The sequence below is a fragment of the Priestia megaterium genome (genome assembly GCF_009497655.1).
GTDB lineage: Bacteria > Bacillota > Bacilli > Bacillales > Bacillaceae_H > Priestia > Priestia zanthoxyli.
On the sequence record NZ_CP023318.1, the window covers coordinates 1 to 56,355 of the forward strand.

At 34.4% G+C, this 56,355-nt stretch carries 71 protein-coding genes and 1 pseudogene (2 of these 72 cut by a window edge); 23 read left to right on the forward strand and 49 right to left on the reverse strand.

All coding sequences use genetic code 11. The features are described from left to right. The first annotated feature begins 1,243 nt into the window (after positions 1–1,243). On the forward strand, positions 1,244–1,432 hold the full coding sequence (locus tag CEQ83_RS25760) for a hypothetical protein (RefSeq protein ID WP_063247199.1): 189 nt from the start codon (positions 1,244–1,246) through the stop codon (positions 1,430–1,432). Positions 1,433–1,697: 265 nt separating this feature from the next. Next, entirely contained in the window at positions 1,698–1,958 is a 261-nt protein-coding gene (locus tag CEQ83_RS25765; protein ID WP_099331481.1) for a hypothetical protein, read from the forward strand. A gap of 131 nt (positions 1,959–2,089) precedes the next feature. Here CEQ83_RS25765 and CEQ83_RS27700 read toward each other — a convergent pair whose 3' ends face one another. Beyond that, positions 2,090–2,221 carry a hypothetical protein gene (locus tag CEQ83_RS27700; RefSeq protein WP_265589654.1) on the reverse strand — a complete coding sequence of 44 codons (132 nt, stop codon included), beginning with the start codon at positions 2,219–2,221 and terminating at the stop codon, positions 2,090–2,092. A gap of 185 nt (positions 2,222–2,406) precedes the next feature. Here CEQ83_RS27700 and CEQ83_RS25770 point away from each other — a divergent pair, with 185 nt between their 5' ends. Further along, on the forward strand, positions 2,407–3,021 hold the full coding sequence (locus CEQ83_RS25770) for a VanZ family protein (RefSeq protein WP_099331401.1): 615 nt from the start codon (positions 2,407–2,409) through the stop codon (positions 3,019–3,021). 76 nt (positions 3,022–3,097) lie between these two features. Here CEQ83_RS25770 and CEQ83_RS25775 read toward each other — a convergent pair whose 3' ends face one another. Further along, positions 3,098–3,655: a hypothetical protein gene (locus tag CEQ83_RS25775; RefSeq protein ID WP_099331400.1), complete on the reverse strand. Its 558-nt coding sequence runs from the start codon at positions 3,653–3,655 to the stop codon at positions 3,098–3,100. A 124-nt stretch (positions 3,656–3,779) separates the two neighbouring features. On the opposite strand from CEQ83_RS25775, the gene CEQ83_RS25780 reads away from it, so the two are divergent. The 5 genes from CEQ83_RS25780 (at position 3,780) to CEQ83_RS27510 (ending at position 6,033) form a co-directional block, all read left to right on the forward strand. Further along, a complete protein-coding gene (locus tag CEQ83_RS25780; RefSeq protein WP_155017586.1) occupies positions 3,780–4,055 on the forward strand; it encodes a hypothetical protein in 276 nt (91 codons plus the stop codon). 13 nt (positions 4,056–4,068) lie between these two features. After that, positions 4,069–4,440 (forward strand): DUF6678 family protein, encoded by a 372-nt coding sequence (locus tag CEQ83_RS25785; protein ID WP_099331398.1) that lies wholly within the window; start codon positions 4,069–4,071, stop codon positions 4,438–4,440. Between the two features lie 91 nt (positions 4,441–4,531). After that, positions 4,532–4,933 carry a DUF4304 domain-containing protein gene (locus CEQ83_RS25790; protein ID WP_099331397.1) on the forward strand — a complete coding sequence of 134 codons (402 nt, stop codon included), beginning with the start codon at positions 4,532–4,534 and terminating at the stop codon, positions 4,931–4,933. A gap of 93 nt (positions 4,934–5,026) precedes the next feature. Next, positions 5,027–5,437, forward strand: coding sequence for a hypothetical protein (locus CEQ83_RS25795; protein ID WP_099331396.1), 411 nt, complete (start codon positions 5,027–5,029; stop codon positions 5,435–5,437). After that, entirely contained in the window at positions 5,434–6,033 is a 600-nt protein-coding gene (locus CEQ83_RS27510) for a hypothetical protein (protein WP_228123070.1), read from the forward strand. Before CEQ83_RS25795 ends, CEQ83_RS27510 begins: the two co-directional genes overlap by 4 nt. A 141-nt stretch (positions 6,034–6,174) precedes the next feature. Here the strand turns inward: CEQ83_RS27510 and CEQ83_RS25805 are convergent, their stop codons facing one another. After that, positions 6,175–6,546 carry a DUF3888 domain-containing protein gene (locus CEQ83_RS25805; RefSeq protein ID WP_099331395.1) on the reverse strand — a complete coding sequence of 124 codons (372 nt, stop codon included), beginning with the start codon at positions 6,544–6,546 and terminating at the stop codon, positions 6,175–6,177. Between the two features lie 226 nt (positions 6,547–6,772). On the opposite strand from CEQ83_RS25805, the gene CEQ83_RS25810 reads away from it, so the two are divergent. The 9 genes from CEQ83_RS25810 to CEQ83_RS25850 all read left to right on the forward strand — a co-directional run bounded on the left by CEQ83_RS25810 (position 6,773) and on the right by CEQ83_RS25850 (position 14,970). Continuing rightward, the gene (locus tag CEQ83_RS25810; RefSeq protein ID WP_155017587.1) at positions 6,773–7,183 is read left to right on the forward strand and encodes a hypothetical protein; all 411 of its coding nucleotides are present in this window, start codon (positions 6,773–6,775) and stop codon (positions 7,181–7,183) included. Between the two features lie 62 nt (positions 7,184–7,245). Beyond that, complete coding sequence (locus CEQ83_RS25815; protein ID WP_155017588.1) at positions 7,246–7,782, forward strand: hypothetical protein; 537 nt, start codon at positions 7,246–7,248, stop codon at positions 7,780–7,782. Between the two features lie 123 nt (positions 7,783–7,905). Beyond that, positions 7,906–8,502, forward strand: coding sequence for a DUF4304 domain-containing protein (locus CEQ83_RS25820; RefSeq protein WP_099331392.1), 597 nt, complete (start codon positions 7,906–7,908; stop codon positions 8,500–8,502). A gap of 37 nt (positions 8,503–8,539) precedes the next feature. Beyond that, complete coding sequence (locus CEQ83_RS25825) at positions 8,540–8,992, forward strand: hypothetical protein (RefSeq protein ID WP_099331391.1); 453 nt, start codon at positions 8,540–8,542, stop codon at positions 8,990–8,992. 320 nt (positions 8,993–9,312) lie between these two features. Continuing rightward, on the forward strand, positions 9,313–9,918 hold the full coding sequence (locus tag CEQ83_RS25830; protein ID WP_155017589.1) for a recombinase family protein: 606 nt from the start codon (positions 9,313–9,315) through the stop codon (positions 9,916–9,918). 458 nt (positions 9,919–10,376) lie between these two features. After that, complete coding sequence (locus CEQ83_RS25835) at positions 10,377–10,691, forward strand: thioredoxin family protein (RefSeq protein WP_194273218.1); 315 nt, start codon at positions 10,377–10,379, stop codon at positions 10,689–10,691. 485 nt (positions 10,692–11,176) lie between these two features. Beyond that, positions 11,177–12,592: an MFS transporter gene (locus CEQ83_RS25840; RefSeq protein ID WP_099331388.1), complete on the forward strand. Its 1,416-nt coding sequence runs from the start codon at positions 11,177–11,179 to the stop codon at positions 12,590–12,592. Between the two features lie 631 nt (positions 12,593–13,223). After that, positions 13,224–13,670 (forward strand): MarR family transcriptional regulator, encoded by a 447-nt coding sequence (locus tag CEQ83_RS25845; RefSeq protein ID WP_098113792.1) that lies wholly within the window; start codon positions 13,224–13,226, stop codon positions 13,668–13,670. Between the two features lie 100 nt (positions 13,671–13,770). Next, on the forward strand, positions 13,771–14,970 hold the full coding sequence (locus CEQ83_RS25850) for an MFS transporter (protein ID WP_098113791.1): 1,200 nt from the start codon (positions 13,771–13,773) through the stop codon (positions 14,968–14,970). Positions 14,971–15,128: 158 nt separating this feature from the next. Here the strand turns inward: CEQ83_RS25850 and CEQ83_RS25855 are convergent, their stop codons facing one another. The 7 genes from CEQ83_RS25855 to CEQ83_RS25885 form a co-directional block, all read right to left on the reverse strand. Then, positions 15,129–15,371, reverse strand: a complete 243-nt coding sequence (locus CEQ83_RS25855; RefSeq protein ID WP_047751991.1) for a hypothetical protein — start codon at positions 15,369–15,371, stop codon at positions 15,129–15,131. A gap of 131 nt (positions 15,372–15,502) precedes the next feature. Continuing rightward, a complete protein-coding gene (locus CEQ83_RS25860) occupies positions 15,503–15,763 on the reverse strand; it encodes a hypothetical protein (RefSeq protein WP_048022077.1) in 261 nt (86 codons plus the stop codon). 365 nt (positions 15,764–16,128) lie between these two features. Further along, entirely contained in the window at positions 16,129–17,298 is a 1,170-nt protein-coding gene (locus CEQ83_RS25865) for an FtsW/RodA/SpoVE family cell cycle protein (RefSeq protein WP_155017591.1), read from the reverse strand. A gap of 194 nt (positions 17,299–17,492) precedes the next feature. Beyond that, positions 17,493–18,578 (reverse strand): DUF4179 domain-containing protein, encoded by a 1,086-nt coding sequence (locus tag CEQ83_RS25870; RefSeq protein ID WP_155017592.1) that lies wholly within the window; start codon positions 18,576–18,578, stop codon positions 17,493–17,495. Further along, the gene (locus CEQ83_RS25875) at positions 18,562–19,089 is read right to left on the reverse strand and encodes an RNA polymerase sigma factor (protein ID WP_155017593.1); all 528 of its coding nucleotides are present in this window, start codon (positions 19,087–19,089) and stop codon (positions 18,562–18,564) included. Before CEQ83_RS25875 ends, CEQ83_RS25870 begins: the two co-directional genes overlap by 17 nt. Before the next feature lie 409 nt (positions 19,090–19,498). Then, positions 19,499–20,689 (reverse strand): FtsW/RodA/SpoVE family cell cycle protein, encoded by a 1,191-nt coding sequence (locus tag CEQ83_RS25880; RefSeq protein ID WP_155017594.1) that lies wholly within the window; start codon positions 20,687–20,689, stop codon positions 19,499–19,501. Positions 20,690–20,728: 39 nt separating this feature from the next. After that, a complete protein-coding gene (locus CEQ83_RS25885; RefSeq protein WP_155017595.1) occupies positions 20,729–20,983 on the reverse strand; it encodes a hypothetical protein in 255 nt (84 codons plus the stop codon). A 304-nt stretch (positions 20,984–21,287) separates the two neighbouring features. Between CEQ83_RS25885 and CEQ83_RS25890 the strand changes: the two genes are divergently transcribed. After that, positions 21,288–21,779: an RNA polymerase sigma factor gene (locus tag CEQ83_RS25890; RefSeq protein WP_155017596.1), complete on the forward strand. Its 492-nt coding sequence runs from the start codon at positions 21,288–21,290 to the stop codon at positions 21,777–21,779. Next, entirely contained in the window at positions 21,779–22,684 is a 906-nt protein-coding gene (locus tag CEQ83_RS25895; protein WP_155017597.1) for an anti sigma factor C-terminal domain-containing protein, read from the forward strand. The genes CEQ83_RS25890 and CEQ83_RS25895 overlap by 1 nt, the downstream gene beginning before the upstream one ends. 113 nt (positions 22,685–22,797) lie before the next feature. Here the strand turns inward: CEQ83_RS25895 and CEQ83_RS25900 are convergent, their stop codons facing one another. The 3 genes from CEQ83_RS25900 to CEQ83_RS25910 form a co-directional block, all read right to left on the reverse strand. After that, positions 22,798–24,042: an MFS transporter gene (locus CEQ83_RS25900; protein WP_155017598.1), complete on the reverse strand. Its 1,245-nt coding sequence runs from the start codon at positions 24,040–24,042 to the stop codon at positions 22,798–22,800. A gap of 33 nt (positions 24,043–24,075) precedes the next feature. Beyond that, complete coding sequence (locus tag CEQ83_RS25905; protein WP_155017599.1) at positions 24,076–24,258, reverse strand: hypothetical protein; 183 nt, start codon at positions 24,256–24,258, stop codon at positions 24,076–24,078. Between the two features lie 181 nt (positions 24,259–24,439). After that, entirely contained in the window at positions 24,440–24,697 is a 258-nt protein-coding gene (locus CEQ83_RS25910) for a SunI/YnzG family protein (protein ID WP_098622474.1), read from the reverse strand. Positions 24,698–24,859: 162 nt separating this feature from the next. Between CEQ83_RS25910 and CEQ83_RS25915 the strand changes: the two genes are divergently transcribed. Both CEQ83_RS25915 and CEQ83_RS25920 read left to right on the forward strand, forming a co-directional pair. Beyond that, a complete protein-coding gene (locus CEQ83_RS25915) occupies positions 24,860–25,288 on the forward strand; it encodes a hypothetical protein (RefSeq protein WP_155017600.1) in 429 nt (142 codons plus the stop codon). Between the two features lie 657 nt (positions 25,289–25,945). Beyond that, positions 25,946–26,242, forward strand: coding sequence for a hypothetical protein (locus CEQ83_RS25920; protein ID WP_098113961.1), 297 nt, complete (start codon positions 25,946–25,948; stop codon positions 26,240–26,242). A gap of 497 nt (positions 26,243–26,739) precedes the next feature. On the opposite strand, the gene CEQ83_RS25925 is transcribed toward CEQ83_RS25920, so the two are convergent. From CEQ83_RS25925 to CEQ83_RS25935, 3 genes are all read right to left on the reverse strand, one after another. Then, complete coding sequence (locus tag CEQ83_RS25925; protein ID WP_048018884.1) at positions 26,740–26,940, reverse strand: hypothetical protein; 201 nt, start codon at positions 26,938–26,940, stop codon at positions 26,740–26,742. Positions 26,941–27,286: 346 nt separating this feature from the next. Further along, entirely contained in the window at positions 27,287–27,478 is a 192-nt protein-coding gene (locus CEQ83_RS25930) for a hypothetical protein (RefSeq protein ID WP_048018885.1), read from the reverse strand. A 131-nt stretch (positions 27,479–27,609) separates the two neighbouring features. Continuing rightward, entirely contained in the window at positions 27,610–27,795 is a 186-nt protein-coding gene (locus tag CEQ83_RS25935; protein WP_098113962.1) for a hypothetical protein, read from the reverse strand. A gap of 79 nt (positions 27,796–27,874) precedes the next feature. Between CEQ83_RS25935 and CEQ83_RS25940 the strand changes: the two genes are divergently transcribed. After that, on the forward strand, positions 27,875–28,129 hold the full coding sequence (locus CEQ83_RS25940) for a hypothetical protein (protein ID WP_098113963.1): 255 nt from the start codon (positions 27,875–27,877) through the stop codon (positions 28,127–28,129). A gap of 272 nt (positions 28,130–28,401) precedes the next feature. On the opposite strand, the gene CEQ83_RS25945 is transcribed toward CEQ83_RS25940, so the two are convergent. From CEQ83_RS25945 to CEQ83_RS26095, 31 genes and pseudogenes are all read right to left on the reverse strand, one after another. Then, positions 28,402–28,689, reverse strand: a complete 288-nt coding sequence (locus CEQ83_RS25945) for a hypothetical protein (protein ID WP_099331403.1) — start codon at positions 28,687–28,689, stop codon at positions 28,402–28,404. 20 nt (positions 28,690–28,709) lie between these two features. Continuing rightward, positions 28,710–28,955: a helix-turn-helix domain-containing protein gene (locus CEQ83_RS25950; protein WP_099331404.1), complete on the reverse strand. Its 246-nt coding sequence runs from the start codon at positions 28,953–28,955 to the stop codon at positions 28,710–28,712. A gap of 254 nt (positions 28,956–29,209) precedes the next feature. Further along, positions 29,210–29,410 (reverse strand): hypothetical protein, encoded by a 201-nt coding sequence (locus CEQ83_RS25955; RefSeq protein WP_099331405.1) that lies wholly within the window; start codon positions 29,408–29,410, stop codon positions 29,210–29,212. A gap of 140 nt (positions 29,411–29,550) precedes the next feature. Beyond that, positions 29,551–30,111 carry a L,D-transpeptidase gene (locus CEQ83_RS25960; RefSeq protein ID WP_099331406.1) on the reverse strand — a complete coding sequence of 187 codons (561 nt, stop codon included), beginning with the start codon at positions 30,109–30,111 and terminating at the stop codon, positions 29,551–29,553. Positions 30,112–30,370: 259 nt separating this feature from the next. Further along, entirely contained in the window at positions 30,371–31,036 is a 666-nt protein-coding gene (locus CEQ83_RS25965; RefSeq protein WP_099331407.1) for a restriction endonuclease, read from the reverse strand. Further along, complete coding sequence (locus CEQ83_RS25970; RefSeq protein WP_099331487.1) at positions 31,029–31,982, reverse strand: DUF3991 and TOPRIM domain-containing protein; 954 nt, start codon at positions 31,980–31,982, stop codon at positions 31,029–31,031. Before CEQ83_RS25970 ends, CEQ83_RS25965 begins: the two co-directional genes overlap by 8 nt. 123 nt (positions 31,983–32,105) lie before the next feature. Continuing rightward, complete coding sequence (locus CEQ83_RS25975) at positions 32,106–33,134, reverse strand: guided entry of tail-anchored proteins factor 1 (protein WP_155017601.1); 1,029 nt, start codon at positions 33,132–33,134, stop codon at positions 32,106–32,108. A 444-nt stretch (positions 33,135–33,578) separates the two neighbouring features. After that, positions 33,579–34,547 (reverse strand): annotated as a pseudogene (locus CEQ83_RS25980) (ArdC-like ssDNA-binding domain-containing protein); the annotation flags it as partial. Next, positions 34,540–34,815, reverse strand: coding sequence for a hypothetical protein (locus CEQ83_RS25985; protein ID WP_099331409.1), 276 nt, complete (start codon positions 34,813–34,815; stop codon positions 34,540–34,542). The gene CEQ83_RS25985 and the pseudogene CEQ83_RS25980, both read right to left, overlap by 8 nt. A gap of 46 nt (positions 34,816–34,861) precedes the next feature. Further along, positions 34,862–35,299, reverse strand: a complete 438-nt coding sequence (locus CEQ83_RS25990) for a hypothetical protein (protein ID WP_099331410.1) — start codon at positions 35,297–35,299, stop codon at positions 34,862–34,864. A 2-nt stretch (positions 35,300–35,301) separates the two neighbouring features. Beyond that, positions 35,302–36,498, reverse strand: a complete 1,197-nt coding sequence (mobP2, locus tag CEQ83_RS25995; RefSeq protein ID WP_099331411.1) for a MobP2 family relaxase — start codon at positions 36,496–36,498, stop codon at positions 35,302–35,304. Then, entirely contained in the window at positions 36,495–36,848 is a 354-nt protein-coding gene (locus tag CEQ83_RS26000) for a hypothetical protein (RefSeq protein ID WP_099331412.1), read from the reverse strand. Before CEQ83_RS26000 ends, mobP2 begins: the two co-directional genes overlap by 4 nt. Continuing rightward, positions 36,845–37,105, reverse strand: a complete 261-nt coding sequence (locus CEQ83_RS26005) for a hypothetical protein (RefSeq protein WP_061859916.1) — start codon at positions 37,103–37,105, stop codon at positions 36,845–36,847. The genes CEQ83_RS26000 and CEQ83_RS26005 overlap by 4 nt, the downstream gene beginning before the upstream one ends. A 185-nt stretch (positions 37,106–37,290) precedes the next feature. Next, on the reverse strand, positions 37,291–38,172 hold the full coding sequence (locus tag CEQ83_RS26010; protein WP_155017603.1) for a hypothetical protein: 882 nt from the start codon (positions 38,170–38,172) through the stop codon (positions 37,291–37,293). A 16-nt stretch (positions 38,173–38,188) separates the two neighbouring features. Then, complete coding sequence (locus tag CEQ83_RS26015) at positions 38,189–38,770, reverse strand: MerR family transcriptional regulator (RefSeq protein WP_099331414.1); 582 nt, start codon at positions 38,768–38,770, stop codon at positions 38,189–38,191. A gap of 14 nt (positions 38,771–38,784) precedes the next feature. Next, positions 38,785–39,174 (reverse strand): C40 family peptidase, encoded by a 390-nt coding sequence (locus tag CEQ83_RS26020; RefSeq protein WP_228123071.1) that lies wholly within the window; start codon positions 39,172–39,174, stop codon positions 38,785–38,787. Between the two features lie 190 nt (positions 39,175–39,364). Continuing rightward, positions 39,365–41,461 carry a reverse transcriptase domain-containing protein gene (locus CEQ83_RS26025; protein ID WP_155017605.1) on the reverse strand — a complete coding sequence of 699 codons (2,097 nt, stop codon included), beginning with the start codon at positions 41,459–41,461 and terminating at the stop codon, positions 39,365–39,367. A 556-nt stretch (positions 41,462–42,017) separates the two neighbouring features. Beyond that, complete coding sequence (locus CEQ83_RS26030; protein ID WP_155017606.1) at positions 42,018–42,683, reverse strand: lysozyme family protein; 666 nt, start codon at positions 42,681–42,683, stop codon at positions 42,018–42,020. A 3-nt stretch (positions 42,684–42,686) separates the two neighbouring features. Continuing rightward, positions 42,687–44,621, reverse strand: coding sequence for a VirB4 family type IV secretion system protein (locus tag CEQ83_RS26035; protein ID WP_099331416.1), 1,935 nt, complete (start codon positions 44,619–44,621; stop codon positions 42,687–42,689). Between the two features lie 17 nt (positions 44,622–44,638). Further along, complete coding sequence (locus CEQ83_RS26040) at positions 44,639–45,352, reverse strand: hypothetical protein (RefSeq protein WP_099331417.1); 714 nt, start codon at positions 45,350–45,352, stop codon at positions 44,639–44,641. A 15-nt stretch (positions 45,353–45,367) separates the two neighbouring features. Further along, the gene (locus CEQ83_RS26045) at positions 45,368–45,658 is read right to left on the reverse strand and encodes a DUF5592 family protein (RefSeq protein WP_099331418.1); all 291 of its coding nucleotides are present in this window, start codon (positions 45,656–45,658) and stop codon (positions 45,368–45,370) included. 39 nt (positions 45,659–45,697) lie between these two features. Then, entirely contained in the window at positions 45,698–48,430 is a 2,733-nt protein-coding gene (locus tag CEQ83_RS26050) for a pLS20_p028 family conjugation system transmembrane protein (protein ID WP_099331419.1), read from the reverse strand. A gap of 23 nt (positions 48,431–48,453) precedes the next feature. Then, positions 48,454–48,660: a hypothetical protein gene (locus CEQ83_RS26055; protein ID WP_099331420.1), complete on the reverse strand. Its 207-nt coding sequence runs from the start codon at positions 48,658–48,660 to the stop codon at positions 48,454–48,456. A gap of 20 nt (positions 48,661–48,680) precedes the next feature. After that, positions 48,681–51,302 carry a VirD4-like conjugal transfer protein, CD1115 family gene (locus CEQ83_RS26060; RefSeq protein WP_155017607.1) on the reverse strand — a complete coding sequence of 874 codons (2,622 nt, stop codon included), beginning with the start codon at positions 51,300–51,302 and terminating at the stop codon, positions 48,681–48,683. Further along, positions 51,292–51,801 (reverse strand): hypothetical protein, encoded by a 510-nt coding sequence (locus CEQ83_RS26065; protein WP_099331422.1) that lies wholly within the window; start codon positions 51,799–51,801, stop codon positions 51,292–51,294. The genes CEQ83_RS26060 and CEQ83_RS26065 overlap by 11 nt, the downstream gene beginning before the upstream one ends. A 15-nt stretch (positions 51,802–51,816) precedes the next feature. Beyond that, the gene (locus CEQ83_RS26070; protein ID WP_099331423.1) at positions 51,817–52,941 is read right to left on the reverse strand and encodes a hypothetical protein; all 1,125 of its coding nucleotides are present in this window, start codon (positions 52,939–52,941) and stop codon (positions 51,817–51,819) included. A gap of 67 nt (positions 52,942–53,008) precedes the next feature. Then, complete coding sequence (locus tag CEQ83_RS26075) at positions 53,009–53,314, reverse strand: hypothetical protein (RefSeq protein ID WP_099331424.1); 306 nt, start codon at positions 53,312–53,314, stop codon at positions 53,009–53,011. A 20-nt stretch (positions 53,315–53,334) separates the two neighbouring features. Further along, positions 53,335–53,583 (reverse strand): hypothetical protein, encoded by a 249-nt coding sequence (locus CEQ83_RS26080; protein ID WP_099331425.1) that lies wholly within the window; start codon positions 53,581–53,583, stop codon positions 53,335–53,337. Between the two features lie 28 nt (positions 53,584–53,611). Next, positions 53,612–54,076, reverse strand: coding sequence for a hypothetical protein (locus CEQ83_RS26085; RefSeq protein ID WP_099331426.1), 465 nt, complete (start codon positions 54,074–54,076; stop codon positions 53,612–53,614). A 482-nt stretch (positions 54,077–54,558) separates the two neighbouring features. Beyond that, the gene (locus tag CEQ83_RS26090; protein WP_099331427.1) at positions 54,559–54,807 is read right to left on the reverse strand and encodes a hypothetical protein; all 249 of its coding nucleotides are present in this window, start codon (positions 54,805–54,807) and stop codon (positions 54,559–54,561) included. Positions 54,808–54,844: 37 nt separating this feature from the next. Next, entirely contained in the window at positions 54,845–55,060 is a 216-nt protein-coding gene (locus CEQ83_RS26095) for a helix-turn-helix transcriptional regulator (RefSeq protein ID WP_099331428.1), read from the reverse strand. A gap of 147 nt (positions 55,061–55,207) precedes the next feature. Between CEQ83_RS26095 and CEQ83_RS26100 the strand changes: the two genes are divergently transcribed. After that, complete coding sequence (locus tag CEQ83_RS26100; protein WP_099331429.1) at positions 55,208–55,603, forward strand: helix-turn-helix transcriptional regulator; 396 nt, start codon at positions 55,208–55,210, stop codon at positions 55,601–55,603. A gap of 166 nt (positions 55,604–55,769) precedes the next feature. Here CEQ83_RS26100 and CEQ83_RS26105 read toward each other — a convergent pair whose 3' ends face one another. Beyond that, on the reverse strand, positions 55,770–56,355 hold the 3' portion of the coding sequence (locus CEQ83_RS26105; protein WP_099331430.1) for a response regulator. 2 nt of this gene lie beyond the right edge of the window; 586 of the gene's 588 nt are visible here — the last part of the coding sequence; the start codon is cut by the window's right edge — 1 of its three bases falls inside, at position 56,355; it ends in the stop codon at positions 55,770–55,772. Further along, positions 56,345–56,355: the 3' end of a sensor histidine kinase gene (locus CEQ83_RS26110; protein WP_228123072.1), read on the reverse strand. Its footprint extends 1,348 nt past the window's final position; the window shows 11 of its 1,359 coding nt (coding positions 1,349–1,359); its start codon lies beyond the right edge, outside the window — the gene reads right to left on this strand; it ends in the stop codon at positions 56,345–56,347. The genes CEQ83_RS26105 and CEQ83_RS26110 overlap by 13 nt, the downstream gene beginning before the upstream one ends.

A 56,355-nucleotide genomic window follows, 5' to 3' on the forward strand; every position in this document is an offset into this window, starting at 1 on the left:
ATTTCTTCTAATAGAAATAAGCAATTAGAAAAGACCCTGTATAAATTAAGATACAGGGCTCTTCTAAAATTTCGTATATTGTTCAAATTATTTATAGGGTTATAAATCAATATAGTGAAAACTTAAATAAGAAGAATATCTTCTAGGTGAGAAATACCTAGGAACTAATTGTAATAAGGGAGAATGTTAACATTAAACAAGTGCATTGCCCATAACCCATCAAACCAACTCTAAAGTTTTCCCGATTATTACTATCATATAGGGGAAGGAATACAAATTATTATTTAAAACTAGGTTAAAAAAACCCTATATCTAGAGAGATGAAGAATTTTTCTTTTTATCTCCTATACTAAACTTCTTTCATTGTTAATTTCCGAAGGATCGAGAATATTGTTTTGTAGAAAAAGGAGTTTGCTCAACTCTACTGTTCCGTTAGTTGAACAAGATTATTGTTATCATCCTAATTTTAACATAAGTTTTCTAACATTTGGTTTACTGTTGTGGAGCTTATATCAAATTTTCCCACACCAAAAAAGCAATTTGACATACATTTTGTTTTTTCTTCCTTTTATATTAACTTATATTAATAAAAACGTTTATAAACGTATGTGTGTTTTAGAATACGTTCGTAATGTGTTTTTAAACTTAAATGAACAATAAGAATGATAGATCTTCTATTCAAAATCAAGGTTCGTAAAAGTATATTTTACGAACCTTTAAACACACTTTAAACTAAACTTCATTCCAAGTTACTTCTTCCCCGTAGTTAAATGGCTTACACTTTCACCTCTTTTACTACATATGCAAACCAAAATATAATAGTGATTACTGAAGCAATGAATAACTGAGGATAAGTTAAATATATGGGAATTGCAATTGCTACTAGTACTGTTACACCTGAACCTGCTATTTTATTCTTGGAGAATTTGTATATTAAGTAACCTAATAGAACACTAAGAACTATTACAAAGAGACTAAAAAATACGGTTATCATAATCGAATACAATATAAACACAACTCCCCCACCTTTTTATTGTAATATATGGTAAATTACTATGAAAAGGAATGAATTTCAACAATAAAGAGGTTTATTTCTTTTTTATCTGCACTTGGGCTGCTTATTCCAAGTGCTATTAACGCATCACATGCACTCTTAGGAATAAGTAATTTATTAAATTTTGTCTAAAGTAAGATCTACTATATTCTTAGAGTAGCTTATTAAAGTTAAAGGAGATTGTTTTATATGTTTAGTCAAAAAAGAACATATCAAATATTAACAGCTATTGTTGGAGTTTCATTTGTCATCTATAACTACACATTAAAATCTAACGTAAGTGAAGCGACTGACTCCTATATTATTTTTCCTATTAGTATTACATTGCTTTTATTTTTTGCCTTTATGTACATTAAATTAGATAAAAAAAGTGATTGAAAACGCTACTTTTTTTATGCATTCTTAGAACATTCACCTTTATTACAAACCTTATAATATCAAGATTTCATAAAAAGTTGCATACTCCAGTTTGGGCGACAGGCTTAAAGCCCTTGATACATAAGAAGTCCTTTTTTCCATGTCTACCGGAAAGAGACATTATGTTAACTAACTTTGTATATCATATACATCAACTTTTTGCATTTATTTGATAAAATACTATAAATGCCTAATTTCAATGATGGATTAATGGGAGGTGAATGTAATGAATGAGCCGATTGTCAGTGAATTAATAAATAAACTTTCTCTATTGTCACCTGACAAAGAGTACGCTGAATTAGCAGTTGATTTAAATGATATTTGTGAAAGTAGTGAAAAACTTAAGTTATTAATCAAGCACTTATGTCATTCTTCTCTAGACAAGGAAACGCTAATAGATCAGTTAATGGAAATAGAATTAGAACTTGACCATATCAATTGGCATTATAAAAGTTTGAAAAAAGAGTTAAAATCAATAACCCCATAAAAAACAAAAAAGAGGCAAACTAATTTGTCTCTTTTTTTGTTCTTAGAAGATGGATTATGTTAAGTGTAATTAGAGAGAATAGGGACTCTAGCTTCTTATAAAAGAAAGGTTAGAATCCCTTTTTTATTTGTTTAAGATGGTACTTTCTTTGAACTTCTGGAGACTTTCTTTGCTGCAAAAGAAAAAGCATCTGGAACATAGAAAATAACACTTAAGATTCCTCTCATAGCTAACTTAGTCATTGAAAAAGCTAGTTCCATCATTCATTCCCTCCTTTTCATTACATATTTTATCATAATTTACCGAAAATTCTTTATATATACAGTTCCTATAACGCACATTATGTTGATTAGCTTTTGATTTAGTAGATAGTTATTACCTATTATTCAATTTAATGGTATAATGTGGTTTTGTCATTTTAGAATAGATTGGTGTTGAAATAGCTTTAATGGGTTTAATTTCTTTATATGTAGAAAATATGCTGGGGTATATCTTAGCTACATTACCCTTTTATGTAGGGTTCCGTTTTATCTTTTTAAAAAAGAAAAGAAAGATAACATCTTTCAAAAAAGAACTTATTTTAGGTTTGTTTGTATTATATCTTGTTGGTTTAGCATCTCAAACCATTGTTCCAAATTGGAATGCGGGTATTGTTACAGATACTGGAGAACCTTTTTTTGATATTTATTTTACAAATGAGCTTTCTCATGTAAATATCGTACCTTTTCATACCCTTTACGAATACTTCTTTCAAACAAATACAAATGTCGATGAATGGAACAGTGTATCGCTTTTAAATTTAACTGCAAATGTCATGTTATTTTTACCTTTAGGCTTTTTTGTAGCCCTTATTTGGAGAAAATATCACTCAATTAAAAAAGTAACAATCTTAGGTTTATCTGTTACATGTTTAATTGAATTTATTCAATATTTTATAGGTCGTAGCTCAGATATTGATGATGTTCTACTCAACACATTTGGCACAGTTATAGGTTATGTGATTCTTTTACTCATTCAATATTGGATAAGTAACCCAGTAAAACAAACAAAGGCGACTATGTAGTTAGTTGCCTTTGTTTGTTCTTATAAGTGGTATCATGTGAACTAAAATGTTATGTAGTATATAGGTTACGAGTTATTTAATACTCATTTGTATATAAAACTTGACCATCTTTTATGACTGAGACCTGGACAGAATCTCTCGATACTTCAGGAGTTTTTTTTTCTGAAAGAATATATCCTTTTTGATCTAGAGATATTTTTTTTCTTACTTTTGTTCCGTCTTCAAATTCCATTTCTATATATTTCCCTTCTTGAATTAATTTATTGTTTGTAATATATACACCAAGATATGGAACCCCTGATAAGGCTCCTGTAACTTGTATGGGCAGCGTTTTATCTATGGGTACTTCCACTCCTTTGTATTCTTTAATTCCTTTTCTACTTTTTGTAAGTATGTAAGTGCCTAGTTTAGTATCATTTTTATATAAAATAAGGGTATGAGGATCGAGCTTGGATTTAACATTCTCCTCTTTAAGAATAGATAAGTTATATTTTCTTTTATCTTCTATAAAATCATTAATTTCTCTCTTAGATAGCATCTTATAATTGGTACTGCTATATAAAAAATAACTACTAAAACCTATTATTATTAATAAACTTAGTAAAACTAATTTCAGATTACGGTATAAAGCCATATTTGTTTTCCCCTTTACCATGTCATTAAAACACACCCATATTTTAACATATAAGAAGGAGATAAGTTCTTATAATTTCGATTATGTTAACCTTAGTAAATATATAGAAAAGGTGAGATGAATATTGGAAAGCCAGCTAACTAAACAAAATCTGATAAATAAATTAGATAACGTTCTTAAAGAAAATATGTCTAGAGAGCAATTTAATTACTGGGCCTATAAATGGGTTCAAAATCTAGATAGTAGAAATAGACTTTCTTCTGAGGAGGATAAACTACATGAATACCTTATTTTCTTGCTATGTATTGATTTAGAAATTGAACCGAATATATACTTTCATGAAGATATAGAAATACAAGAATGGATTGAAAAAATAACACTAGGCATTCCATTAACTTAATATAGGTATTTCAATGATTGCTTATAACGAACTTCAGGTAACTAAGGGAGGGTTTTTCATAAGTTCTTATGAATATCAATCAGTAATGAATAACACTAAATGGCAGGAAATTAGAAATGCAATGAACGATTGTCCTATAAATACAATTTGGAGAACACAGGATTTAAAAACTAAGTATATAAGTAATTGGGATGGAGATTGGTTTTATCATTTCAAAGGTAGCTATAAAAACATTGAGTGGTTAGAAATAAAGGTCGAAAATTTAGAAGAGAAGGATCAGGTGATAAATATACTTAGAACAATTAACATACCAGGAGAAACAAAAGGTGATGTTATAAAAGTTTATGGCTACGTTCAAAACAATAATCCTATAGATTATTTATAATAGTTAATGGTTCTGATAATCCATTTTATGGTAACTAGAAGACTATAGTATATAGGCTGTATTAGGGAAGAAAAGAGTAAGGAGTGCTAAAGTGTCTGTTGAAAGAGATAATATGATTAATTCTTTAAGAAAAAATGTTATTCCTACTTTGAGAGATCGTGGTTTTAAAGGTTCCTTTCCTCATTTTTATCGAAAACTGGAGAATCGTGTTGATTTGTTAATGTTTCAATTTAGTGCTTGGGGTGGAGTGCTCTACGTAGAGGTTTCTAAATGTTCTCCAGAAGGTCATATAGATGTATCTGAAACGTTTTATACACCTAGCAAGGTAAAGGTCTATAATATTGATACCGCCTATAGACAAAGGTTAGGAAAAGAAATAGATGAAATGTTTAAATTTAATAAAGATAACACAAAAGTGATTTCATTGAACGTGAGAGAATCATTGAAAGAAGGGGAAGAATGGTGGAATTCTTCTGCTAATTGGTGGGTTTAATATACATAATTAAGTAACGATAAGAGTTGTTGTGTACACTTAAGTTGTATATGATATTCATAGTTATAAGTGCTTAAAAGGTGGGGATATTGTATGAAAGATAATTTGATAAAGAAGATATATGAACAGGGCTATCCTAATGCACAAACTGCACCTTTAGTGTCTCTAGAAGAGTTTTTTAAAGGTAATGAAGATGAAGGTTCTATTGGCTGTAATCTTATGGACCATCCAGGAATTGATACTTTTTATTCTGTTTTACTGGAAATTAAAAGTAAGCCAAGTGTACAAGACGTACTTGTTGAAATTATGGAAGTGGAAGACGAGGAATATTGGCCATTTTCTGAAAGAATATATATCCTATCAAGTGCTAATCCCGAAGAAATAGAGGAATGGGTTAAAATCTTAGAACCTGACGAAATAGAAGAAGGTTATATGTTTGGTCCCCCCCCTATTGCTCCAGAGTTGTATCCTAATCATAAAGTGTTTGGAGTTTGGTGGGATTGATAAATAAAGCTTTATCTAGTGCTTACGAAACTGGTTCTTTTTATGAAGGCAATATGGACTTTAGAGAATCAATTTTTAATTTAGAGCCAAAATTGATAGAACTCGATGATCTTGAAACTTTGAAGTATTTATATTTCAAAATAAAGGACATTTCTCTACGTCATAAATTACTCTTGGTGTTACGAGATATCTATAATTCTCAGCTTGGTGGATTTTTTCAAAAGGCCTATAAGAAAGAGCGAGATTTAGAAATGAAATTAATAGCTGTACGTGGTTTAGTGAAATACGTTGAAGAACATCAAATAAGTAAAATTATGAATCATTTCATGAAAATCTTGATAAAGAGGCCTGAACACACTCCTTACAATTATAAAGAATATGAATATTTGCGTTCACCAAGTGGATTACCTTATCTAATTAAGGAATATAATTATAACTGCTTTCATCAAGTATTAGAGCAAGTAGAAAAACAGTATGAAGCTATGCCCTTCCAGTTTAAGAATCATTATACGTACTATGAAAATGATAACATAGTCGAACTACGAAGCCCTGATGAGACTAATCAAATGATTGAAGACTTCTTTAAAATAAATTAACTTCTAAAAGACGTTAGGCTAATGTTCTAACGTCTTTTGTTATCTAGGAGCCACATTATATGAACTAACTTTGTATATCCTGTGCATATGAAAAATACAATTTGAAGAACAAACAAGTTCTCTAACGTTTTTATTTGCCTATTATCCTTCAATCTTCAGAACCTTGACCTCATCTTTTACGGAAAATGTGATAACTACAGATCCTTCAGGTGGATTATGAGGACCTGTAAACGTATCATATTTCACCTTCACTATGAAATCATAGTTTGAGAATCCACCGGATACACGCTTCACGCTCAAAATATCTGCATTCCACAAACTATAGCTACGATCAGGGTATTTCGTCCGAATTGCTTTGTCCGCATAGGGATTCAATAACATCAAAAAGGCATCATAGAAATCTGTATGCTGCTGCTTGATAGACGGTTGAGGAGCAGCTTCTGTATATGTGGTACCTATACCTCCTCCTGTTAACCATATGGCAAAAGCCGTAGCGACTAGCAATTGTCTCATATGTTATCCTCCTCGTACTTATTTCAGCTAGTTTCCCCATAAGGACATGAATGATACGAATCGTCTAAAAGAAGGATTTACGTAAATTAGAAATGAATATCCTCTATATAAAGTCGATGTTAAAAATAGGAGTAATGAAAGGAATTTACGTATTTCGAAACAGAACAAAGGACGGGCTCTCCTCATGAATATGGACTAAACAGAGCAGCCTGAAAGGAATGATAAAATGAGATTTAAATACTATCGGAACCTGAATCAACATGAAACCTATGTAACAACAAAAAAACAGCTTAAGAATCACTTTTCGTCCCTTACTGACTTAGATATTTTATTTGGGTTAACCAGACAGTTTGAATGGGATAGCAGGTGTCCTCAACATCCAAAGATAACCGGACTAGTAGTGGCGGAAGCCTCAGTACATAGAGATAGAACCCTGGACCTTTCATTCTTTCCAATAGCACGCAATACCTATTCTGAAGTTGCATATGAAGAATTTAATCATGATATATTGGCTGATTTACAAAGATGGGTAGGGGAACAGATAGAGAAACCTGATACAGCCATTGTAGGTGTTGAACAACTAGTTGTTGAATGGGTAGAAAATAAATATTTGTTACATCATGTAACATTTTTATAATTGACAACACACCTAGGTAAAATCATGATATTTTAGAGATAAATGCATGGGTAGGTGAGAAAATGATTAATTGGCATTGGGAGAAAGTTGATACCTTAGAGTGTCAAGGAAAATGGAATGAAGCAAAGGATTACATGTATGAAGAATGGAGAAAAGATTCTCTTAACGTCAAGAAATATCTTCGATTAAGTTTTTTGTGTTGGTATATAGTGGTCGAATCTGGCTGCCTTAATGATCCTAAAATCAATAGTGAAGAATATGAAAATATATTGTTAGAAATTAAGGATTTTGGTTTTAAGAATTTTGGCCAAGACTCTGAATTTTTATGGATTTATGGATATATGGTGTCTCTCTTCCCTTACTATTTTGGAGAATACGAGGAATGGGAAGAAAAGGGCCAACAAATGATTTACGAGGCTCATCAGTTAAGGCCGCAAGATTCTATTATAAAGCTTGTTTATATACGTGGTTTGCCGTCCTCTGTAATACCTGGAATTAAAGATTTAGAACGAACTGTAAATGAAGCTTTATCTTTAAGGTTTAAAGGGAATGGGCAGTTACAAAGGTACTTTAAAGAAGTGCTGAAATGTAAAATTTAAAAAAGAAGAACATTAATAAATTAAAACGTTCTTTTTTATGCCAATCAAACGTTTTATGTTAAATAGATATGAACATCGCATACATGAGATAATATGAGAAAACATAATAAAAAGAGGATATGCATGAAACCTAAGGAACTTCTTAAAATTTATATTGAAACTGAATTAGTCGACATATTAGAGCCTTTAGGGTTCAAGTATGCTAAAAGTGGGCCAAAATTCTCTAGAAAAACAGGACCGTTCACCTTGAGCGTTAGTTTTTGTATTAGTAAGTATAGTTCGGAGGATTATTGCATTTTTTGGAGTGAATGGAGTATTTCATCTAAAGACTATAAAAAGTGGTATAAGAAAATATGGAATACTGAATTAGTAAATGATGTGATTATTGGCAGTTCGGAGTGGAACATACCGAAGTGGTTAGAAAGTGAACATGATTATGTAGTTCTTTCTAATAGTGACGTAGATAAACAGGAGTTTAAAAGGTTTATTCATAATGTTTTGAACGTAGGAATTCCTTATTATGAACAAGTCATAGATTGGAGTACTGCTGCTGATCTAGCTCTACAAGCACCTATCGTATTTTATGGGGAAGTATGTGATTTTTATATAATGGCTAATCAAAAAGAGAAAGCAAAACAAATTCTCGATTATGCTTTAGAAAGAGCTACAGATGAAGATTATGAGGAATTAAAAGCAAGAATGGAAAAGTATTTTAATTAAAATTGACATTAAAGAAAAGCTAGAAATGGAGATCTTTATGAAGAATACTCTTAGTTGTTCTGTAACGATTGATTTAGATGGTGGAGATGGAGAAATTATTGTTTCAGATAGAAAACAAACATTGATCATTTCTATTGGACTTTCTGCTATAACATTGCGCAATTTCTTTTCTGACCTGAGTGATTTATATACATATAAGAAGACTAAATTTAAGTTAGAGCATTATGGAAGTGCTGATTATTATTTATTTGTTAGAGATTCAAACATAATAAGAATTGAGGAAGTAAGGAAACCTGGAGGCAGGGATATATATAAATTTAATCTTATGGACTTTTTCCTTATATTGGAGAAGGAATTCCAGCGATTCTTTGCGAAGTTGAGGAAAGATGGTGTTCTTCCCTTAAGCCAGGGTCAGGATAACTTTATGTACGCTGTAAATCAAGATGTTACGAATTCATTTGCTAGCTTCTCCAAAAACCTAAATAAATAATTGATATATAGAAAAACTCTAGAGTGTAAACTCAAGAGTTTTTTTTATTAGTTAAACTTATTACGTTAAGTAAATACTAAAGTATTTTATTAAAATAATTAGTTTTATCATTTACACTAGATGACGACAAATTGAGCCTTTTTCTATAACTCTCTACAGTCTAAAAAGGTACACCTTTTTAGACTGTGGAAAAAACAATGATATTCAGTCTATTTAATATTAAAAATAAATCTTTTTAGACGTCTTAAAATAAATAGATCTTTTTATACATTTTTGTCCTATACTTAAATTATCTATTATAAACAAGGATGGTTTTCACAATGGGAATTAATTTTGGATATATTCGTGTAAGTACAAATGAACAAAACTTAGATAGACAGTTAGAAGCAATAAAACCTTATTTAACAGATGAAAAATATCTATACAGTGATAAGGCGAGTGGGAAGGACATGGAGCGCGACGGCTTTCAAAATATGCTTAAAGCAATGAGAGAGGGCGACACATTGTATATTAAATCCATTGATCGTCTAGGCCGGAATAAAGCACAAATAAAAAAATATTTAGAGCAGTTTAAAAAAGAAGGAATCCGAATCAAAATTATTGATTTACCTACGACTATGCAAGAGGTACCAGAAGGTCAAGAGTGGGTTATAGACATGATTAATAACATCATTATAGAGGTTTATACATCTATGGCGGAACAAGAGCGAGCAACCATCTTACAGCGCCAACGAGAAGGCATAGCCGTTGCTAAAGCAAAAGGTAAACATCTGGGGCGTCCCATCATTACTTTTCCTAAAGAGTGGGATAGGTTGTATAAAGAATGGCAGTCTGGAACAATCACGGCTGTCGCATTTATGAAGGAAATAGGAATGAAAAAAGCGACGTTTTACAATAAGGTAAAAGCTTATGAGGCAAGGAAGTAATTATGCAGGGAAGAAATGTTAGATTTAAGAAAGAGAGGTATCTTTCTATAAAGTCGTGAGAAAAACCAGCCTTTAGGGACTTAAGGGTTGGTTTTTCTGTTTTATATTATTTTGTAATTAAAGAATTAAATGACATGATTTTCTTTTTAATACATGTTATGGTTTTATTAGAAATCGACTTTCTAATAATCTTCCTTACAACAATCTATTAGGTGGCTTACCTACTGCTTAAATTTAAAACGAAAAAAGACTTTCTCAAATAAGAAAGTCTTCTCCTAGTCTGAATGAATGTACTTGATTAAGGTTAACATTCTCCCTTATTATACGGATTTTCCAGGTGTCTGTCACCTAGAAAACGCCACATTTATTTAGCTTCTTATCATACAGATAATCAGCAAGGCAACAAATAAAATATCGTTAAAGTCTTCATGAAAAAAATGATGATTTGGAGGATTGTAATGACTATTTTAAGAGGAACAAAGGATAATTTTTTCTCACTGATTAAAGAAGGTATAACCTTAGCTTATTTTTCTAACCCCCAGACAGAAGAGTGCCAAACAACTCGAGCAAACTTAGAATCTATAGAGAAGAATATTAAAAAAGATATTAAGTTCGTAGAAATTAATGTGAATGAAGAAAAAAAGGTAGTCGACAAATTCCCAGTCGACATATTCCCGACCCTTATCTTGTTTAAAAATGGAAAAATACTGAAAAGTAAAATTGGAGGACAGCCCAGATCCCAGCTAACACAGTTTATAAGTCCTTTCAACTAAATATTTCACTTTTAATATGTATGTATATCAATCAAGTTAAGTGATTTTTCTTTAAAAGTTTGTTATCATATATCTCGAAGAAACTCATTTCCGGTGAGATAATTTCTTCGAAATCACATAACATGTATTTATCTCTAAGGGTATTAAGGTAATATCTTTTGGATAAACTACTTACAATGCCGAAAGGCATTGACTTTCCTATTCTATTTTAGGTGAAAAAAGCTACTGTTGGTGGAGTCAGTCAGTAGCTTTTTTCTGTTTCTTTTATCTTTTATCTTTTCCTCACTATTTGCCTCCTAACCAAAGTTGAACATAATATATGGCACATACATCATGATTTTTTTCTTAGACGTGAATATTCTTCTCTCTTCCATCTAAAAATAATGAATATTCATAAGGTTTTGGATGTCTAATAAACTAAGTCTTTAGTTTGACTTTTATCCTTGTTCTTGTATAGTCTTATATCTTGGAGGTGACGTGATGAAATGAAGTTTAACAAGAAAAAAATTAACGTCGTAGATATTGATAAAGCTAAAAAAAGCGTCTTTGCTACAGGGGTAGGAAACGCGATGGAATGGTTTGACTTTGGTTTGTATTCATATTTAGCTGTTATCATTAGTCAAAACTTTTTTAGCGCAGTTCAAAATGATCAACTCAAATTAATGTTCACATTTGCCACATTTGCCATTGCCTTCTTAATGCGTCCACTAGGCGGTATTATATTCGGTAAAATTGGAGACAAGTTAGGACGAAAAGTCGTTTTAACCACTACAATTATTTTAATGGCTTTTTCCACATTACTCATCGGATTATTACCTACATATGATCAAATCGGTGTATGGGCACCTATCCTTCTATTAATTGCACGAATCATTCAAGGTTTTTCAACTGGTGGTGAATATGCTGGTGCGATGGTGTATATTGCAGAATCATCTCCAGATAATAAGCGTAATATGCTTGGAAGTGGATTAGAAATTGGTACACTTGTTGGTTATATTCTTGCTTCACTACTCGCTAGCTTACTGTTTATTCTTCTATCAGATAAACAGATGGCCTCATGGGGCTGGAGAATTCCCTTCTTACTCGGGTTACCTTTAGGACTAATTGGTTTTTATTTACGAAGTAGTTTAGGGGAAACACCTATTTTTGAAAATGAAATCTCGAATTCTGAAGATGAAATTGAAGAGGAAAGCTTCCTCTCTATTTTAAAAAATCACAAAAAAGATGTGTTTGTTTGTTTTGTAGCTGTAGCTTTCTTTAACATTACAAACTATATGTTATTATCATACATGCCATCTTACTTAAATGAAATCATTGGTTTATCAAACACAGTGGGTACGGTATTAATTACGGCCATTATGATTATCATGGTGCCACTTGCGCTTATGTTTGGAAAGCTAAGTGATAAAATTGGAAACAAGAAAGTTTTCTTAATTGGTTTAGGTGGGTTAAGCTTACTGTCAGCTTTTTCGTTCTATTTAATCAATTTAAACGGTTTAATCTTTGTTTCAATTGGTATTCTTATTCTAGGTATTTTCCTTGCTACGTATGAAGGGACAATGCCAGGAACACTGCCAACGATGTTCTATACAGATATTCGCTACCGAACATTAGCAATTACGTTTAACGTTTCAGTTTCTATCTTTGGTGGAACGACGCCATTAGTTGCAACATGGTTAGTTCACGCAACAGGCAACCACTTAGCTCCAGCGTTCTATTTAACCATTGTGAGCATCATCGGATTTTTCGTGATTTTGTTCCTGTTTGCGAACACGGCAGGAAAATCACTCAAAGGTTCATATCCAACAGTTTCCTCTAAGAATGAGTACAATGAAGCAGTTGAAAATCCAAAAGATTCATTATGGTGGCACACAGAACAAACTAAAAAAACAACCGAATAAAATTGAAGTGTCTTTCTAAACTATGTTACAATTTAGATGACAAAAGACAAGCTTTAAATAAAAATCTACCTAATTTGCAACCATTAGGTAGATTTTTTATTGTTGAATTCATTTCTTTCATCCTGACTTCTCTTTTTCTTATTACCTCATGTATCCTCTATATAGAGTTAGTTTATATGAATTTGATTATGTTCAGTTTAAATTCTGTCACATCATTAAGTAAATCTAAACACATTTCATTAAAATTAACGTTATTATTTACATACCTTGTAGAAAAACTGCGTATTTGTCGTCAGTTAGTGTAAATGATACAACTAAGATTTTTATAAGTTAGTTTATCTATTTACTTTTATAAATAAAATACATTATTTTTGTATTCCTACTTAAAAATATCTAGTTAAAGACATTGTAAGATTAAATATTTCACTATTTTCCTGTTAGGATAATATAAACAAATCAATGTCTTGAAAGAAAAGTAGAAGATAGATTAGTTATAATAAAAAGCTTAATTATTTACTTCTCATTAATATTGATCCTTGTTACGTATTCTCAATAAGTATTATAGTGCTTTATTTCGTTGTGAAAGAAACAAAAACTCGTTATACTGTATACAAATTAGGGAGGAGTTAGTATGGATAAAAGGCAGCAGTTAATGAGTGAACTTATGGATTTGTGTAATGAAATAATCTGGCGTAATAAACCGGAAGTAGAATTGGCTTTAAAGGACTATAAGTTGAGTGAAATAGAATTAATCGAAAATATTGCTTTAATCCCAAATGCAAATGTAACAAAGCTTGCAGCTGCAAGCTACATGACTCGAGGTGCTATAAGTAAGCTTACTAAGAAGCTAATAGCTAAAAATATGATTGAGAGTTATCAAAGTGTTGAAAATAAAAAGGAAATATATTTTCGCCTAACAACCAATGGACAAAAAATAAATGATGTCCATCAAGAATTACACCAATCTTTTCTTGAACGTGATAAAGAAGTATTTAAGTACATGACCGATGAGGAATTTGACACTATTTTTCGTTTCATTGGTCGATATAGACATCATTTGAAAAATATCACTGAGTAAGTGGTGTTTTTTTATGTTGTTTTATTGTTGACAAGGAAACAATAAAACAATAAACTTGTATTTGTTTCCTTAGAAACAATAAAGTCAAAGGAGAACTATTATGCATACTTCAATAAATAAACATGCCCTAACGTTTGGGCTTATCACGGTCTTCTTAACGGGTCTTGGATTGACTATAGTTAGCCCTGTTTTACCTTTTTTAGTAAGGACTTATACTAGTAGTCCCAGCAGTCAGGCTACTGCAGTGACATTACTTACTTCTATATACGCTCTTTCTGTCTTCTTGGCTGCACCAGTCTTAGGTGCGTTAAGCGATAGATATGGTCGTCGTCCAGTATTAATTGTTAGTCTAATCGGCTCTGCCTTTGGTTATTTTATCTTTGGAATTGGAGGTGCACTTTGGATTCTCTTCATTGGCCGTATCATTGAAGGTTTGACAGGTGGTGAAATTTCAGCGATTTTTGCTTACTTTGCAGACATCACACCTTCAAACGAACGCACTAAGTACTTTGGTTGGATTAGTGCTGTTGTTGGGGTGGGCACTGCTTTGGGTCCTATCATTGGAGGTGCACTTGCGACTTTTGGAAACAGTGTTCCTATGTATGCTGGTACGGTTATTACATTACTCAATGCCATATATGGCTATTTTTTTATGCCTGAGAGTCTTGAGAAGTCCAGACGCTCTTCCAGTATCTCTGTTAGACATCTTAATCCATTTATACAATTATCAAAGGTTTTTTCCTTTCACTCTGTAAAATGGCTGCTAATTGCCGGTTTTCTAATTTGGATTCCTAATGGATCATTACAAGCTATCTTCTCTCAGTTTTCAATAGATACATTTGCATGGCAGCCTATATTGATTGGCCTGACATTTTCTATAATAGGTGTACTGGATATCTTTTCCCAAGCACTTATTATGCCACGACTACTCAAATCTTTGACGGATAAAAAAATTGCTCTATTAGGCATGATAAGTCAAATTATTGGTTTTATCCTTATTGCCATTTCAGCCGTTACAGCCTTTTCTCTAGTCTTTATCGTTGGGATGGTTTTCTTCGGACTCGGTGATTCAATCTTTGGGCCATCATTTAACGGGATGCTTTCAAAATCTGTTAGTGACAGTGAACAAGGTCAAATACTAGGGGGAGCTCAAAGTATTCAATCTCTAGCCCGATTTAGTGGACCTATCATTGGTGGTCAGCTGTATTCAATAGTTAGTCACACTACTCCAGCCATCATGGGTGTGGTAATGATTGGTATCTCTGCTCTCGTTTTATCCAAAAAGCATCGTTATATTTAATAAAAAACAACCATTAAACAAGAACAGAAGAACTGCCTTCACCGATGGCAGTTTTTTCTGTTTTATAAATGTATACCTTATAAGCGTTTAGTTAACATAAAACCAATTACAGGAACCAAAGGCCCATTATTCTACAACATAGAAAAATGGGCCTTTAATTACCTATAATTACTTTCTATAAGTTCTCCTAAATTATCCAAATCTTGACTGATATTTAAGATAATTAAGTAATGCCATTCGCCTTTACGTTTCCCTAAATTGACTACTTGATGGACTTCAACTTGATCATTTTTATATTCTCTAGCTGCTTCACACATTTCCCACAACTTACTGCCAAACTCTGTGTTATCCCAATTTCTTATTGTCAAATCGATATAAGACTGGCTCTTTTTTAAATTCATATCCCACTCTCCCTATTACTAAAAATAACATTAAAGTAATAGTTCATGTAAAAAACTTAGTTACCATAATCACTCTTATCGGAAATTTTAATTATAAAACAAAGCCCCTGCTTATCAGCAAAGCCTTTGTTTTATTCGGCTGATTCTTTGATAAGATCAATAAATTCCATTGCATGAGATTGATCTTGTTTTATCATCTTTATTTTTTGAGGATCTAAAAGGATCCTTTTTATTTGTTTGTCCTTCCAAATTGTAGTGTTATAAGACGGAACCTTATACAACTCTTTAAACCACTCCTCCGTTGTTAACTCTTCAATAGCTAATCTTAACTTAGAATAAGAAGTAGGCTTCATTAAAATGCCGTAAGATAGCAAATCTTTAAATTCATCCATCTTGTCACCTTCCCTATATTTAGACTTTATTAAATACTGAAATTATAAATCACCATGTATATTAATCTATAAATATGGCCAAACTAATAACGTATTCCCCCTATTCTAATAAACTTGAAAAACCTTTGCCTGTATAGGAAAAGGTTTCTTTTTGTTAACTTAATTATGAAATTATAAATCGAACTTTCTTTTTTAATTTATTTTCCTTAAAATAGTTCAATTAGGCTAATAGGCTACAAACACCACATAACAAAGCCAATGTACAAGAGCCCAAAAGAGACAAATAAAATATATTTTACTATATGCAGACGTGTTTGAGACGTCATATTTGGTTCATTACTTTTCACTTCTTGATTCATTTCTAGTTACCTCTCACTTTGGTCGAAAATATACACATTTGATCTAAAACTAATATTTAAAACGAGTCCCATCAAACACATGCTACTCATAAGAGAACTGCCCCCATAGCTTATAAAAGGTAAAGGTATGCCTGTAATAGGAAGAAGACCTATACACATTCCAACATTCTCAAGAACATGGAAGAAAATAACGGATATAATTCCTGTACAAATGTACGTAGAATATTTATCTTTTGTATGAAAGGCTACCGTTATAATTTGATAAATTAATACCATAAACAAAAGGAGAACCAAACTTGTTCCCACGAATCCATAGTTCTCTCCAATTGCACTAAAAATGAAATCTGAATGCTTTTCCGGAACATACACAGCATAATGAGAGGTATCTCGCCCTGATATAGAACCCGAACCAATTGCCTTTACAACCTGCAAGTAGTTGTAGGAAAGACTTCCAGCATATGATTCTGGGTCAAACCACGCATAAATACGATCGAACTGGTAGGGGTGTAAATGAAGGTATTTTTCTAAGATTGCCGCATGATTCAGTACCATGTATAAAATGATAGAAGCGACTACTCCCATAGACGCAAAGATAGGAAGAATGAGCTTCCACGTGACACCTGAAATAAATAACATCATAAAAAACAAGAAAATCATTACGAGTGCTGTTCCTAAATCGGGCTGTTGCATAATCAAAAGTATCGGGATAGAAAGAGTTGCACCCAGTTTTCCAATGAGCAGCAAATCACTGCTGACATCTCTAACTCTAAATTTTTCGTTATGTTGTTGAATTACTTTACTAAACGCTAATATTAAGGAGATTTTCATGAACTCGGATGGTTGTATTGAACCAATTCCAGGGAGCACAAACCAACTTTTCGCATTGTTTTTGAGAGGAGCAATACTTGTGGGCGAAATAATTAGCAAAATAAGAATAAAAATAGTAAAACCGTAGAAAAACCACGTGATCCGATTCAGTTGGTCTTCATCTGGCCTCATCATCATGAAGATAATGACTCCGCCTACAATGTACCATTCCACTTGTTTAACGACGAAGTTTGTTGTGTACTGGCCTGTTTGCTGGGCATTAAAAATAGCAACACAACTAATGATAAAAAATAACAAAAGGGTGAAAGCAAGCCCATAATTAAAGCTTTCTGATTTCTTACGTTCCATTTGTAAAACACCATTTCTATATAGATTTGTTGACATCGTTAATTAGACGCTTCAAAAACAAAATAGTTTTCTATTTCTGAGAAAAAATTACTCATACACAGTAAGGTTATAGCCCGTATTCCATTTGATATAAACTAAAAAAGAAGTACCCTGAGAAATAGTGAGCCTAATCCTCAGGGGAGGAACGCGTCTATTTAATTTAGTTTTTTCTTTCCTTTAGCGTAAATAATGATTTTATAAGGATCACCTTTTATTTTAGCCTTCATGTCATCTGTTTGAAGGAATTCATCAATAATTCCTTGGAGTTCGTTGGCAAACTCTTTATTCTCTTTAGAATAACTTAATGATGTATAAATAAACACCTGTGGTTCAGGGTGAACAGAGTAGCCGACCATCTTCACATGATATTCCTCTTTTCCTAATAAATCTTCACCAACATCATCAAGGATATTTCCCCATCTACCTTCTTGTTCTTGCTTTTTTAAGTTAATTTTATATACCTTTATAGGTGTTTTTCCTTCGTTATTTTTAACAAGAACATCGCTAATCACTTGTTTAATATCTTCAATATGCTTCTCAGTATCAAGTACTTCTAGAGCTACTCTGGCGTCCGAGTCAAATCCTGCTATGCTAGCATCTAACACATGATAATTACGTTTTTGTAATTCAGCATCAATCTCTTGATTTATTTTGTCGTATTTTTCTTGACGAGGATCAGGTTTATACTCATATTGAACAGGATCATACCGTGTAATTTTGACTTTATAACTATCATAGTTACGTGCCTCTAAAATATCTTTTGTAATTTTATTTATATCGCCTTTAACGCGCTTAAAATACTTCTCTGAACCATCCACACTTATCTCAATTTGCTTCTTTCCTCCATAATAGGTCTGACCTAAAGAATCAATTTTATAACCTTTTTTCCTTAGCGTATTAATAATTTCAGTGCCTACAGACTCTTTCTTGAAAATCTGACCCAAATAAGGGATTTTAGAAACTACTTGAGCCATTGCAGGAGAAACAAATGCTGAACTAATGAATGCACCACTCAAAATAACAAGTGCAATCCCATAGTAGACAACATTTCTTAGAAGGTGATTTTTTTTCATAGGTAATATATCGTTTCCAGGCTTTACTGATTCTGATTGCTCTAATTGATCAATGGCTTCTAGAAGTCGCTGCTTCTGTTTTTGTTTTTGGTTTGATTTCCAGACCAAATCCTCATTCAGTTTTTCTAGTGAACTATCATCCATAAAAGAATTAAACCGTTTCTTCATATATATATCCGTCCTTTACTAACTGCTTTCTCAAAGCAGGAATTGCCCTGAACTGTGTAGACTTTACTTTGCTTTCAGACCATCCTAGGATAGTAGCTGTATCTTTAACAGAAAACCCGTGCACTTTTCGTAGTACAATGACCTTTCTGTGAGCTTCTTTAAGCTTTTCTAACGCTTGATACAGTTCTAGAGAGGTTTCTTTCAACTCAATCATCTCTTGAGGTAGAGGATTATTGTCTGTTTTAGAAAGAACAAAATCTTTCAAAAGACTTAAGGGTTTTTGTTTCCTAAAATAATCCATGGTAACATTATGTGCAATACGGAACAGCCACGTCTTTTCGCTAGAGTTTTTCTGAAAGGAATCATAAGAAAGGTAAGCTTTTACAAATGTTTCATGCGTTAAATCTTCAGCTTGCTGATAATCTTTCACCAGCATTAAAATAAATTTTAATATGGCGTCGCTATGGTCGTCATACCAACGCTCGATTTCTTCTTTTTTTGTATTTTCCAATATCCTGACCATCCTTTTAACCAATATTCGTTACTTAGACGAGAGTTTTTCAAAAAAAGTTGTGTTTTTTATACAAAAAATAAAAAAACTCTCTTATTTGAGAGATTTTAATAAAAATCTTCATGTTTTTCCGTGTCTGTTTCGTAAAATGAAAATATAGATACATTTTTTAAAACTTTCACTTATGCAATAGATAGTGCAAAATTGCTATGTAACGGTTGCATAACTGATGCAACCTTTGAGTACACTACTTGAGAAGTCTTTTAGGACTCAACTTACAACCTAATATTTATCAGTAGAAAGAGCTATCTTCCCTAAAGATGGCTTTTTCGCCTTGTAGTTCACATAAAACCATTTATAGGAAAATAAACAAGGCATCTTATAAAATAAGATGCCTTGTTTACTCAATTTAAACGCTCTCTAACTTACTTTGTTTGACTAATTCCTTCTTATGCTTTTCTTCAAACTTATTAAACATAGAGATATTAGTTAATACGCCCATAGACAACATTAATAACGTGAGGGAAGATCCACCATAACTCACAAACGGTAAAGTTACACCAGTAATAGGTAAGATACCTGTTACTGCTCCAAGGTTAACAAACACTTGAATGCCAATCATAACTGAAATGCCTATAGCTAATAATGCTCCAAATGGTTCTTTACACTTTTGTGCTATTCTTAACCCTTTTATAATAATAAAAAACAATAAGCCTAAGACAATAAGTACTCCCCAGAAACCTAATTCCTCTGCAATAACTGCCATGATAAAATCTGTATGAGATTCAGGTAAATAACCAGCTTTTTGTACACCCTGTCCTAGGCCTAAGCCCTGTAGTCCCCCAGTTCCTATAGCCAAATAAGAGTTAACAAGTTGGTAACCGTCGCCTTGTTGATTTTCAAATGGATGTAAGAATCCTGTGAAACGAGAAATACGTACTGGAGAAAAGACTGTAGCGATATGGCCAGTTACTAATAAAACAAAAAGCATAACTCCTATTCCTACTACTCCTAACATCGCAATCTTTAACATTGATTTTTTAGAAATACCAGAACATAAGACAATAGCTGCAACCATTCCTAAAATAAGAAGAATTCCTCCATAATCAGGCTGCATTGCAATTAAAAAGCAAAGAAAGAAGACGATAAGAATAGGTGGAATAATAGCACGCTTTAAGTCATTTATGTATTGCTGCTTATTTGTAAATACAGCTGATAAATACACAATGATTACGAGTTTTGTTAATTCTAATGGTTGTATTCTAATTGGACCAAGAACAAGCCAACTTGTTGCATTCCCTGCCGTATGTCCAAATACAAGAACCAGAACTAGAAGTGTAGTTACTCCCCCTAATGCAAGTTTCAACACTTTTTTTTCTTGATAAATCTTATAAGGGATAATAGCTGTAACACAAAAAAAGAAAAAACCTGCTATAAGTGCAAGCTTTTGCTTTTGATAAAAGTAATCACCCGTGAATCCATATCGAGCAATAGCTGTTACCATACTGGCACTGTAAACCATAATTAAACCAATCATACTTAAGATAACTAAAGCTATAATAAGCTTGTAGTCATAACACCTTAAAACCTTTTTAAACATAGAAATATCCTCATTTCTTGCAGTATAAAACATATGATTTTAGAGAAAAGTTCTCAATAAATTAAACAAACCAAAGGCTGAACTTGCTACTATAGCCATAGTAGCTACTGTTTTGTTTCCTCCTGTCAAATAATAATGTAAACTATGTAAGATAAATGCAACTGAGACAACCATAATGACTGCCTCGTACCAAAAAGAACTATTTAGATACCACCCTAAACTCATAAAGACAAGTAGTAGTACTAAAGAGATTGTTCTTACTCTACTTTCTGTGACAACTTCTACGTACTTCATACAACACTCCTACCGTTAAATAAAAATTACCATTATGTGATTAATTATCATTTATTAACCATAAATGTAAACAAGGCTATAATTATAACATAGTAAAACCTTAAGTAAGATAGGGATAGTGGTAAAAAGTATAAGATATTGATTCTTATTCACTATAAAATGGATTATAGTTAGTAAATAAAAGGGGCACTGGTTCTAGAACCGGTGCTCCTTTTATTTATAATCAAAAATTTTCTGTTTCTCGTCTTTAAGTGTATACATTTATTACGGCTTATTCGTTGTATAAGTACAGGGAGGATAAATAATGAAAAAAGAAGATATACTCGCCTCCTACCTTATCGATCTAGGAGAGGAAGTGCTCAAACTATTATTAGCTAAGGGCGCTACAAAGGAAGATGCAGAAGACATCATTCAAAATACTTTTTACAAGGTATATACACTATTAGATGATCTAAAAGAGAGCACATTACGTCCTTGGTTTTTTAGAGTTGCACTGAATGAATACATAGACTTGAAGAGAAAAAAGGAACAGCAAAACATCTATTTAACAGAGAAAACTTATGCAAAATTACAATATACAGACTGTGAATTCGATGCCATCTTAAATAAAAATGAGATATTTTTTTTGTTAAGGGATGTAAGAAAAGAATACAAAGAAGTCTTTTTTCTAAAGTATTACTATGATTTTTCATATGAAGAAATTGCATCTATGTTAGACGTTAAAGTAAATAGTGTGAAGCAAAAATTATATCGTGCTCGTAACTTGATTCAATCAAAAGCAGGGGGGAAACGTTAATGGAAAGTTCTTTACAGAAAGCTTTGCAAAAAGCCAAACGCAAGCAAGTTCTTAAAATAGTCATTATATCAATTGTGGTTGTAATTGTAGCATTAGCAGCCCTTTATAGGGTTGGCAATTATTTTGTAACCAAAAATACTACAAGGCTTAGCGATGCACTTTTCTTAGAAAATGAGATTGCCGAACCAAATATCCAAATTGATTCTCAAGTACGAAGTAGTAGTTCAGTATTTGGGGGTAATATTGTGACAAATCGTTCCAAAAATATTGATGGCTACATAGTTCAATGGAGCACACTAACAAGTTCATATGGTTGGTTTATGTCCCATATTGATAGTAATGAATTAGTCCCAGCTTTCTATTCGCACGATGATGAGCTTTATCATTATGATAAACAAACTAAACAGAAAGTTGGTACTTTTTATAATCCATCTATTGAAGATTATTATGGGGGAATTAAAAACGATTTAAATGCAGTCTCAAAAATGAAAAATCACGTTGCAGAAGTGGCTATTTCTTTTGAAAAACCCTATACATTAGAGGAAATACAAAAACAAATTCCTGATAATTTGAATATTGTATGGTTGTATATGGCGTCACCTATTGTAGATGAAAGTAAGGGACCTACTGGTATGCCTGTTTATGGGTTTAACCCATCTAGTTCACCTAAGGAGAGCTACAACGAATTTACCAAGAACCTAAAAAAATATAATGCTGAAGATGAAACAATTCAGAAGTTCCTAGCATCAAACAAAGACAAATCATTTGATAAAGTTAAAATTCTAGGGGTGATGGTGACAGGCCAAACCAAAAATTTTAAAGCATTAGAAAATAAAGATTTCATTCGTGGCGCTTCTGTAGGAGCCACCGCACAAATGGTTCCTTATATCAAACCAGAAAAATAATTAGCAGAGACCAAGTAAATACTTGGTCTCTTTTTTGTTTCTTTAACAGCGAATATAAACTTAGTTAACATAAAACGTATTATCGGCAGGTTAGAAATTTGTAATATAAGTGCTTAAGCTTTTATAGAGTGAGATTCTTGCTCCGTTACAGTTTTAATATTATAGTTCCTTAAAGTTTTTGATGACAAAGCCAGGATAGCTGAACCACAATAAAGAGCAGCTGCCAAAATAAAAACAAATTTTACACCTAACATATCTCCTAAATATCCCATTATTAAATAGGTAACACCTGTCCAAGGAGTAAGTATGATGTTCCGAGCAGCTGTGACCTTAGCAAGTTCAGACTGTTTAATAATATCTTGTAAGACCGTTACCTGACATGTGTCTCTGATTTGATATAAAGGACCCATTAATAAACAAAAAATAAGTGCAAGTATTCCACTGGAAGTTGTTGAAAACATAAATGTGAATAGTCCCATAGACAAACCACTTAAGGCTATAATGTATCCCATTTTCATTTCTAAAATTCTTGACAAATATACAACAATTAATCCTCCTAGAATAGCACCAATGAAGTAAGACGCATTAATAAACCCCCACCAATCTTCTCCCTTGCCTAGTACATCATGAGTAAATGCTAATAATAAAGCAGAAGACCATATAGCATTAGCTAAAGCCTCAAAAAAGTCCATAATAGTAATATTTATAAGGATGGGAGATTTATAAATTGAACTCCACAATGGTTGGGCTTTTTTCTTAACTGTTAATGTAGCGTCTTTATGAGGTAATTCAATCTTATAAATTAGAAAGCCGGAGACAAAAAAAGAACCCATTATTAAAAGAATCATAGCAAACGGAGAGATAAGTAAGATTAAGATACCTCCTCCTCCCCAAAGACCAGCCAATAAAATTTGATTAACCACAGATAGACTACCATTCGCTCTAATATATTCCTTCTTTTCTACAATTAGAGGAATAACAGACATTCGAGCAGGTGCATACCAAGCCCCAATAAAATTTAATACAAATAAAACAATTAATAATAAAATGAATGAGAATGTAAAATGAGTTACAATTAATCCACCTAATATTAAAGTTAAAACTCCTCTAGACCATCCTACAAATCTCAATAAAGCTAAGGTATGAAATGAATTAATATACTTAGCAGCATATAAATTGCTTAGAAATCCTGCAAGAGAAGTCAATGCTAGTACAGCACCTGAACCTAATACCGAATTAGTTTGCTTGTAGACATTAACCATAACTGAAATGGTTAATAAGGTATTTGCTAACGTCTGTAAAATCTGAGAGGTCCATAAAATTTTAAAATTTTCATTTAAGAACAACGATTTTTTCATTTTATCAACCTTTTCATAAAGATTTTAAGTCTTTTATTTATCTCGGTTAGCTACTCCATTTTTCTTTTTATCTAAAGATAGTTTCAAATGAGAAATAAACATTAATAAACCACAAATAATCATTATCCAACGCATAAATCCATGAAAGCCAGAATCGAAAATGTTTGCTAAGGCTATTATTAGACCTGATAACATACCAACAAAATTAATAAACAAAAAATAACCCCTTCCCCTTTTTTCCTTATAATTACATTTTATCAAAGTTTACGTATTAATTCAGAATGTATGTCATGTCCAACCATTGTTACCATAATCAAAATTGTTAGTAGTAAAGCAAAATATTAATAGCCATATCTATGGTTAGATATGGCTATTATATGTACATAAACACTTTCGATTATGAGTTTATTCTGTTTAGGATTGTTGCTCTATTTGTAGTGAAGAGTATATAATCTTGCTTCTTAGTTTTAATGAAAATCCGATCAGTCGTACCATATGGAGGACCTATACGGATTGCATCAGCTTGTTTACCGCCATACGTATCGTCTTCCGTAACTTCAATAATATCTTCTAGTGCAATATTAAATTTAGCAAGTTGCCATTTTATAATTAATTCTTTTTCTGTTTTCTTAACATCAATCCCCACTGTAAACATATAAACACCCTCTTTTCCCTTATAATTACATTATAACACATATTTAACATATCTATTTTTAGTCTACATAATGTGCGTTCTCGGTAGTAAATAAAAATAGAGTGTTTATTTACTAAAAATGCTATTATATATAAATTAAGAAATTTACTAGGAGATTATATTATGTTTAAAAAAATCATATCAGTGCTGATTTCTTCTCTATGTGGTAGCTTAGTAGTTGCTGTAGCAACCTTTGATACTTCATATGAACAAATCACTTTTAATAATTTGATAGCTGGCTTAGTTTTTGGATTAATGTATATTGTTCCAATTGTTACTGTGTTAGGCATACCATCATCTATTTTGATTGATATCTTAATTAAAAATAGAAATGGGAAATATAAAAAATTAATCGAAATAGCACTATACATTATTTTGGGAGTAATAGGTGCAACGATAGTTTCACTTATTATCTCCTTAGATGATGGTACAAACGGCGTAAATTTGTTGGCATTCAAACGTATTTGTATTCTTGCTTTAAGTTGTTCTGTTCCCTTCGGGATTTGCTCAATCTTATGGAATTATAGATTGAAAAAGAGTCCTTCACATTAGATAGACAGCACGTATACTCTATACAAGCGTAATTAACATAATCGACATTCTAGGAAATAGCGAAGCCTTAAATAAGTTAATTTAAGGCTTCGCTTGGGTAGGCTACACTTCTATAATCTAAGGTGACTAAACTTTGTTTTAGTCACTTTTTTTATCTAATCTAATGTACATAAATGCAAAAAATAATAGCAATGCAATACTAACAGGGAATACAATGTAGGAATTTGTAGACTGGCTTACACTAGATTTTAAGGTGTAACTATAAATGCAATATGCAATTCCAGTAATAGCTATTAATACTTGATATGTTCTTTTCTTATTAAACATAGGTATATTTCCTTTTCATTTACTTTTTTCAAAATTTACCAAATTATATCATATACGTTTTATTAATGAATGACATTGTTTAGAAATAGAATTAACTTAATAAAATAAGAAAAAAGCACCTATTTCTAAAATGCTTGCTTTGTATATCTATTAATATACATCCTCTCATATTGGATAAAAAATTCTTTAGACTAAACATAAATATAACTCCTTTTAACACACTTAAGAAAGATTTATGTATTAACAATAGTAAATTTAAGTATAATTTGGTAAAATGTTACCTTGAATTGTTCTATTGTACTACAATTTATAATGAAAGGTGGTAAGTGTGTGGGTATGGATAATTTATTTACGCTTGGTCTCATTATTGTTGGTTCCTTAGGAACAATTGGCCATTATGTGTTAGAAAGCGTAAAAGTTAAATCCGGTAACGGTAATGGCTCTAAATTGTATAACGGAGGCTTATTAATCTCAAAAGAAGAGTTAAATAATTTTCTAGGCATCAGAAAAAAGGATGTTCAAGATTTTCTTGATCAATTTGAAAAACAGTTAACTATACATAATTTTAATGGTAAAGAGTATTACAGTACTGATAATATAAGAGAAGTTATTAATGCTAATAAATAAACATAACAAAAAGGTCTTGGACGAGTATCGAGACCTTTTTGTTATATTGTAAACTTAGAATAGTAAAGAATACCAATTGGTTAAATCCAAGTGTATACTCCATACAAAGGTAGTTACCATAATGTACCTTACAGGTAGCAAGAATAAATAGATTTATTAATCCTACTGGATCATAATATAATTTGTTACAATTAAGGTAATCTAAAGAAAATATATGAGTTGGTGTGTTATGAAAAATATCTATTTCTTATTCAGTGTAGTAACAGCAGTTTTGATATTAATTGGTTTACGGTATGAGCTACATATCATCAATGATTCTGGATTTCGTATAGTCAGCATTCTGTTACTAATATCTGTTTTATATTTAAGGTCTGTATTAAAAGTATCTTTCTCTAAATGAAAAGTTTGGAAAAACGTGTATGTGATATTCAAGAGTAATTAACATGATCACCATCCTAATTGTTCAAAAAACCTTATCTATTCATAGATAAGGTTTTTTATTTTCCAACTGAATTTGAATTATTATCTTTTTTAAAATTAAATGAGAACATGATACTCATAATTACATAGTAAACAGCAATAATAGCCATAGAGCTAACAATATTTTCTTTCATGTTCTTAAACCAGAACCATAAAACAGAAGCAACAATCCAAACAATTGGATAAGTTATAAAATAAACGCGGAATTTTTGCTTCAAATGTTTCACCTTCTTATTTTACTTAGAATACTATAGTACCATCCAACATTAATGATTTTGATTAATCTCAGACATATAAGCAAAGCCAACAGTATTAAGGAGATATACATTGTAAGTGTAATAAATACCTTTCCAGGAAACTTGAAAGAGAAAGCATATATTGAACAAGATGTAGTAAATACAAGCAGATAACAGGGCATTAAACAAACTTCATAGCTGAAAGCTCTTTGGCTCATTCTTCTAAATAAAAATTCGCAGCTCACTTTCATAAGAGCAAGATAAAAGAACAGTAGTATACCACTAATTAAAGAAGTCATAGGAAACTTGTCCTCCAAAGTTCTTTCTATTAGGTATTGTTTTCATTCTTATTAACAGCTCTATTATGTTTTTTATCTAATACTATTTTTAAATGGCACATAAATATTAATAAACCACATACAACCATCAACCAACGCATAAACCCTTCAAATCCAGAGTTTAAAATGTTTGCTAGAGCTAGTAAAAACCCTGTTAGCATACCAAGATAATTTAAAAACAAATGCATTTCTCCTTTCTTTTCTCTTTCCTTATAATTACATTTCATTAAAGTTTACGTATTAGTTCAGAATGTATGTCAAATACAACCATAGTTAACATGATCAATATTTTAGGTACTAAAAGAGAACCTGATTACTTATCGGTGCTCTTTCTCTTTTTCTTAGGTGTCAATATAAATTCATAGATAAACCAATAAACTAATGGGAATATGATAATCACAATAAATCCATTTTCAGCTGGAACATATCTATAAATAAAAAACATAATAATTGCAAAGATTAAATAAGCTACCCAAAAACCTTTACCCCTTTTGCTCATGTTTCCCCCCTCTATATAGAAAATAATACCATAAATTCCATCTAACATATTAAAATAGAATTAAAAGGAGTGTTAGAAATTGGTCAAAAAAATAAAAGTGTTATGTATCAAGAGCTCTTTCAACATAGATTATCCAGATAAAATTGACTTTTTGTGTGGGAAAATATACGATGGACAAATGAATTTCGATGATATTTTAGTAGAAGACGAATCTAAAGAATTGTGTCTAGTAGGCCAAACAGCTGATGAAGCAGTTAGATTAGGTATTCAACAAAGCAGCAGTGGTAAGTGGGATAACTGGTTTACAGAACACTTTAAAATATTATGTGATTAATTAAGAAAATTATAAGCGAAATCGTTATTCAAACTATGATTTTAATGTATATGGTATACAGAGTTAGTTACCATAATCACTCTTCCCGGTACACAGAAAAAAGAGAACCCTTATGCCCGAAGAGTTCTAAGATGTCCTCTTTTTTCCTTTATGCAGCTTGTTATTCATCCTTGATTTATCAACGATAATCTGAGGAAACATAAACAGGAAGATGAATAGCATTTAAATAAAAAACCTTAGTTCTTCTAAGGTTTTTTGCTTGTAATTATTTTTTATTTTAAGGAGTCCCCTATAAAAATAGTAGACGAGATAAAAACAAAAATTATAGCTACAACTATGATAAATGGCATTATATATTTAAGTACATTTAATTGTTCCTGCTTCTTTTCTTGCTTATTAAATGAAGACCATTCTTTTTTCATCTGCTTTCCACCGAAAACCCATATTCCTAAATAGCCAATACCGGGTATCAAAGCGAGCGCAGCCCCAATTACTATGACTAAAATTAAAAAGTTGTGAACAACGTCAGTCATACCACTTAAAAAGACGCTCCCAATCATTCACTCATCTCCTTTAAAGATTAATCCTTACTGTTAGGTTCTCCAAACCACTTTATCATGGCTTCTCTACTGATAATCCATTCTTTCCGTTCTCTATCTGGATGGAGAAAAAATTTAATCAATCCTTCTTCAATCATCTGATTTAACTCTTCTTCTTTTTCTTTATTTAGTTTTGAAGGGCTAAACTTATTTTTTAAGCTATCTCGTCTAATCCCCCAAACAAAAGCTGCTTCAATTGGTGTCATGTATTTTTCTATTTCTTTCACTGTAATGTTCTCCTTTTTATGTTATTCTAAAAAAGAAGAGCAAAAGGGAATGGTCTAGATTCCCTCTTGCGATATTAACGTTTCACATTGCCCCTTGCTAATGTCCTAAGTTAGCGAAGGGTATTTATTTTGTTTCGATTTTCTAAGAATGCAAGTCTAATCAATTTTTCACGAATTTCTTTACTCAATGTTAACCATTCTTTAGTAGATATCTTCATATTAACATCTCCTCCATAGTTAGATTCAAGTATGATTCACTTCGTACACTTTACTATGATCCCTGTCTCGTAGACGTAAATCCATTCAAAACGCCTATTCTCAATTTCAAAGTCCCAAACGTAATGCTTATCATCTTGCCTATCGATGTAAAACGCTGCTTGATCCTGTTTTTCTTGAGATAGCTTTTCGAACTCTTTCTTTAATTTTCTCATAGCCTTTTTTTCAAGCTTATTCATGTTACCACCCCCAACCCTTATAAGGATATTATACACTTTTTAAATAACCCTTACAAGGGTATATGGGGAAAAAATAAACATTTTATCAATAAAAAAAAGCAGTATTCCATGTTAAAAAAACATGGAATACTGCTCAGATATTAATTGTTTTTCATCTTATAGCCTTTGAATTTATAACCGTATACGCTTGTAAGATCAACGAAGCTTTTATAAGAATACGTAATGGCAACCGGTGTGCCTACTTGAACTTTATCATAAAGCTTTTCGATGTCTGCATTATGCATTCTCACGCAACCTTGACTCACGTATTTCCCAATGCTATTTTCATTGTTATTGCCGTGAATACCATACGTATCACCATAAGTGCCATTAGCATTTAACCCTAACCAACGTTTCCCTAACGGATTACGAGAATCGCCCCCAGGAATACGTCCTGTATAATAAGGACGGTTTTTAATTTTGTTCACGACTTTAAAAAAGCCAACAGGTGTTTTATCCCATGTTTTACCCGTTGCTACTGGATCAACAATTTCAATATAGCCATTGTGAAAATAGGCAAGCTTGTTGTAGTACTTGTTAATAATAATCAAATCTTGATTCGCTGGCTTACTTGCTGCTTCTGTTTTCCCCTGATTTACTCCACATAATGCGACCATTAATAATGTAAGAACGGTCATTGATTTCATAAACATGTTCTTCATAAAAACTCTCCTCTTTTTTATATTTTTATAAGAAACGAAAACAGCACCTTCTAATTAGAAAGTGCTGTTTCGTCACAATTATTTATAAATAAAAACCTAGTTAATCGACGATTTTGACATGCAGAGAAACGCTCTCTGACGAAATTAACTTTTGTTTTGCTTATAACTGGCTCATTTGATGCAAATTTCAACACCTAACAAAAGCGTCATTTCTTTACTCCTACAGATACTTTTTTGGAGCACGAAAAAACAGACCTTGCTATCCTGAAGGTCTGCTCTTACTTACTTCCTTATTAATTTTTTCCGTATGACGACAAGAAGGGAAAGAGGAACAGCCAAAAAAGCGAGCGCCATTCCCATCTCGTACGACTAGATCTTGCCCACATTTTGGACATTTACGAGGTTCTGGTGTGATATTTTCAAAGATTTCCCGTGCCTTAAAAACGGGATTGACTTCATTAATAAACTTTTGAAGATCCGCCCGATCCAATAAAGTCACATCACATGCAGCTGCAAGCTCTTTCGCTTGTTTCGTAAAATAACTATTGGTCACGACCCACGCCTGATTCGCTTTATAATACGCTTTTGCCCCATACACTTCTTGTACAGCTGAAATACTGACCCGATTTTTAATTCTATATCGTTTAGCTTGAATGACAATTCTTTCTTTGCCTTTCATCACTAAATCAGCCCCAAAGTCACCAGACTTTTTGGTTACTTGAGGTTTATATCCTAACTGTTGGAAAAGGGCCTGCAAGTAAATTTCGAATTGATAACCATCCATTTTATCAATATAGGGCATACCCGATTGAGCTAACTCTTTCATATACCTCCGTTCACGAAGGACACGGTAAGCAAATTGAGAAAGTTTCACTAAAATCATGATAAGAAAGAGATAAAATACAGCTTGAAACACTTTATCCATTCATTGAAAGCTCCTGTTCAGTTTGTTTATTCCGGAGACGTGATGCCACAGGTTGAATGCTTTTACCATTCTTCTTTAATTCGTCGTTCCAGTCTTTCGCTCCCTTTGGAATATCTGCTCTTATCAAATCAGCATTAACGATTTGGTTCATTTTGTCAATAAATTCTTTTCCTCCTTGGTCATTATCGACAGCTAACACCATTTCTTTAATGCCTAACCCTTCTCTTCGAGCTTCAATATAAGACTGAGCAACGGTTTTAGGCTTTAATCCATTCATACTAATGAGTCGTGTGTTCTGCAATTGGTTTTCTTGTATACTCCAATAAGAAAGGAGATCAATGGGACTTTCAAAGAAATGAATCTTATTTGGGCGACCAACATCAACTGAAAAGCCTGTATGTGGGTTATCGTTGGGTAAGACTTGTTTAAAGGAACCACGCTTATTACTTATCCAAGCTGTGCCTTGCCGATCTGCCCCAATTACCTTTCCTTTACCTCCATGTTCACGCCACTTAAACACCACATTATTCCGTTTGTCCTGGGCGATTAAATCTTTTTGAAGAAGCCAGTCAACTAACCGAGGATCTATTTTACGCTCTTTTATGAGATAATCTTTTACTTTGTTTTGATCCTTTACTTCTAACTCTTTTGGATAGCGAAAAGGCTCTTTTGATGGTGAAACCGATGGTTGCTCTTGCGACTGAGAAAGCTCTTTATAATCGCCTTTGTTGATATCTAATACGGCTTGTGGAAATGACATCCCATAATACATTCGAGCGAAACTGATCGCTCCATACCCTGTTTCATTGCGACTGTTCCAAGCGTACATATTTCCTTTAATGAGTAAGCTATCATGTTCCGTATGACGATAATACTTACCTTCTTTTACAAAGATTTCGCCTTTGGCTTCTAGATACGACAACAAATCAACATCGCGCGCTTTCATGATTTCCCCCTCATTGACGTGTTTTCGTTCTCCCACCTAATCCCTCCTTCTCTTTCACCCTATGAAAAAAGAGGACTAAATATAATATTTAGCCCTCTTACCTTTTTCAAACTTTTGCCATTATTAACGTTCTATTTCTTGTTGGTCTTTCTGTTTTTTTGAAGAAAATGCTCCATTATTCCGTGCAAAAAACTTGGTAAATCCATTTTGTGATTTCTCTTCTTTTTTCTGCTTGTCGTGATCCTTTTTCTCTGTGTCCAAAGCCTTTTCCAGCTTCGTTAACTTCTCACGTTGAGAATAAGTCAAATTCAGCTCTTTTAATTCCTGCAGCACTTCTTTTTTTAATTTGTATACCTTATCAAAGGAATGCTTTTGTTCAAACTCCTTCATTTTGGCCAAACGCTGCTCTTTCTCTTGAGGTGTTTCTTGCTTGAGCTGTTTTTCGACAGGATCCTTTTCTGATTCAGCTTCCTTTTTCACTTCTTTAGAAGAATCTTTTTCATCTGATATGCCTAATTGGGCCAACAAGCTTTGTTTAAATAGTTGCTTATACTGTGTTTCTTCACTAGGCTGCATAACTTCTAGTACTTCTTGTTTATAATCTTCTTGATATTGCTCCTTCTCTTGTGCCTGTTTTCGTGCTTGGAACTGATGAGAAAGTTCATTTTCCATTCCTTTCAATTGGTCAGGAGTGAACTGTTTTTCCTTTAAAGTACTGGATTTCAACATGACATAATCGTTTTCTACGTTCACACGGGCTAACATACTATCAATATCTTGAGGCTTTTCTTTTTCATGAGCTTGTAAAAACGTAAGGTAGCTTGTTTTGAGCTGCGTTTCTCGATCTTTCTCTAAAACAGGATTCACATCATGACTTCTCAAAAAATCAACTGTCGATTCACTTTTATAGGCTTGTTTTTGCCCTTTTTCATCCGTAGAAACAAGTAAAACCTGCGGTTTTTCCTCTCCTAGAGCTGATTGTGTTAAGTAAACAGCACCAGAAGGAATGTCTTGCAGCTGTTTCTCACTGATGTTCGCCCAATCTGCGTCGATTTTTTCATTTTGTGGGTGCTTCATAAACTTCTTTAATTCTCGTTTATCGGAAACAAGCGTTTTAAATTGGTCATTTGAAAGAGATGTTACTTTTTGCATGATCGATTCCTCCATTTAATTCATATTTGGACACAAAAAAAAGAGAGCATGTACGCTCCCTCACCTTTCTAGCTCTGGTTCTTCTTTTTTTCGTTTAGCTGTACCTGTACGTTTTTGGAATTGCATGTGACTGCCCACTTCCATACGGTCTTGAAAAGTAAGAGATTGTTCTTGAACTTGACCATGGGTGACCCCCTTTTCATTTCTCCTCATCGTTAAGTCAACCTGATGCTCAAGTTTTACGACTTCCTCCTTTGTCATCCAACCATTTTTAATCGCTTGTGTTTTGGTTGAATAGTAGGTTTCTTCAGCCGTAACACGCTCTAGAATGCTGTCTACATTTTGTGCCGATTCTTCTCGTTGTTTTTGTCTATAATTTCCATACCCTTCTTTCATCTTCATATGCACATTATCAGAAGAAAGAGGCTCTGTTTGCTGCTGTTTTTCTTCGTTTTTTTCTGGTGACTGATTTTTTTCCCGTTCTTTCACTAAGGTATCTTCGATTGTTTCAATAAAGCCAACGGACGTTTCATGAACTTCTTTTAAAAGCTTGTTTTTATCTTCAAAGGTCTTTCCTTTCGTCCAATTTGAGAGGTAATCCAAAGAGTAAGAACTGGTGTCGATTCCAAAATAAGAGGAAACCGTATAAGCTGTCATTTCTGCCTGAAACTCTTTTTCCGCAGCTGTATAGTTTAGATATGTGTCCTTTGTATGAAGTTTGGCATGCGTGAGTTCATGAAGCAGCGTTTTTGCATTTTGCTTTTCTGAATTACGAGGATTCAGTGCAACTTCTTTTGTTAATGTATAGGAAACCCCTTTTGCAGATCCTAGTTCTTCTTTAGGAGCAATGATAGAGATACCGTTCTTTTCCGCAATAGCTTCCATTCCTTTATAAAGTGCCTTGTAATCCTCTATAGTGCCTTCTAACCAACGATTCGGAAAGATCTTAGGTAAATCACTTGCTTTTGCGTTCGTTTGCGCCACATCGAAAACATGACCGACTGAAAAGTACAGTCGGCCTTGAGTAACTTCTTTTTTTCCATCTTGTATGAGTTTCTTTTCTTGTGGAGTGGCTTTATTAATCGATTTCCACTTTCCATTATCAGCTTTAAATTTAGGAACCGTTTTGTTTGGTACAAGAATCTTAATGCCCTTTTCCCCTTTATTGACAGAGAACCCTTTGTCTTTCCAAAATTTAAATGATCCAACTGCTTGAGCACCAAAGAACTGTTCTTGAATAAGAGCTGTGTTCGACATGGAGTATTGATAAAACTTACCCATAAAAGATAAATAATCTTTTAGTTCTTCGGCAGAATGAAAATGCTGCTCCACTTTCTTTTCCATCCCTTTCGTTAACTCTTCAACCTCTTTACGCTTATCCTCAACGGATTTTTTTGCATACGTTTTACTCATTGTTCTCCTCCTCTTCTTGATAGGAGATCCCCTTAAGCTCTTCTAATTCTTGTTCATACCAAGGTTCTTCTAAATCCACAAAAAGCTTCTGCGTTTTAATATTCATGGGCACCAACATATTCTCTTGATGCACCACATATTGATGAAACTCCTTCGCTTCTTCTGGACTTAAATTCACCTCTACTTCTTTGTCTTGATACTGTACAATCGCATGATCCTCCCCTACAGCTTTAATCGAAGCTAACACTAAATCTTTGTTAAAAAACATATTCATTCCTCCTCTGAATTTTTAAATCTATCTTTATATAAATCCATCAATGAGATGGTTGTTTCCCTCTTGATTCTTCTGCATCAACCTTCTTTTGACGTTGATGAGCAATCCGATTTTCGACAACTTCTCTCGCAATTCGTGTACTATCCATTTCCCTCATACTTGTCGTCATAAGTCCTTTAAAACCATGATGAGCAAATAATCCATTCATATACTCAATTAAAATTTGTGTGTTTTTATCCGCACTGTTTGCGCCAAGACGAATCTTTTTTAGTTCTTCTTTAATGACATCATGCAGGCTATTGCTGACGACTTCAGAAATATATTTCAATGACCATTCTTGCTCTTGAATCTTTCTATATTTCTCACAAATATCAATAATCGCTTCTGAAGCAAAACGAAGTTTATGTTGCTTCATATACTCTTGAATGTATGCCTCTGTTTCTTCATCCACTGTCACCTTATGTCTGTATTTCTCCATTTTTAATAACCCCTTTCGACTTCACGATTTTGTTCAATATCTTTTTGTAAACGCTCATAATATTGTTGATTTTTCCAGCTTTCATATTCTGATTTAAAAGCACGTTCCATTTTCTTTAGAGAAACGTGTACAGGTAGATGGTTAGCTGAATAGGACTTTTGCTTTGCGCCAGAAGAAGAAGCTATTGCTTTTTTGATATGTGTTTGTTTTCGATCATACTCACGCATTTCACTTAAAAAAGCATTGCCCATTCGCTTATATAATTCATCTGTTTTGCTTTGCTTATAATGTTCATACCGTTTCTTATCAAACGTTCCTTCGCCGTATGCCTTCCTTAACACCTCTACCTCTTGATCCAATTTCTTATTGAACTGTTCAAACTCTTTTGCATGATACTTTTGAATATATTTTGCACTTAATGTATCAATAGAGGATCTTAAAGGTTGCAACGTGTTATAACTGTATTGCCATTGTCTCTTATCTTCTGGAAGATGATTATAGATGTGCAAAAAGAGTGGTTTAAGCTCTCGATTTCTCCATTTAAAAGAGGAATCCTGTTTCTTGCTTCCTACCATGTTTTTGCGGATTAAATCATTTATTTCTTTTTGTTCCTGACCACGTTCAAGAATCTGACTCACCACTTTTGATTTCATGGCATCTAACGTTTTAGGTTTTCTTTTGCCTCGATCACGTGTAGGGTGAGGTTCTACTGTCGCAACATGAATATGAATGTTGTCGGTATTGTAGTGTATGGCAGCTGACCAAATAGCTGACTGATCTAACCTTTCCCTTTTAAGCATTTCCTTCATGGACTGACGGGTAATCTCCATTAATTTTTTCTCATCCACTGTATGAGTATGAGCGTCATATAAACCATTTTCTTGGAGCCAAGGGTTATGAAATGTAATAACATCTTGCCACATGATACTGTTATTTTTTTGTGCTGTTTCAAATAAACCTTTCAATTCTTTTTTCTCATCTTCATTTAACTGATTTGAGTGCTCTGTAAATAAAGAGGACGTCTTATCAGGGTTATTCATATAGTCTTGATAAAGAGAAAATAGTTTTTCCTGCGCTTCTTGATCTTTCTTCGCATCGTCACGATCAACATACTCCACGTACTCTTGAAATGCTTTCTTATCAGACGTAACAAATTTCGTTTTAAGAACGACTCCTGGTGTAACAGAGGACTGATTCATTTTTCATATCCCTCCAATAGAGAAGCGAAAAGCTCACCCCGTTTTGCTATGCTATAATCCTCAACTTCTTTTAAACTGTTCCTCGTAGATCGTTCAATATTTTGCTCCATATATAGCAACTCTTTTTTAATATGAAGTCGTTCCTTCTGTAAAAGATCCTCTATATGTTGAGTAACATCTTTTACGATCTTTTTTATTGAACTATCCTTTCTCTTTTGCGCTTCTTCATGCTCCTGACAGATACGAGAAATCGCATCACCTGTAAATGACAAGTGATGTTCTTTCATATAAGATTGGATATATTTTTTCACTTCAGGTGGTAACGATACTTTCATACGCTCTTTCATCATAACGGTTCATCTCCTCCCATCAATTCATGCATGATGTCATTCATATTTTCCATTGTTGTTGAGCACTGACCCATCATTTGAAGAACTTTCTCTAGCATGTTTTCAAGCTGTAATTCTCTGTTGGTTTGTTCATGAAAAAAAGCCAGCGTTTCAAGCTGACCTTTTAAAAATTCCTGACGAGAAATCTTTTTTTCTTTTGCCTTTTCATCAATCTTTTTGATTGCAGTTGCACTTACATTTCGTATGATTATATCCACTACATTCGTTCCTTTCCTGTAATTTGTGGTTCTCCACTGAAACAGAGAGAAGAGCATAAGGGGTTTTTGCTATCACAGGGTGTGATAGGCTAGGCAAAGCCTAGCAAAACCGTGATAGCACGGAAACCATCAAAGTGGCGACTCTCTGGCGACACATTGGCGAGTCAGTGGCGATACCTCCTTTTTCACTTCATGGCTAAATCTTGTTGCTTTTCATTCAATTTTTGAAGCTTTTCTTGTAAACTTTTTTGTTCACCTTTATAGAGCTGAATGCTTGCATCACTCGATTGAATGGCATCCTTTTTCATTGCAATTTTTGATTCTGTATCGGCTTTTTCCTCCTGTACTTGGTACTTCATATCACGTTGTAATTCATTCATTTCTTGTTGTGTTTGACGCTTATGTTTGGCTTCTACTGTGATCGCTTTTTCATAGTTTTTCATTTTCTTTTTAACAAACTGTTTCTCTAAATCATTGACCAAAAGCGCATATTCTTGTTTGCTTTTGGTTCCTTTTCCTACTTCACTTTTCGTTTTTCGTTGGTCAGAATAGAGCGTTGTAATTAACGCATGAGCATCTATTTCCTCTGTTGAATCTGTTTCTGAATCACTTGTTACGTCATCCACATTGACCGTTTCTTTTTCTTCATTTTCTTGATACAGATCAAAGGCAAGTGCTTCCCAATTTGAAGATAAATCGCTGATTCTTACCACATAATAACCATCATCTTCATACAATAACTGAACAGGTAATTTGATGTTGGGATTCGCTTTTTCTTGTGCCACAAAGCTTACTTCTCCTTCATCTGTTTGATCCATTTTGATCACCATATCCAGTGAGCCATTAACCGGATGATACACACGATTTTCAATGGTTACGGTTCCTGTTATGTTAGAAGAAACCGCCTCATAGGTTTTGGTATGATACAAAGGATCTTCCGTTTTTAAATAGAATTTTGATGTCAGTAAGGATAAAAAACCGATAAAGAAAAAGATCAACACGGCTGTATACTTCCATGACCGATTGCGATTTAAATTAAATCGATAATCTTCAAATTGCTTCTTCAATACCATCTGCTCCACCTCATTTCATGATTTCTGTTTTCAATTCTTCGATACTATAAACCACCCATTTATTCTCTTCTTTCCGTAGAGAAACTTTAATAATGTCATGCGTTTGATCGTCGACATTCTCATCTTTTATGACAAGATGATTCGTAAATTCAGCAATGACTTCGACCTCTTCTTGCCCTCCATCATATTGTTGTACATAAAGCTGTACATCGTTTGGAACTGAAGTGTAACTATCTCCATATACGAACTTTTCAGAAGGATAAAATTGCTCATAAAGCTCTTTGTCCATGATGGATTTTGCAACCTTCTTTCGTTCCTCAAATCCTTCTTTTTCACGATGATAAGACACATCGATGAATTGATGAACCGTATTCAAGTAATCTCGTTTTTGTTGTTCTTGGGCAGAAGGGCGAACCTCACTTAGTTGTTTTTTTAACTCTTTATTTTCTTCTTGTAAGCTTTCATTCGTGACTTGAATTTGTTTCGAAGCTGTTGTGTTGGAGATATTGTGGTTCAGGTAAATGTTGAAAATGGTTACGCCTGCCACCACAACGGCAAGTGCTCCAAATAGTAGTGCTGCTTTATTTTTCATCGCCTTTTCTCCTTTTAAAATCGTTTTACTCTTCCATTGAATCGTTCACCAAAATACGTTCCTTTTGCCATACTTGCGATGGCTACACCTGTTTTTCCTTGGCAGCCTAAAAACTGATTATTGCCAACGTATATCCCAACGTGACCGTCTATCTTATAGGTGTCAAAAAACACCACATCCCCAGGCTTCATGTCTTTTGGATTAATTGCTTGCCCTTGTGTTTTGAGTGTATCGGTTGTTACACCCGACATTGGACCAACATTCATTCCTACCTGTTCGAATGCCCATCTGACAAAACTTGAACAATCAAAACGTCCTGCGTTAATATCAGATTGAGAGCGTCCACCACCAAATACATAGCGTGTTTTACCAATCAACGTTTTGCCTGCGTCAATAACTTTCACACCCGATTTACCGCCACTTCCACCACTCGCAGGAGCAGCCGGTTTTCCGTCAGCTGTGATCGTTCCCGTATAATATTTTAAAGTGGGTCGAAGAGAGGCGAGTTGTCATAAGACACTTTTCCTCTCAGCTCCCGTAAGAACCGTACGAGCATGTTTCCATGCATACGGCTCCCGACTAAAACCTAAATTACTATCCTTTAATCACATGGTTAACTGGGTGCTTTTTCTTATGACATTTTGTACATAAAAGTACAGATTTCAGGCTTCTAGAGCTGTCATAAACACTCACTTGGTCTTTTCTTGAAGACCTTTTAACCATTCTAGTGTGATGTACCCGAAGGGTTACGTTTTCTTCACCACATTCCATGCATTTCTTTCCATATTTCGCTATCAAGTCATAGTAAATTTGTGGTGAAAAGCCATCTCCTATCTGTCCATAAACCTTTTTACTTGTATCTTGAAACCCCTGAGCTTCTTTATGACCATTGCTCTTGATTTTCCTTGATATGTCCCCTGGAGAAATATATTTAATATCAGAGAAGTGTTTGAAATATATAATGTTGTCATCTAAGGAAACACGAAGTCTTTTTGCGTTTGCTCCCCATTTTTGAACTTTAGACCGTGTTCGAAATCGTTTAAAGACCTTGCTCATCGTTCTAAGTTTGTATTTCTTTCCTAACCAATGACATATCTTCCAGAAGAGCCATGTATCCAATCTGCTTGCTACTTTTGAATAGTTATTACATATCTTATAAAAGTTCCCCCAGCCGTTAATAATTCTATTGAGATAGTGAAACAAATCGTAGGCTGCTAGGTGATAATTATTTCTTAGAATCTTTTCTATATTTTCTTTGACCTTATCTTTTGCTTCATCTGGAACATATACTTTCGAAAATCCATTGTAACCAGTACATGTTTGGCTTGGAGTTTTAAGAATGTAATAACCTACAAATTTGAAGCCTTCTGTAGCGTGCGTAATGGTCGTTTTCTCATCACTCAGGGTAAGCTTCAGGTTTTCCATAAGCCATCTTTTAATTTCTTCTTTTAATTCCTTTGCTGACTCTTTTCTTTGATTTCCAATAAGAATAACGAAGTCGTCTGCATACCTGGTATAGCCGATTGATGTATCGCTGAAGTAACTTTCTTTATCATATTTAGGGGTATTTCTTATTTCTTTACGTAGCCTCTTGATTTCACTTATCATTTCCTCTTTAGAATTAAGTGAGTATTCTACATACTTAGAAGCACCATACGGTTTAGTCGTAAATGGGAAATTACTGACTTTTGATAGTCTGCTAATTCTATTGCTCAGATAGCTGTACTCTTTGCTTTTTCTTTCATATTCCGTTCGATCTTTCTTTAGTTGGTCTATATGTTGTTGTATTTCCTGTTTATTCGCAAAGTGAATATCCTTAGGTTTATCCTCATTTTCCAAATATGTTCGGGCTTTATATGATGTTTTTCCTTCATCTATTGCATTCTGTATTCTTTTAATTCTGTTATTGAGTTCATTGTATTTCTTTGTGTATTTATAGCACTGCTTCATGTTGGTAAGCTTTGTTTCTATAAATTTATCAAATTCGTGTAAGTATACATTGGCTAGTACTGGTGATATGATTCCACCTTGCGGTGTTCCATCTTTTGTTTCATATATAGGGTACTTTCCATCAATCCCATAACCCATTTGATAGCCACTTTTAAGAAATTTATTGATAAGATTAATGAACCTTTCATCTGCAATTCTTTTCCTTAATATGTCTAATAATTGGACATGATTGATGTTATCAAAGCATCCCTTTATATCACCTTCTACTACCCAGTCATATTTTCTACATGTTATATCGTTAATTGCTGTTTGGCAGCTTCTTCTCGGTCTGAAGCCGTGTGACGTTTCTTTGAATACAGGTTCATATATTGCTTCTAAAATTATTTTAATAGCCGATTGAACAATTCTATCTTTCAATGAAGGAATCCCTAAAGGTCTTCGTTTCCCGTTTTTCTTAGGTATGGTAACCCTTCTTACTGGAAGTGGTTTATATGTTTCACTTCTTATCATTTCTGCTAAGTCTTGAATAGCTTCCTTGTATATCTCACTTATTTCATATTCTGTTTTGACTACCCCATCGACACCAGCTGTATTAGCACCTTTGTTATTTCTTATTTGGTCATATGCTACTTTAAGAAATTCAGGTTTTTGGACAATTTTATATAGCTTTTTAAAACGTAACTCCTTATTTTCTTTTGCTGTTTTGGATAGGTAAGCAACTCTCTCCATAGCATCAAACAAAGGTTTCACCTTCCATCCATGTTAGAATTCACTTACGATTTTAGCCCTGTGCCATTCGCCATGTAGTAGGCTTTCCCTACCTCGGACTACTCAAGCACATCTTTAGGTAGTGTAGCTTCATAGGTCAACTACCGACCTCCCTTACACTACCGTTGCAGGTTATCTGTATAGCACGTATTGCTTAGTGTTAGGTTATCTTCAACTGGCTCCACAATCTGTGGCTGTGTTCATCTGATTCAATCACATATGTAGTGTGTTGAATCCTCCGTCAGGTTGATTAAATAACAGCCGTCCTTTGTTATTTAATAGATGAAATGAACTTATCAATAGCCCTTTCGTTCATGGTCGTCGTACATTACCCACCCAGCTCGATTTCGTAATTAACCTACTAACCATGACTAAGCCCACCATGTCGAGAATGCATCTTGCCTACGGCTATTTTGGCTCACATTCCCTTCTTTCACCCTCCAAGCTGACCGACTACAACAAGGCATTTTGTTGTAACGGGAGGGATTAGGTCTTGTTACTACACTAACAAGGTTCTTTCCGAACATTGCTATACAGACATCGTCTGCCGCCCGACCGCATCCACATACTTTGAGTCGCCGTAGCACGCTTGATACGGTACCATTTCAAGGCGTACACAGTGATACTTTCCTGTATGTTTGACTTGTTGATATTGAATTTGAGAAAACTTAATGGCTAATTCTGGTGTATATTTGCCTCCATTTTTCATAATGAAATTGATAAAGCCGGGGCCGAAGTTATAACTTTGAAGGCATAACTTTAAATCATAATGAGATTTTTCTAGTACACTTTTAAAATGTTTGACTCCTTGATCAATAGACGCTTCAGGATTCTGAATACACCCGACTCTTCCACATTTAGACTCTGAACTTTGCATGGGATCGTTGCCTCTTCCTCCACTTTCTTGCATCATAAGTGCCATCATAATGGGCACATAAGAAGCATCTAGCCCGTGTTTTTGTGCGTACTTTTCAAGCAAGGGTTGATACTTCATAACCTCTGGTGACACATTAGCTGTTCCCACGCCAATGCCTCCACCTTCAATCTCTGTTACCTCACTTTGTTGACTATCTTTTTCAAATTCGCCTGTGATCGCTACAATCGTACTCATGATTAAGAGGCCCGATAATCCTAACAGGATCAACGTGCCTCCAATCAAATATTTCTTTGGAATGAGCTGCAAAACAATATGCAAGGCTTATGCACCTCCACCGTACAGCACTTTTTCTTCCTCATCGATTTCAATATGAAACAGAATGTTTTTTACGGACTTAATACAAAGCAGCACATCCCCAATTGGCAGCTTCGGAATCTCAGCTAGTTCGCTGTCCGTAATCCCTGTTTTAAACACTCGTTGAATCGTATCTAAGTTGTTATCATCTTGCTGCATAATGAATTTATATTGTGTTAAATCAAAAAGCTTTTTAATTTTCTCAATCGCTGTTTGTTCCGAACCGTCTGGCACAAAGTCACTGATTAAATGACTTGCATAGATCAAACCTGCAAAGTATTTACGTGCTTCTCGACTGAACTCTGTTAGGAAATCTAAAGCATGTTCATTGCCCTTTTTCGTGTTCACAATGTGGTGCGCCTCGTCGATGACAATCAAATAACGAATGGCATCTTCAAAGGATAATGTCCCTTTCGTATAGGCTGCCAATTGTGGTTCTCCATTCTGCAGCATGCCATCCCATAATAAACTCATAACGTTGAAAAGCTGTGCCTGTGCAATTTCATCTTTTAATTTCGATAAATGACGGATCGAGAAGAATACGACTTGTTCATCGTTAAAATCTTCAATGGTTGAAATGCCATCAAACAAATGCGCGTACGTTTCAACCAAGTTTTCAATGTTCAGCTCGATTAGCTCAAGACGACGTTTCCGATACTCCCCTAAGTTTGGATGATGCTCTCTTGTTTTCTCATTTGCATATAGCTCTTTCCGAATGAGCTGTAGAAACTCACTAAAAGTTGGATAGGCTTCTGGTGAACGCCCTGTAATGTGATTGCTTGCGCCCTTTCCATCGTTCCATAACTGCTTTTGAATATAGAGTTTACGAAGGAGCTTTTCATACTCTTTTAATTCATCATCTTTTGCTTCTGGTGCAATAAAGCGATAAAAAACGGTTAGTTTGGATAGGTGCTGCGTAAAACTGTTTATTTCGTGCTCATGTGTTTTAAATACCTGTAAGGGATTAATTTGCCCTTCTGATCCATCTAGCGCAATCTGTTTACCTCCTAATTCTCTGACGAGACTTTCAAACTCTCCTACGATATCAAATCCTCGAATCTTATAGCCTTTAATGGCATTATCCGTGGTGACTTTCTTTAAAAATGTGGATTTACCTGCGCCCATTAAGCCCATTAACACCGCATTGTAACTTTTACGTTGTTGGTCTTTGTGAAACAAATCAAAGATGACGCTGCCACATGTACGAGTTGTCCCTTGATACGTACCGTATGGATCATCTAAGTGAGTAAAATGAAAAGGAAACCCTCCGGCTAATGCTAATGCGGGGATTTCCTTTCCTTTTCGCTTACTGGGATACTTCTTTTGCATGTCAAAGTGCGTCACTAACGATTCCCACTCATACTCTTGTTCATTTAAGAAAATGGATCCTCTGAAGTTATGCGTTTCAAGGTGATGAATGACTTCTTTTAATCGCTTTTCTAAGTCAGGAATCGTTTTTTCCGCAATATAAATACGAAGGTGTATCCGTTTGATCACTTCACCATTTGCGACTTGACGATATAGCTCTTTCATATCTAAATACTGTTCTTGGGCATCCATACGATCAATGTTTTCTTTAGCATTCACATGCCGTGCATTTTGTTCCGACATATTTTTATTAATGGCTTCTACGACTTGTTTTCGCTCATCGCTTACCACATCTAAGGTAGTAATGGCATTGGGCATATTCATAATCGGTTCCAGCCAAAAATCATTCACGTTCGTTGGGTACTCATAAATATGAATGCAAGTCGAATATCCATCTCCGTTTCGAACAAGGTTTTCTTTAAAGCTCACGCCCCCTTGTGGTTGAATCTGTGCCACAAAATGAGGATTGTATCCTTTTTTTTGCTTGATCTCTTGAGGTGTTTTCTCTTTTTTACCAAAAGGTAAAGTTATCATGGTTTTATCATCCTTTCTTATTGTTTATTACCAAGCTTGGCGTTTTGATTGTAGAGTTTGTAAAGAAGGTTAATCTGTTTTTCATCCGAAACAGGTAAAAGAGGTATAGCCAGTTGAATATCTCGCATAAATTGATCTTTTCGCTCTTTAACAGCGAGTTCAGTCGGTCCATATAAGAAAAGAAAGTATTCTCGATTGGTTCGCCCCCATTCTAAATATTGAAGTTCTTTTAACTTTTTTCGTAAGAATCGAAGCGATAACGCATTGTTAGCCTCTCGAATTTTTTTCTCAAGATACTGTTGTTGCTTTTGTGTGGAAACAGGCAAGTTTAATGAGATAATTTTAAATGGATCTTTATCGCCCTGGTATGTTTTCGCCAATGTATAGATATTGCGTTCTGCCTCTTGGTTGTGCATGGCATTGATATCTGTACTCTGAAGCTGCCAGATCCCAAAAAAGCCTCCCTCATCCTTTAGTTGAAATAACCCACTATCCGTTTGATCGATGATAGGAATAATATCAGCTACACTTTTCTTTACCTCCGGTAGCTTCTCTTTCTTTTTTTCCTTTTCAGCCTTTGGAAGTTGTAACAAAGAAAAAGGATTCTTTTTCTTTGTACGAGCAATCTGTTTATCCAGTTCCTTTTCATCAAAGAGAAGGGATGTACTTGCCTTTTTTTCTTTTAAAATAGCTTTCTCTTTTTCTAGGATTCTTTCATCAAATAATGCCATCAATCATACCCTCCTTTATTCTTGATCCCGATCTATGGCACAATACGTGCTCTTCTTTCGCACCAATGTAAGCAATAACGCCTCATACATCCGTTTTTTAGGGTTCGTACTTGGTCTAACAATCATCAATAGACCAAATACGCCCATAAAGATATAAAAGGGAATTTGAAGCGTTGGATGAATAAAAAAACGTAACATCATCGTGACCATCAGTAAGCCAATAATAAACAGCAAATCAAAGAGATAAAGAGATTTATTAATCTTTAATTCCGTTGAAATTTCTTTTGGAATGTTATAGTTTCCCATGATCTTTCTCCTTTCCATAAAAAAGAGAAGTAACACCTGTTACTTCTCATCTGGTTTATTTCGCTTTTTTGATCCAAGGTTTCGTAAATCTCGTCCTGTATTTCGTCCAATTTGATAAGAACGTTTTGTTTTATGGATCGTTTGTGAGTTATCAATACGTTCTTTTACCTTTCCTACGCTCTCTTTGACATTATTCCGTACCACTTGTGCAATATTACGTGTTTCTGTTCGATGTTGATGCGGCATTGGAATATCTTCTGTTGAAGCAGGAACAGTATCTTGTTTAACTTGTTGTTTTACTTGACGAGGTTCCTGTGTAGCTGCCACTTGCGCTTGTGCTTGATCCATTCCTGTCGGCATGGAAACAGAAGGTTCTCTTGTTGGTGTAGGATAACTTACACTTCCTACAGAGGAGCTGCCTTCATTTATACTTCCACCGTAACCGGAAGTTTGGACTTCTTCATGAACAGGTGTACTCATACTTCCTACAGAAGAGCTGCCTTCGCTTGTACTTCCGCCGTAACCGGAAGTTTGGATTTCTTCATGAACAGGCGTACTTGCACTTCCTACAGAAGAGCTGCCTTCGCTTGTACTTCCGCCGTAACCGGAAGTTTGGATTTCTTCATGAATAGGCGTACTCACACTTCCTACAGAAGAGCTGCCTCCACTTGTGCTTTCACTATGACCAGAAGCCTGCATTTCATTATGAAGAGGAGAACTTGCCTTTCCTACAGAAGAGCTGCCCCCATTTGTGCTTCCACTCTGACCAGAAGCCTGTATTTCATCATGAAGAGGAGAACTTGTCTTTCCTACAGAGAAGCTGCCTCCATTTGTGTTGCCACTCTGACCGGAAGCTTGCATTTCACCATGAAGAGGAGAACTTGCCTTTCCTACAGAAGAGCTGCCTCCATTTGTGTTGCCACTCTGACCAGAAGCCTGCATTTCATCATGTAGAGAAGTACTTCCACTTTCTACAGAAGATCCAGTACCTTCACTTGCACTTTCAGCATAACCAGAAGCTTGCATTTCATCATGTAGAGAAGCACTTCCACCCTCTACAGAAGATCCAGTACCTTCATTTGCGCCTTCAGCGTAACCAGAAGCTTGCATTTCATCATGTAGAGAAGCACTTCCACCCTCTACAGAAGATCCAGTGCCTTCATTTGAGCCTTCAGCATAACCAGAAGCTTGCATTTCATCATGTAGAGATGTATTTCCACCTTCTACAGAGGAAGTTGATCCTTGACTATCAGTAGAAACAGCTGCTGCTTGCATCTCATCCTGTAAAGAACTTCCTTGACCTGATCCTTTTCCTTCTGGAACATTCCCTTCACTATTTTTACCTCCTTCTTGTTTTTCAGTAGAAGATAACCCTTGTTGTTGGTCCTTTTGCTCATTGCCTGCGTTTTGACCTTTAGAAGCAGCGTTTCCTTTTTCACCTGGCATTCCTGCCTTTTTCATTTCTTCATGCAGAGCTGGCTGTTTTTCTTTATTTCCTTGTGTAGCTAACCCTTTTCCAAGACCCCCAACTCCTGCTGCTGTTTGAAGGACACCACTACCAAGACCTTTTCCTACACCACCAATCCCTTTGGCAAGGTTGGCTCCTCCTTTTGCTGTTCTGCCCATCATATTTATGCCACTTTCAAGTCCTTTTGCCATCGCAAAACCTCCTGCCAGAGCACCCCAACCACTTTTGAGACCCGCATCGATACCAAAGAGACGTTCACACATGATTGGGCCATCTACGACCGCAATACTATAGGCAATTAATGCAACAATATACGGAATACCATCTAATTTATTGCTAATAAAGATTGTTCCCATCAAATAGACCTTCATCGAAATGAAAATCATAATAATAACTAGGAACGTATTCATTATGTTTTTTAGTACAGCTTTTAACTTCTGTCCATCTGCTACATCGGCAGGCGCAACTAATTGGGCCAGAATCGCATTGAACCCTAGCTCGTAACATAGTTTTGCTAACTTAATAGACGTAAATAACAACGTCATCCCTATTACAAAAAGGGAAACCGCAATTGTCCAGAAGTTCCATGCCCATCGATAATAAAGTTCGGGAAAGAAATCAAACCATCCATTATTTAGTTCTGCAACTCCATCTTTTCCATCTGGTGTTAAGGATGCTTTATGTGTGAGTATATCTTTTCCTTTGTCTGATAGTTTATCTTTCTCATTTACTTTAAAGTCACCATCAATCTTTTCAGTAATATCGATCATCATAATATTTTTTTGTGGCACTTTATTTGGTTCTTTTAATTCCGGACTCTTCCATTTCGTAAGATCAAATTGTGCGACATCTGTTAAATTACTTTTAATAATCTTTTCACTTACCGTACCTTTTTCATTTAAATCAACAGCTTCAATGGCTTGATCGGTGAATTTATCAGCTTTTAACATACTTGTATTTAATAAAAGTAAGACTGCCATTGAGATAAAAATGTTAATCATGATCTGTTCACGATTGACTTTTTTTTGAATAATCAACATGTAACCGATATACAGAAAGGAAAAAGCCAGTAACACATATAAAAAGGGTTGAATCTTCGTAATAAAGTCTTGAATATCAGGAGAATTAAAAAACGATTTAACGCCTAATACACTGTCTGTAATCCCTTCTAGTCCATCCACTAGAAATGAAAGAACTTGAATACATCCCCAACCCAATTTCCGTAATAAATAAGTGAGGATATTTCCAACATCTAAGTACTCCGAAAACTCATGTAACTTTTCAAGAATTTCTTCATCTTTCATCTGCTCATCTCCTTATGCACGTATTACATGCCTTGAAACAACGTATCAACGGTTATTTCTAATCGTTCATCCAGAGGAGAAACACGAATTTGTACAGGCGCTTCTCCCTCCTGTCCTTTTTCTAGCTGTACAGTACCGTCTAACAACCCAATCAACACCTGATGTCCTTCCTTCACAATCGGTGTATAGTCCTCTAAAATACGTTCTAATTCCTTCGAAATACTAGTCATTCTTTCTCCCCCTTTTGATATTAGGCTTCTTGTTTTTCCATTTGGTCTTGTAACTGAGTAAGAGTAGAATCAATTTTTTTACGAACAAGTTCATAGCCTTTAGGATCAATTCCGTTCATGAAAGCTAGTTGCTCAAACTCTTCATCAAAATCTCCCATAGCTAGTTGTTCAACATCTTCTGTCGTTTTCTTCATTACGTGAGGTAAAGAGGTTCTAATAAATTCAAAAACACTTGGATCATTGCAAAAGAACTCTTTGACTGTTCTAGTTTTCCAGTTTTCAAGGGTTATAGCAGTAAAAAGCTCATTTGGTGACTCCTTGACTTTCTCTTCTGTTTTTATCACTTCCTCAACTTTTTTTGTTAACTCCTCAACTGGAGGAGTTGCAAATGGTGAAAGAAAGTTATCAATAACCAGGGATCTTGGATTGACTTTTTCATGTAAAGACGAAATATCAATATCTAGAATCGAACGATCCGTATTAAAGTCATCTCCAAGGTATTCCCAACGGTATTTCAACGCTGTTTTTCCGGTGTTATAGATGGGATGTGCTTTAATTCTCTGACGTGCTTTATCTTGACGTTTTACAACACGTACAACCACACTTTCTCCTTCCTGTAATTCCATTAATTCATTTGGTGTTAATAATGGCTTTCCATCCACTCCCTCTGTTTTACTTTTATCTGTTGATAACCCTTTTCCACTTCGAGAGGTGGAATTGATTGTACCGTCTCCTAATTTTTGTGAGATGGTTCTAGCTGTTTCATAGTTATTGCTTAAAATATAAATCGTATTCCCACAGTTCCCTTCAATCGTTTCGGCATCATCTCCATATTTATTTTTTAGCTGTGCATAAGCTTGTATGACTAAGTTGAAGCGTATATTTCGCCCTAAACAAACCGTGATAATGTTGGACATTCCTTCGATTGCCGGCATGTTGCCGAATTCATCTAACAACACCACTACTTCTCGATGACACTTGTTTCCTCTTGCCAACGAAGCGTTCTTAGAAAGCACATAATATAACTGCCGAACAAAAATAGAGGCTATTACATGATTACTTGAATCGTAGTCTGGTGTGACCATAAAAATGGCGATTGGTTTTGTAAAATACGTCACTTCCTTTACATGAATAGTTGGATGCTGATTCTCGACTGTAAACGTCGTAGCTCCTGTTTCTTTCGTGATTTTATTAATCGATATCACTGTTTCAAGCCTCGATGAAGTAACGATTTTATCACTCAACTTTTCACCAAGAATAATTTCATCATTACTTTTTAACTCACTTGTAAAATTGACTTCAAATAACCCTTTGGCATCCGTTTTAATTGTTTCTTTTTGACCATTTGGAAAGATGATTTCTAAGCGAGTAAGAGGTGCTGCTGTTCCTTTGATCGTTTTCCCAAAGCCCACACGCTTTAAATCGACACTGTTTTTAGAGGTCATCTTGGAAATTTCGTCAAACGTAAAAATGGATAATCCATTCATTGTTTGAGTAAAGATCCCTCCTCTTGTCGTACCTTTTGAGAAGTTCGATGTCGCATACTGCATTTTGGCGACACTTTCTGTTGGAAGACCATCAAAGTACATATCTAACGCATTTTGGGTATCCCCTTGCTTATTAATGACAACTTCTTTTGAGCCTAGCTCCGACAACATATTTGCCACTGTGTACATGGTAATCTTCTCTTCTGTTTGTTCTGTAATGCATTTATCCGTTACGGCAAGAATCATGGCATTACATAAACTCATGGCACATTGTTGCCAGAACGGATCTTTCGCATTTGGATTGTAATAAAGCGTATACGATAGCGTGTTACATAACGCTTGAGCTGTTGAATAATCACCATCTTTATACGTTTCTTTTATCATTTCTAAAAGGTTATAACTCATCGATTCTAATGGATTGAGTAAGTTTAACACTTCAACATGATAGCCTCTTTCCTCTAGTGTGTTTTTAGAAGCAGCAAGCAACTCCCCCTTTGGATCGTTGCAGACTAGAGAAGGTTGTTTTTCAGCTCGTGAGTAGATATCAATCGTTGGAAAAACAAAGGTTTCCCCTTTCCCTGATCGTGTAATCCCAATGATTAAATTATTAACGGGTGTGTCATCAATCAGCATGTAGCTTTTCTTCGTAAAGAATCGATGTGTGTGGAGAAGCTTCTGTATTCCCTTTAAAGCTTTGTACTCTTTCCATGTTTGAATGAGGTCATAGGTTTGAATACGTGAAACAGGTACGCCACCTCCACCTTGATACGTTGTCGTTTTTTCAGGTACTTTTCGATATTGCTTTTTCAGTTCACTTCTTGTTGTAAAGCGTCCCGATCCTTTTTGATTGTGGTTTAAATCTTTGAAGTTGGATCGAATATTATAAGCAAATTTGGCCGTTAATAAGGTAGCCACTAGACACATCACTCCATATAAAGGCATGTACTGTTGAAGATGAATCTCTGTCAAAAAGGATGTTTCTAGATGAAATGGCTGCGGTTCAAACACATCACTAAATGTTGTTTGAACAAGGTTTCGCATCATGTTAAAAAGAAAGTTCAAGATAAGTAGAATAGACACAAAAAAACAAGCACTTAAAGGAATAAGTACTTGTTTTTCAGCGACCACATATTTGATGGATTTATTAGTTTGCATTTCTTATTCCCTCCTGGTCAATCTCTTCAGAAGTAGGAATAACATAGTAGGCACTCGATGAAAGAGAAAAGAACGTTTGATCTCTTGCCTCATACTTGTGTTGAAGGTAACGAAAAGCCGTGTTAATGTCCCATTGTACCTCTTTCATATCCTCTTCGGTTATTACATAGGCTTCATTAAAAACTAAGTCGTCTTTTTCTTGTTGAGTGAGCTTGGAGATATCAAAAGGAGGCATCGTTGGTTTCGTGCATAATCGAAACTTAAACGCATATTTCAGAAAATCGTCTGTAAGAGTGATCGAATCGGCATTTTTAAAGATAATGACAATCTGATTCTCTAAAAGAATGACATTATGAACACTGTTCGCAATACGTTGGGCATGAAGTTGAGTCGTATGAAAGCTGCCTAATTCAATTTCGAGGAATAAATCTTCTTCATAGTACTCGACCCCTACGACAAAGGCTTGCTTCTGGTTTTTCACTTTTGTTTGTGTATACATCCTATTCATCCTTTCTTATAGATTTTTTAGAAGTTCTTCTTGTTTCTTTTGTTGATCCGTTAACGACTTGATTTTGTTTTCATCCTTTTTGTCCTTCTTGTTCTCTTCCTCTACTTGTTTTTTTGTTTCTTCTACCTCCTTTTTCGTTTTTTCATAGGTTTCTATTTTTTGATTCAATTCTTGGTTTTGAATATGAGCTGCCTCTTCTTTGGCCTCCTTAACTTTATCTAACTTCAAATAGCAATAAGCCTTCATTTCATACCGTTTATCAGTCATTTCTACTCCTGATTGTCGCATCATATCTTCCCAACGTTGTTCGTGATAGGCAAGATCAAAGGCTCCGTTTGGAGAAGGAAACGTTTGTTGAAACGCTTTTAACGCATTGACATCTCCCTTCTTTGAAATCATACTTTCCACTACTTCTGGATGGCCTCCCTGAAGCTGAACAGCTTCTTTATACTTTTTTTGATCGACGAGAAGGCTCATATAAACGTTTTTCTGTTCTTTCGCAAGACTTTGTTCGTCAATAGAAGAAAGCTGTTTTAAAGCCCCTTCTGAATCTCCTAAGAGCGCTCTTTCATATGTTCCTGTTATTTTTTGTTCGAGTTTGACTTGTTGTTGTAAATCTTGAATGGTTTCAGCTCGATCTTGGGAAGTAGCCACTGTTGAAAAACACGTTGCTGAAAGGATAAGAAGGGATAAAATCCCTCCTATATAGGTCAACCTTCGATTACGAGTAGAAAGGACAGATGTTTGAGCCGTTTGCATATGATCCTCTGTTTCTTCCTCTAAAGAAAACGAACCATCTGTTGTTTTCAGATGGTCCGGTACTTCCTTTTCCAATTGTTCAAGAAAACTTCTCTTTCGAGCTTCCTGTATATCGTCCATTTTTAAAGAGCTTAACTTTTTCTTAATATGATCGACTACATGACGAGCATGCCCCGATCCAATGGACAATGTTCCTGCATATACCTCTTGATCTTCCTCATCGAGGATAAAAAAATCTGCATGAGCTTTTTTCTTCATACGCTGATAGTGGGTTTCTAAAGTCTCTGTCATCTCACAAGCATCCGAAATTGATAACTTTTGAAATGGCTTCAGCTCTTTTGTTCCACTTTTTATAAACATGACAGACAGCATGTTTCTCCATTCCTTTCGTCTAAAAATGAGCATAGAAAAAAGCTATACAATTAACTGTATAGCTTTCTTAGCTTCCGAATCGGATATTTGTATTAACACCTTCAGCTAATGCATAAGCACCCATAACAACCACTAAACCAACTGCGCCTCCAACAAACCATGCGATACATTTATGACGACCTCGTTCTCCACCTAAAATTAAGTGATAACCACCTATACAAAAGCCAAGAGCTGCGGCAACCATCGCAATACGCTGCAACCATTTGATAATAGACTTTCCACTTTCGATGAGGCCATTCATGCCATCGGCCGCCCCAAGGGTTAAATGCGAAGTTAACTGCGTCACATCCACGCTATTTAATAAATCTAACATGTATTTCACTCCTCTTTTCATTAATTTTGCGTTACGGGAATACTTTGTGGTCTTACAGGAACTTGTTCAGCTGTTTTCGGTTCGTTTTTTTCCTCCTCCTCTTCTTCACCTGTAAAGGCACTTAATGCTTGAAGAATTAAATCCTGATTTTCTTCAATAAACTGTTGGTGTTGTTGATGTAGCCAGTCATTGTATTTGTTTCCATTGACTTTCAGCAATTTTTCCACAAGATCTTTGGATTTCTTTAATTCCTTTTGGGAGATCGTCAAGATACCACCACCTTTCAAAGCTTATCTCTTATTCTTCGAAATACAGTTCTTTTGAGGTTTCAATAAAATGAGAAAGTTCTGTTTCTAACTGAGATGACTCATAATCGTCTAGTTTAATTTGTTGCTTTAACTCCCCATCTTTATAGGCAGCTAATGTATCGGAATCTTGTGGTACTCCATAATAGTTACTATTTTTATCACGATCATATTGTGGATCACGACTATAGATTTCTTTTGCATCCACATCATTTTCCTTTAAAGCCTTTTTTACTTCATTCATATATACTGGACGCGTACTTTCACGGAATGAATACATCACAAATCCTGTGCCATCTTCTTTCATAAATTTTTTCATTCCTAGTGGATGTAATTCTTCTAGTTCACCATTTCCTTTCACTTCACTTGAATTGTAGGAAGAGACAAACGCTGTGCCTATTCCAAGAGCCACAACGATTCCTGCCACCGCAGAAAGTAACCATTTTTTGTTTTTCATAACCATTCTCCTTTGTTCTTAATATTCAGACATAACAAGCGATTCTGAAACCTACCGAGAGTCATATTTTACCACAGGTTTAGCGATCATCTCTGTCTTTTCAAGTCTATGAAAGGAAATATATACCCGTTTCTGGCTGGAAGGGCAAACCCTATATTGGCATGCATAGTTTTCACTAAGCCCAATAATGCACAACGTTTTCGGCATGTACGAAGAACCTCGTGTATCTACTGTTTGAAGTGTTGTCGCTTCTTCGGATTTACCCTCACGCCATCACTCTTCACAGATCATGGATACACCGTCACTGTTTTATTGCTAGATCACCGATGAGTTTTAGGACGCACTCATCGAACCTTATCGTTATCGTATACCTTCACCCCCTTGTGATCCGTTTAGGGGAGGCACGCAATATGTAATTGTCAAGGTACCACTTCTCGTGCTCTCGGCACGTTTCAAAATCGCTTGTATGCTGCATCTAAGAACTAGCAGGTCTTTTGTAAAACTCCCTTCAATTCTTCATCTTTTTTTCTGCGCTTGGCGACGATGGTATGAGCCTGATCCATTACTGAGCGTACTTCATAATAAATATCAGCTACACGTTTGACATCGCCCGTTCCTTTTTCTACAGCTACCCCTCCTTTTAACGTATACAACTTTCCATCAAAGGTTTTGGCACTTTTCGCCCGTGCATCTGATATATCATAGAATGCTAGTCGCTTTTGTGCTTCCATGTTCATCGCCCCTTTAAGCTGTTAAGTATTTAAAAACTTAGTTCATATCCTTCTGACCTGTTAAGAAAATATCTTCTAATCTAAGATCCAATGCTTCTGCGATTTTCTTCATATTTTCAAAAGTTGGATATTGACGAGTCCCATTTTCGATTTGAGAAATAGTTGGTTGCGGGACTCCTGATAATTGAGCTAGATAGGTTTGGCTCCATTTCTTGGATAACCTCTTTTCTCGTATGGTATTTATTTCTAGCACCTCCTTGAACACATTATATTCTATTTTAAATAATTTGTAAACTGATTATAAATAATTTTTTTACGAATATTTTTAGGTTTTTATTATTTACGAATTTTTTCTGATAAGATAAATCTAAATACAAATATTTTATAAGGATGAAGTGCAATGGATATCAAGAAATATATGGGTATAAAAATCAAGGAATATCGAAAGGCAATGAAACTTACTACTATGGAATTAGGTTCTTTATCTGGAACTTCACAAAGTACCATCAGTGAAATAGAACGAGGTACTCGATCTATTCAAGTGGAATCCTTAGCCAAAATTTGTAACGCTCTTGGTGTCACGCTTAACGATGTTTTGCCTATAAGTGCTTCTCAAGAAAAAACAGATGCCTCTTATACTCCTGAAATAAGTCAACTTACAAATTTAATTAGCTCTTTGTCTTCTGACGAAGTTAGATTACTTACAGATATACTTTTAAAGGTTAATCGATTACCACAGTCCGACAGAGAATCCTTAAAATCTTTACTTAACTCGTTAATGAATAATAAGTTATAAATATATGTTAGAAGATTTTATCAGTTTAGGGGAGGGTCAAAAAAACACCCCTCCTCAAACGGTTATAATCGTGGTAAAATATGTAGTTTTCTCTATAAATTATAGTCCTTGAAAACATAACAAAAAAAACAAAATGTAATGAAAAAATTAGCTGCAAACTAACTCCTCACTGCATTTTGCTTTTTATAATTCGTAATTGTCTTTTTATTGTTTCGACAGATTTATATAATTTGTCAGCAATTTGTGATTTATTTAACCCCTGTTCCCTTAAGGTATAAACTTCACGTTCTGTTGGCGTTAATATCTTTATTTTTCTTTCCTTCCTTAACTCTCCAACTAATACATTTGTGACATCAGCATGGAGACTAACTTTCCCTCTGAATGCTTCTCTAATAGCATTAGGAATATCTCTATAAGACGTTTTTGTTATGTAATTAACAACACCTGTATCAAAGCATTCAAGTATAATATCCTTTTCATCCCAAGATGTTAGCATAATGATCTTCTTTAAACCTTTTTTGTATAAGTGCCTAGCAACTTCTAAACCATTTAGGTTTTCTTCATCACCCTCATCTTTTAGTAACGTTAAGTCCAATAAAACTACATCAATATTATTATAATCAACTTGTAAGGCTTCTTCTTTATTGTAAGCTTGTGTAACGACAGTAATATCGTTCTCTTTTTCTATATAATCACTTATACATTGCATCCAAACAGGATCATCTTCTACAATCATTAATTTTATTTTGTCC

What these genes read in the sequence shown, in the direction of transcription:
- CEQ83_RS25760 (WP_063247199.1), top strand. Translation starts at nt 1,244, where the DNA reads ATGTTTAGTCAAAAAAGAACATATCAAATATTAACAGCTATTGTTGGA.
- CEQ83_RS25765 (WP_099331481.1), top strand. Translation starts at nt 1,698, where the DNA reads ATGAATGAGCCGATTGTCAGTGAATTAATAAATAAACTTTCTCTATTG.
- CEQ83_RS27700 (WP_265589654.1), bottom strand. Translation starts at nt 2,221, where the DNA reads ATGATGGAACTAGCTTTTTCAATGACTAAGTTAGCTATGAGAGGAATC.
- CEQ83_RS25770 (WP_099331401.1), top strand. Translation starts at nt 2,407, where the DNA reads ATGGGTTTAATTTCTTTATATGTAGAAAATATGCTGGGGTATATCTTA.
- CEQ83_RS25775 (WP_099331400.1), bottom strand. Translation starts at nt 3,655, where the DNA reads ATGGCTTTATACCGTAATCTGAAATTAGTTTTACTAAGTTTATTAATA.
- CEQ83_RS25785 (WP_099331398.1), top strand. Translation starts at nt 4,069, where the DNA reads ATGATTGCTTATAACGAACTTCAGGTAACTAAGGGAGGGTTTTTCATA.
- CEQ83_RS25795 (WP_099331396.1), top strand. Translation starts at nt 5,027, where the DNA reads ATGAAAGATAATTTGATAAAGAAGATATATGAACAGGGCTATCCTAAT.
- CEQ83_RS25805 (WP_099331395.1), bottom strand. Translation starts at nt 6,546, where the DNA reads ATGAGACAATTGCTAGTCGCTACGGCTTTTGCCATATGGTTAACAGGA.
- CEQ83_RS25810 (WP_155017587.1), top strand. Translation starts at nt 6,773, where the DNA reads ATGAGATTTAAATACTATCGGAACCTGAATCAACATGAAACCTATGTA.
- CEQ83_RS25815 (WP_155017588.1), top strand. Translation starts at nt 7,246, where the DNA reads ATGATTAATTGGCATTGGGAGAAAGTTGATACCTTAGAGTGTCAAGGA.
- CEQ83_RS25820 (WP_099331392.1), top strand. Translation starts at nt 7,906, where the DNA reads ATGAAACCTAAGGAACTTCTTAAAATTTATATTGAAACTGAATTAGTC.
- CEQ83_RS25825 (WP_099331391.1), top strand. Translation starts at nt 8,540, where the DNA reads ATGAAGAATACTCTTAGTTGTTCTGTAACGATTGATTTAGATGGTGGA.
- CEQ83_RS25830 (WP_155017589.1), top strand. Translation starts at nt 9,313, where the DNA reads ATGGGAATTAATTTTGGATATATTCGTGTAAGTACAAATGAACAAAAC.
- CEQ83_RS25835 (WP_194273218.1), top strand. Translation starts at nt 10,377, where the DNA reads ATGACTATTTTAAGAGGAACAAAGGATAATTTTTTCTCACTGATTAAA.
- CEQ83_RS25840 (WP_099331388.1), top strand. Translation starts at nt 11,177, where the DNA reads ATGAAGTTTAACAAGAAAAAAATTAACGTCGTAGATATTGATAAAGCT.
- CEQ83_RS25845 (WP_098113792.1), top strand. Translation starts at nt 13,224, where the DNA reads ATGGATAAAAGGCAGCAGTTAATGAGTGAACTTATGGATTTGTGTAAT.
- CEQ83_RS25850 (WP_098113791.1), top strand. Translation starts at nt 13,771, where the DNA reads ATGCATACTTCAATAAATAAACATGCCCTAACGTTTGGGCTTATCACG.
- CEQ83_RS25855 (WP_047751991.1), bottom strand. Translation starts at nt 15,371, where the DNA reads ATGAATTTAAAAAAGAGCCAGTCTTATATCGATTTGACAATAAGAAAT.
- CEQ83_RS25860 (WP_048022077.1), bottom strand. Translation starts at nt 15,763, where the DNA reads ATGGATGAATTTAAAGATTTGCTATCTTACGGCATTTTAATGAAGCCT.
- CEQ83_RS25865 (WP_155017591.1), bottom strand. Translation starts at nt 17,298, where the DNA reads ATGGAACGTAAGAAATCAGAAAGCTTTAATTATGGGCTTGCTTTCACC.
- CEQ83_RS25870 (WP_155017592.1), bottom strand. Translation starts at nt 18,578, where the DNA reads ATGAAGAAACGGTTTAATTCTTTTATGGATGATAGTTCACTAGAAAAA.
- CEQ83_RS25880 (WP_155017594.1), bottom strand. Translation starts at nt 20,689, where the DNA reads ATGTTTAAAAAGGTTTTAAGGTGTTATGACTACAAGCTTATTATAGCT.
- CEQ83_RS25885 (WP_155017595.1), bottom strand. Translation starts at nt 20,983, where the DNA reads ATGAAGTACGTAGAAGTTGTCACAGAAAGTAGAGTAAGAACAATCTCT.
- CEQ83_RS25890 (WP_155017596.1), top strand. Translation starts at nt 21,288, where the DNA reads ATGAAAAAAGAAGATATACTCGCCTCCTACCTTATCGATCTAGGAGAG.
- CEQ83_RS25895 (WP_155017597.1), top strand. Translation starts at nt 21,779, where the DNA reads ATGGAAAGTTCTTTACAGAAAGCTTTGCAAAAAGCCAAACGCAAGCAA.
- CEQ83_RS25900 (WP_155017598.1), bottom strand. Translation starts at nt 24,042, where the DNA reads ATGAAAAAATCGTTGTTCTTAAATGAAAATTTTAAAATTTTATGGACC.
- CEQ83_RS25910 (WP_098622474.1), bottom strand. Translation starts at nt 24,697, where the DNA reads ATGTTTACAGTGGGGATTGATGTTAAGAAAACAGAAAAAGAATTAATT.
- CEQ83_RS25915 (WP_155017600.1), top strand. Translation starts at nt 24,860, where the DNA reads ATGTTTAAAAAAATCATATCAGTGCTGATTTCTTCTCTATGTGGTAGC.
- CEQ83_RS25935 (WP_098113962.1), bottom strand. Translation starts at nt 27,795, where the DNA reads ATGAGCAAAAGGGGTAAAGGTTTTTGGGTAGCTTATTTAATCTTTGCA.
- CEQ83_RS25945 (WP_099331403.1), bottom strand. Translation starts at nt 28,689, where the DNA reads ATGATTGGGAGCGTCTTTTTAAGTGGTATGACTGACGTTGTTCACAAC.
- CEQ83_RS25955 (WP_099331405.1), bottom strand. Translation starts at nt 29,410, where the DNA reads ATGAATAAGCTTGAAAAAAAGGCTATGAGAAAATTAAAGAAAGAGTTC.
- CEQ83_RS25960 (WP_099331406.1), bottom strand. Translation starts at nt 30,111, where the DNA reads ATGAAGAACATGTTTATGAAATCAATGACCGTTCTTACATTATTAATG.
- CEQ83_RS25965 (WP_099331407.1), bottom strand. Translation starts at nt 31,036, where the DNA reads ATGGATAAAGTGTTTCAAGCTGTATTTTATCTCTTTCTTATCATGATT.
- CEQ83_RS25970 (WP_099331487.1), bottom strand. Translation starts at nt 31,982, where the DNA reads ATGAAAGCGCGCGATGTTGATTTGTTGTCGTATCTAGAAGCCAAAGGC.
- CEQ83_RS25975 (WP_155017601.1), bottom strand. Translation starts at nt 33,134, where the DNA reads ATGCAAAAAGTAACATCTCTTTCAAATGACCAATTTAAAACGCTTGTT.
- CEQ83_RS25985 (WP_099331409.1), bottom strand. Translation starts at nt 34,815, where the DNA reads ATGTTTTTTAACAAAGATTTAGTGTTAGCTTCGATTAAAGCTGTAGGG.
- CEQ83_RS25990 (WP_099331410.1), bottom strand. Translation starts at nt 35,299, where the DNA reads ATGGAGAAATACAGACATAAGGTGACAGTGGATGAAGAAACAGAGGCA.
- mobP2 (WP_099331411.1), bottom strand. Translation starts at nt 36,498, where the DNA reads ATGAATCAGTCCTCTGTTACACCAGGAGTCGTTCTTAAAACGAAATTT.
- CEQ83_RS26000 (WP_099331412.1), bottom strand. Translation starts at nt 36,848, where the DNA reads ATGATGAAAGAGCGTATGAAAGTATCGTTACCACCTGAAGTGAAAAAA.
- CEQ83_RS26015 (WP_099331414.1), bottom strand. Translation starts at nt 38,770, where the DNA reads ATGAAAAATAAAGCAGCACTACTATTTGGAGCACTTGCCGTTGTGGTG.
- CEQ83_RS26035 (WP_099331416.1), bottom strand. Translation starts at nt 44,621, where the DNA reads ATGATAACTTTACCTTTTGGTAAAAAAGAGAAAACACCTCAAGAGATC.
- CEQ83_RS26040 (WP_099331417.1), bottom strand. Translation starts at nt 45,352, where the DNA reads ATGGCATTATTTGATGAAAGAATCCTAGAAAAAGAGAAAGCTATTTTA.
- CEQ83_RS26045 (WP_099331418.1), bottom strand. Translation starts at nt 45,658, where the DNA reads ATGGGAAACTATAACATTCCAAAAGAAATTTCAACGGAATTAAAGATT.
- CEQ83_RS26050 (WP_099331419.1), bottom strand. Translation starts at nt 48,430, where the DNA reads ATGAAAGATGAAGAAATTCTTGAAAAGTTACATGAGTTTTCGGAGTAC.
- CEQ83_RS26055 (WP_099331420.1), bottom strand. Translation starts at nt 48,660, where the DNA reads ATGACTAGTATTTCGAAGGAATTAGAACGTATTTTAGAGGACTATACA.
- CEQ83_RS26060 (WP_155017607.1), bottom strand. Translation starts at nt 51,302, where the DNA reads ATGCAAACTAATAAATCCATCAAATATGTGGTCGCTGAAAAACAAGTA.
- CEQ83_RS26065 (WP_099331422.1), bottom strand. Translation starts at nt 51,801, where the DNA reads ATGTATACACAAACAAAAGTGAAAAACCAGAAGCAAGCCTTTGTCGTA.
- CEQ83_RS26070 (WP_099331423.1), bottom strand. Translation starts at nt 52,941, where the DNA reads ATGCTGTCTGTCATGTTTATAAAAAGTGGAACAAAAGAGCTGAAGCCA.
- CEQ83_RS26075 (WP_099331424.1), bottom strand. Translation starts at nt 53,314, where the DNA reads ATGTTAGATTTATTAAATAGCGTGGATGTGACGCAGTTAACTTCGCAT.
- CEQ83_RS26085 (WP_099331426.1), bottom strand. Translation starts at nt 54,076, where the DNA reads ATGAAAAACAAAAAATGGTTACTTTCTGCGGTGGCAGGAATCGTTGTG.
- CEQ83_RS26090 (WP_099331427.1), bottom strand. Translation starts at nt 54,807, where the DNA reads ATGGAAGCACAAAAGCGACTAGCATTCTATGATATATCAGATGCACGG.
- CEQ83_RS26100 (WP_099331429.1), top strand. Translation starts at nt 55,208, where the DNA reads ATGGATATCAAGAAATATATGGGTATAAAAATCAAGGAATATCGAAAG.